Origin of the sequence: Ruegeria marisflavi, from assembly GCF_025673445.1 — a bacterium.
Taxonomy (GTDB): Bacteria; Pseudomonadota; Alphaproteobacteria; order Rhodobacterales; family Rhodobacteraceae; genus Ruegeria_B; species Ruegeria_B marisflavi.
On record NZ_JAOVQN010000019.1, the window covers coordinates 54,644 to 105,266 of the forward strand.

51 protein-coding genes and 1 tRNA gene are annotated in these 50,623 nt (G+C 62.5%); 25 read left to right on the top strand and 27 right to left on the bottom strand.

The annotated features are described in order from the left end of the window. Positions 1-57: 57 nt before the first annotated feature. On the bottom strand, positions 58-840 hold the full coding sequence (locus OEZ49_RS17245; RefSeq protein ID WP_263389477.1) for a hypothetical protein: 783 nt from the start codon (positions 838-840) through the stop codon (positions 58-60). Between the two features lie 194 nt (positions 841-1,034). Here OEZ49_RS17245 and OEZ49_RS17250 point away from each other — a divergent pair, with 194 nt between their 5' ends. The 4 genes from OEZ49_RS17250 to OEZ49_RS17265 all read left to right on the top strand — a co-directional run bounded on the left by OEZ49_RS17250 (position 1,035) and on the right by OEZ49_RS17265 (position 5,757). Beyond that, positions 1,035-1,481: a c-type cytochrome gene (locus tag OEZ49_RS17250; RefSeq protein WP_263389478.1), complete on the top strand. Its 447-nt coding sequence runs from the start codon at positions 1,035-1,037 to the stop codon at positions 1,479-1,481. 45 nt (positions 1,482-1,526) lie between these two features. Then, a complete protein-coding gene (locus tag OEZ49_RS17255; RefSeq protein WP_263389479.1) occupies positions 1,527-3,134 on the top strand; it encodes a peptide chain release factor 3 in 1,608 nt (535 codons plus the stop codon). Positions 3,135-3,186: 52 nt separating this feature from the next. Continuing rightward, positions 3,187-4,122, top strand: a complete 936-nt coding sequence (locus OEZ49_RS17260; protein WP_263389480.1) for a glycosyltransferase family 2 protein — start codon at positions 3,187-3,189, stop codon at positions 4,120-4,122. 192 nt (positions 4,123-4,314) lie between these two features. Then, complete coding sequence (locus tag OEZ49_RS17265) at positions 4,315-5,757, top strand: DEAD/DEAH box helicase (protein ID WP_263389481.1); 1,443 nt, start codon at positions 4,315-4,317, stop codon at positions 5,755-5,757. A gap of 228 nt (positions 5,758-5,985) precedes the next feature. On the opposite strand, the gene OEZ49_RS17270 is transcribed toward OEZ49_RS17265, so the two are convergent. The 3 genes from OEZ49_RS17270 to OEZ49_RS17280 are packed head-to-tail and all read right to left on the bottom strand — an operon-like array spanning position 5,986 to position 8,007. Next, on the bottom strand, positions 5,986-6,888 hold the full coding sequence (locus OEZ49_RS17270) for an EamA/RhaT family transporter (RefSeq protein WP_263389482.1): 903 nt from the start codon (positions 6,886-6,888) through the stop codon (positions 5,986-5,988). A 20-nt stretch (positions 6,889-6,908) separates the two neighbouring features. After that, entirely contained in the window at positions 6,909-7,811 is a 903-nt protein-coding gene (locus OEZ49_RS17275; protein WP_263389483.1) for a fatty acid desaturase, read from the bottom strand. Beyond that, the gene (locus OEZ49_RS17280; RefSeq protein WP_164128365.1) at positions 7,804-8,007 is read right to left on the bottom strand and encodes a DUF2061 domain-containing protein; all 204 of its coding nucleotides are present in this window, start codon (positions 8,005-8,007) and stop codon (positions 7,804-7,806) included. The genes OEZ49_RS17275 and OEZ49_RS17280 overlap by 8 nt, the downstream gene beginning before the upstream one ends. 106 nt (positions 8,008-8,113) lie before the next feature. On the opposite strand from OEZ49_RS17280, the gene OEZ49_RS17285 reads away from it, so the two are divergent. From OEZ49_RS17285 to OEZ49_RS17295, 3 genes are all read left to right on the top strand, one after another. Further along, positions 8,114-8,977, top strand: a complete 864-nt coding sequence (locus tag OEZ49_RS17285; protein ID WP_263389484.1) for a helix-turn-helix domain-containing protein — start codon at positions 8,114-8,116, stop codon at positions 8,975-8,977. A 97-nt stretch (positions 8,978-9,074) separates the two neighbouring features. Beyond that, complete coding sequence (locus OEZ49_RS17290) at positions 9,075-9,257, top strand: hypothetical protein (RefSeq protein ID WP_263389485.1); 183 nt, start codon at positions 9,075-9,077, stop codon at positions 9,255-9,257. A gap of 107 nt (positions 9,258-9,364) precedes the next feature. Then, the gene (locus OEZ49_RS17295) at positions 9,365-9,898 is read left to right on the top strand and encodes a hemerythrin domain-containing protein (RefSeq protein ID WP_263389486.1); all 534 of its coding nucleotides are present in this window, start codon (positions 9,365-9,367) and stop codon (positions 9,896-9,898) included. A gap of 269 nt (positions 9,899-10,167) precedes the next feature. On the opposite strand, the gene OEZ49_RS17300 is transcribed toward OEZ49_RS17295, so the two are convergent. From OEZ49_RS17300 to OEZ49_RS17320, 5 genes are all read right to left on the bottom strand, one after another. Continuing rightward, positions 10,168-10,479, bottom strand: a complete 312-nt coding sequence (locus OEZ49_RS17300; protein WP_263389487.1) for a hypothetical protein — start codon at positions 10,477-10,479, stop codon at positions 10,168-10,170. Positions 10,480-10,594: 115 nt separating this feature from the next. Beyond that, positions 10,595-11,356, bottom strand: coding sequence for an SDR family oxidoreductase (locus OEZ49_RS17305; RefSeq protein WP_263389488.1), 762 nt, complete (start codon positions 11,354-11,356; stop codon positions 10,595-10,597). Continuing rightward, a complete protein-coding gene (locus OEZ49_RS17310) occupies positions 11,353-12,816 on the bottom strand; it encodes a carnitine 3-dehydrogenase (protein ID WP_263389489.1) in 1,464 nt (487 codons plus the stop codon). Before OEZ49_RS17310 ends, OEZ49_RS17305 begins: the two co-directional genes overlap by 4 nt. A gap of 34 nt (positions 12,817-12,850) precedes the next feature. Then, positions 12,851-13,396: a lipocalin family protein gene (locus OEZ49_RS17315; protein WP_164128371.1), complete on the bottom strand. Its 546-nt coding sequence runs from the start codon at positions 13,394-13,396 to the stop codon at positions 12,851-12,853. Beyond that, complete coding sequence (locus OEZ49_RS17320) at positions 13,393-14,310, bottom strand: BKACE family enzyme (RefSeq protein ID WP_263389490.1); 918 nt, start codon at positions 14,308-14,310, stop codon at positions 13,393-13,395. Before OEZ49_RS17320 ends, OEZ49_RS17315 begins: the two co-directional genes overlap by 4 nt. 133 nt (positions 14,311-14,443) lie before the next feature. Here OEZ49_RS17320 and OEZ49_RS17325 point away from each other — a divergent pair, with 133 nt between their 5' ends. After that, a complete protein-coding gene (locus OEZ49_RS17325; protein WP_164128373.1) occupies positions 14,444-15,430 on the top strand; it encodes a GlxA family transcriptional regulator in 987 nt (328 codons plus the stop codon). A gap of 121 nt (positions 15,431-15,551) precedes the next feature. Here the strand turns inward: OEZ49_RS17325 and OEZ49_RS17330 are convergent, their stop codons facing one another. Next, positions 15,552-15,971, bottom strand: coding sequence for an Hsp20/alpha crystallin family protein (locus OEZ49_RS17330; protein ID WP_263389491.1), 420 nt, complete (start codon positions 15,969-15,971; stop codon positions 15,552-15,554). Between the two features lie 140 nt (positions 15,972-16,111). On the opposite strand from OEZ49_RS17330, the gene OEZ49_RS17335 reads away from it, so the two are divergent. From OEZ49_RS17335 to OEZ49_RS17375, 9 genes are all read left to right on the top strand, one after another. Beyond that, positions 16,112-16,780 carry a nitroreductase gene (locus OEZ49_RS17335; RefSeq protein ID WP_263389492.1) on the top strand — a complete coding sequence of 223 codons (669 nt, stop codon included), beginning with the start codon at positions 16,112-16,114 and terminating at the stop codon, positions 16,778-16,780. Next, positions 16,768-17,682 carry a carbohydrate kinase family protein gene (locus OEZ49_RS17340; protein ID WP_263389493.1) on the top strand — a complete coding sequence of 305 codons (915 nt, stop codon included), beginning with the start codon at positions 16,768-16,770 and terminating at the stop codon, positions 17,680-17,682. Before OEZ49_RS17335 ends, OEZ49_RS17340 begins: the two co-directional genes overlap by 13 nt. Continuing rightward, entirely contained in the window at positions 17,670-18,107 is a 438-nt protein-coding gene (gene dtd / locus OEZ49_RS17345; protein WP_263389494.1) for a D-aminoacyl-tRNA deacylase, read from the top strand. Before OEZ49_RS17340 ends, dtd begins: the two co-directional genes overlap by 13 nt. Next, complete coding sequence (locus OEZ49_RS17350) at positions 18,107-19,210, top strand: DUF4147 domain-containing protein (RefSeq protein ID WP_263389495.1); 1,104 nt, start codon at positions 18,107-18,109, stop codon at positions 19,208-19,210. The genes dtd and OEZ49_RS17350 overlap by 1 nt, the downstream gene beginning before the upstream one ends. Positions 19,211-19,261: 51 nt before the next feature. Beyond that, a complete protein-coding gene (locus tag OEZ49_RS17355) occupies positions 19,262-21,256 on the top strand; it encodes a CocE/NonD family hydrolase (protein WP_263389496.1) in 1,995 nt (664 codons plus the stop codon). A 122-nt stretch (positions 21,257-21,378) separates the two neighbouring features. Further along, positions 21,379-22,962, top strand: coding sequence for an ABC transporter substrate-binding protein (locus OEZ49_RS17360; RefSeq protein ID WP_263389497.1), 1,584 nt, complete (start codon positions 21,379-21,381; stop codon positions 22,960-22,962). Positions 22,963-22,977: 15 nt separating this feature from the next. Next, on the top strand, positions 22,978-23,934 hold the full coding sequence (locus OEZ49_RS17365) for an ABC transporter permease (protein WP_263389498.1): 957 nt from the start codon (positions 22,978-22,980) through the stop codon (positions 23,932-23,934). Next, positions 23,931-24,746: an ABC transporter permease gene (locus OEZ49_RS17370; RefSeq protein WP_164128393.1), complete on the top strand. Its 816-nt coding sequence runs from the start codon at positions 23,931-23,933 to the stop codon at positions 24,744-24,746. Before OEZ49_RS17365 ends, OEZ49_RS17370 begins: the two co-directional genes overlap by 4 nt. Then, positions 24,743-26,380: an ABC transporter ATP-binding protein gene (locus OEZ49_RS17375; RefSeq protein ID WP_263389499.1), complete on the top strand. Its 1,638-nt coding sequence runs from the start codon at positions 24,743-24,745 to the stop codon at positions 26,378-26,380. The genes OEZ49_RS17370 and OEZ49_RS17375 overlap by 4 nt, the downstream gene beginning before the upstream one ends. Before the next feature lie 68 nt (positions 26,381-26,448). Here the strand turns inward: OEZ49_RS17375 and OEZ49_RS17380 are convergent, their stop codons facing one another. Beyond that, complete coding sequence (locus OEZ49_RS17380) at positions 26,449-26,676, bottom strand: tautomerase family protein (protein WP_164128395.1); 228 nt, start codon at positions 26,674-26,676, stop codon at positions 26,449-26,451. 161 nt (positions 26,677-26,837) lie between these two features. Between OEZ49_RS17380 and OEZ49_RS17385 the strand changes: the two genes are divergently transcribed. After that, the gene (locus tag OEZ49_RS17385) at positions 26,838-27,524 is read left to right on the top strand and encodes a winged helix-turn-helix transcriptional regulator (RefSeq protein WP_263389500.1); all 687 of its coding nucleotides are present in this window, start codon (positions 26,838-26,840) and stop codon (positions 27,522-27,524) included. An 8-nt stretch (positions 27,525-27,532) separates the two neighbouring features. Here OEZ49_RS17385 and OEZ49_RS17390 read toward each other — a convergent pair whose 3' ends face one another. Next, positions 27,533-28,378, bottom strand: coding sequence for a hypothetical protein (locus OEZ49_RS17390; RefSeq protein ID WP_263389501.1), 846 nt, complete (start codon positions 28,376-28,378; stop codon positions 27,533-27,535). A gap of 373 nt (positions 28,379-28,751) precedes the next feature. Here OEZ49_RS17390 and OEZ49_RS17395 point away from each other — a divergent pair, with 373 nt between their 5' ends. Then, complete coding sequence (locus tag OEZ49_RS17395) at positions 28,752-29,588, top strand: alkaline phosphatase family protein (RefSeq protein ID WP_263389502.1); 837 nt, start codon at positions 28,752-28,754, stop codon at positions 29,586-29,588. Between the two features lie 72 nt (positions 29,589-29,660). Here the strand turns inward: OEZ49_RS17395 and OEZ49_RS17400 are convergent, their stop codons facing one another. From OEZ49_RS17400 to OEZ49_RS17420, 5 genes are all read right to left on the bottom strand, one after another. Next, entirely contained in the window at positions 29,661-30,044 is a 384-nt protein-coding gene (locus OEZ49_RS17400; protein WP_263389503.1) for a RidA family protein, read from the bottom strand. 146 nt (positions 30,045-30,190) lie between these two features. Then, positions 30,191-31,114, bottom strand: coding sequence for an alpha/beta hydrolase (locus tag OEZ49_RS17405; RefSeq protein WP_263389521.1), 924 nt, complete (start codon positions 31,112-31,114; stop codon positions 30,191-30,193). 11 nt (positions 31,115-31,125) lie between these two features. Next, positions 31,126-33,015 carry an acyl-CoA synthetase gene (locus tag OEZ49_RS17410; RefSeq protein WP_263389504.1) on the bottom strand — a complete coding sequence of 630 codons (1,890 nt, stop codon included), beginning with the start codon at positions 33,013-33,015 and terminating at the stop codon, positions 31,126-31,128. A 160-nt stretch (positions 33,016-33,175) separates the two neighbouring features. Further along, positions 33,176-34,975, bottom strand: coding sequence for an ABC transporter transmembrane domain-containing protein (locus OEZ49_RS17415; RefSeq protein WP_263389505.1), 1,800 nt, complete (start codon positions 34,973-34,975; stop codon positions 33,176-33,178). A gap of 536 nt (positions 34,976-35,511) precedes the next feature. Further along, positions 35,512-35,585 (bottom strand) — tRNA-Gly (locus tag OEZ49_RS17420). A gap of 84 nt (positions 35,586-35,669) precedes the next feature. On the opposite strand from OEZ49_RS17420, the gene OEZ49_RS17425 reads away from it, so the two are divergent. Further along, entirely contained in the window at positions 35,670-36,635 is a 966-nt protein-coding gene (locus tag OEZ49_RS17425; RefSeq protein WP_317853185.1) for a DUF1194 domain-containing protein, read from the top strand. 109 nt (positions 36,636-36,744) lie between these two features. Next, the gene (locus OEZ49_RS17430; RefSeq protein WP_263389506.1) at positions 36,745-37,440 is read left to right on the top strand and encodes an SDR family NAD(P)-dependent oxidoreductase; all 696 of its coding nucleotides are present in this window, start codon (positions 36,745-36,747) and stop codon (positions 37,438-37,440) included. A gap of 348 nt (positions 37,441-37,788) precedes the next feature. On the opposite strand, the gene OEZ49_RS17435 is transcribed toward OEZ49_RS17430, so the two are convergent. The 10 genes from OEZ49_RS17435 to OEZ49_RS17480 all read right to left on the bottom strand — a co-directional run bounded on the left by OEZ49_RS17435 (position 37,789) and on the right by OEZ49_RS17480 (position 46,980). Then, positions 37,789-38,931 (bottom strand): BamA/TamA family outer membrane protein, encoded by a 1,143-nt coding sequence (locus OEZ49_RS17435; protein ID WP_263389507.1) that lies wholly within the window; start codon positions 38,929-38,931, stop codon positions 37,789-37,791. Positions 38,932-39,459: 528 nt separating this feature from the next. Next, positions 39,460-40,395, bottom strand: a complete 936-nt coding sequence (locus tag OEZ49_RS17440; RefSeq protein ID WP_263389508.1) for a metallophosphoesterase family protein — start codon at positions 40,393-40,395, stop codon at positions 39,460-39,462. Position 40,396: 1 nt separating this feature from the next. Continuing rightward, a complete protein-coding gene (locus tag OEZ49_RS17445) occupies positions 40,397-41,797 on the bottom strand; it encodes a hypothetical protein (protein WP_263389509.1) in 1,401 nt (466 codons plus the stop codon). 38 nt (positions 41,798-41,835) lie between these two features. Continuing rightward, positions 41,836-42,489, bottom strand: coding sequence for a hypothetical protein (locus tag OEZ49_RS17450; protein WP_263389510.1), 654 nt, complete (start codon positions 42,487-42,489; stop codon positions 41,836-41,838). A gap of 70 nt (positions 42,490-42,559) precedes the next feature. Then, a complete protein-coding gene (locus OEZ49_RS17455; RefSeq protein WP_317853186.1) occupies positions 42,560-43,441 on the bottom strand; it encodes an SdiA-regulated domain-containing protein in 882 nt (293 codons plus the stop codon). Positions 43,442-43,455: 14 nt separating this feature from the next. Continuing rightward, positions 43,456-44,241: a hypothetical protein gene (locus tag OEZ49_RS17460; protein WP_263389512.1), complete on the bottom strand. Its 786-nt coding sequence runs from the start codon at positions 44,239-44,241 to the stop codon at positions 43,456-43,458. 373 nt (positions 44,242-44,614) lie between these two features. After that, a complete protein-coding gene (locus OEZ49_RS17465; RefSeq protein WP_263389513.1) occupies positions 44,615-44,923 on the bottom strand; it encodes a hypothetical protein in 309 nt (102 codons plus the stop codon). 16 nt (positions 44,924-44,939) lie between these two features. Then, on the bottom strand, positions 44,940-45,194 hold the full coding sequence (locus OEZ49_RS17470; RefSeq protein ID WP_263389514.1) for a hypothetical protein: 255 nt from the start codon (positions 45,192-45,194) through the stop codon (positions 44,940-44,942). A gap of 79 nt (positions 45,195-45,273) precedes the next feature. Further along, a complete protein-coding gene (locus OEZ49_RS17475; RefSeq protein ID WP_263389515.1) occupies positions 45,274-45,813 on the bottom strand; it encodes a hypothetical protein in 540 nt (179 codons plus the stop codon). Positions 45,814-45,996: 183 nt separating this feature from the next. Beyond that, the gene (locus tag OEZ49_RS17480; RefSeq protein WP_263389516.1) at positions 45,997-46,980 is read right to left on the bottom strand and encodes an AraC family transcriptional regulator; all 984 of its coding nucleotides are present in this window, start codon (positions 46,978-46,980) and stop codon (positions 45,997-45,999) included. 375 nt (positions 46,981-47,355) lie between these two features. Here OEZ49_RS17480 and OEZ49_RS17485 point away from each other — a divergent pair, with 375 nt between their 5' ends. The 4 genes from OEZ49_RS17485 to OEZ49_RS17500 all read left to right on the top strand — a co-directional run. Next, positions 47,356-48,324, top strand: a complete 969-nt coding sequence (locus OEZ49_RS17485; RefSeq protein ID WP_263389517.1) for an SH3 domain-containing protein — start codon at positions 47,356-47,358, stop codon at positions 48,322-48,324. Positions 48,325-48,410: 86 nt separating this feature from the next. Beyond that, complete coding sequence (locus OEZ49_RS17490) at positions 48,411-49,046, top strand: hypothetical protein (RefSeq protein ID WP_263389518.1); 636 nt, start codon at positions 48,411-48,413, stop codon at positions 49,044-49,046. A 53-nt stretch (positions 49,047-49,099) separates the two neighbouring features. Next, positions 49,100-49,444, top strand: a complete 345-nt coding sequence (locus tag OEZ49_RS17495) for a hypothetical protein (protein WP_263389519.1) — start codon at positions 49,100-49,102, stop codon at positions 49,442-49,444. A gap of 407 nt (positions 49,445-49,851) precedes the next feature. After that, a partial coding sequence (locus OEZ49_RS17500; RefSeq protein WP_263389520.1) for an invasin domain 3-containing protein occupies positions 49,852-50,623 on the top strand: 772 nt, incomplete at its 3' end.

Here is a 50,623-nt window from a genome sequence, read left to right on the forward strand (position 1 = left end):
CCCAAAACCTGAGCGCCTCAGGGTTTGAGCTGGATGCTCCAAGCCGGTGGCAGTGGCTCAGTTGCACTGCTCGTAGGTGTAGTCGCCGAATTCCAGCCAGTTGCGGCCGTTCTGCTCGAACACCAGGAATTCGGAACGATCCTCGCCCAGGAGCGCGACGACAAAGCCAGCCGGGGGCTGAGCGTTGCCGAAATAGCTGTAGGCGGTCATCGCGCGCAGGGTATCGCCGTTGACGGTGACGATCGCGTCCCACTGGCCATCGGGTTGCGACAGCAGCCCGTATTCGATGACCCGCTGGACCGCGCCGCCACCGCAATAGACCACGCCTTCGGGTGCCTCGGGCGTGCTGGCGGCGGCGCTCTGCGCAGAGCCGCCGCAGCTGGCGCGCAGCGACTTGACCGCACGCCCCGAGCCCTTGAGATCGAAGATGCCATAGGTCACGTCCTGGTCGATCATCGACATGTTCAGCGCGGCGTTCTGTGCGATCTGGTCGAGGATGAAGTTGTAATCGGACATGTCGTTCAGGCGGATCTCGACTGGGTAATTGTCCACCATCTCGATCATCGCATTGGCGTCGCCCAGTTGGAACGCCGCCGCCTCGGTCTGGCCGTCGGACATGAACCGCAGCGACAGGCCGCGTTTGGACAGGATGTCCTGGCTGTCCTCGTAACCGGCAGGCGCAAAGCGGATACGGTCGCATTGCAGTTCCAGCGTGGCATTGTTGGTCTGGATAAAGGCGTTCGGAACCGGTCCGGAACTGAAGGACCACTCGGCCGAGGCCGGAGCGGCATTGAACAGGGCCGCAGAGCCGAGGGCGGCCAGAACAAGCAGATGGCGCATGTGTTTTCTCCCGGTTGACGATTCCGATGGTAGGACAGCGCGCGGCATCGGACAGCCTGCCCTTTCGTATAGCGCCCCGTTCAGATTTTCGTGCCAATCGTTCGGTTCAACCGTGCAATGTAGCGCCAAAGGTTGAGAAACCGGCACCCGGGCACTAGGTTTCCGCTGGTCGACAGGTTGGCAGAGGAGATGAGATGCGCCCGATTTTCGTGACAGCGATCACCGCGACCCTACTGGCCGCAGGCGCCGCGCTGGCCCATAGCGGCGTGAGCAACCCGGCGGTCAAGGCGCGGATGCACGCGATGATGCAGATCGCGGACAGTACCAAGATCCTGGGCGCCATGGCAAAGGGCGAGGCCGCTTTCGATGCCGACGAGGCCCGGGCCGCCGCCGCCGCCATTGCCGCCCATGCAGCCAGCGTGCCGACCCTGTTCATGGCCGAAGAGCACGACCCGAAATCCGAGGCATTGCCGGTGATCTGGCAGGAGTTCGATACCTTCGGTCAGAAGTCCGAGGCGTTGACGCTGGCCGCCGCCGAGGCGGCCGCGTCGATCGAGACCGAGGCCGATCTGAAACCGGCCCTGGCCCGGATCGGCGGCACCTGCAAATCCTGTCATCAGGATTTCCGCAAACCGCAGTAAACGCGCATTCTTGCAAGGGCGGCGCAACCTGATATACGCGCCTGCATGTTGGATATCGCCGTAAACCGCCCCGCATTGCCGCCCGAGATCGCGCGGCGCCGCACCTTTGCCATCATCTCGCATCCCGATGCGGGAAAGACCACGCTGACCGAAAAGTTCCTGCTGTTCGGCGGCGCGATCCAGATGGCCGGACAGGTGCGCGCCAAGGGCGAGGCGCGGCGCACACGGTCGGACTTCATGCAGATGGAAAAGGATCGGGGCATCTCGGTCTCGGCCTCGGCAATGTCGTTCGATTACAAGAAGTTCCGGTTTAATCTTGTCGATACGCCCGGCCACTCGGACTTCTCCGAGGACACCTATCGCACCCTGACGGCTGTTGATGCGGCGGTGATGGTGATCGACGGCGCCAAGGGCGTTGAAAGCCAGACGCAGAAACTGTTCGAGGTCTGCCGGTTGCGCGACCTGCCGATCCTGACCTTCTGCAACAAGATGGACCGCGAGAGCCGCGACACGTTCGAGATCATCGACGAGATCCAGGAGATGCTGGCCATCGACGTGACACCCGCCAGCTGGCCCATCGGCCAGGGCCGCGATTTCATCGGCTGTTACGATATCCTGCGCGACCGGCTGGAGCTGATGGACCGCGCCGACCGCAACAAGGTCGCCGAAAGCATTGAAATCAATGGGCTTGACGACCCCAAGCTGGCCCAGCACGTGCCCGCGCATCTGCTGGAACAGTTGCACGAGGAGCTGGAGATGGCGCGCGCGCTGCTGCCCAAGCTCGACCCGCAAGCGGTGCTCGAAGGGCATATGACGCCGATCTGGTTCGGCTCGGCCATCAACTCCTTCGGGGTCAAGGAACTGATGGAGGGGATCGGGAAATACGGCCCCGAGCCGCAGGTGCAAAGCGCGGAACCCAGGCAGATTTCCCCTGACGAAACAAAAGTTTCCGGCTTTGTCTTCAAGGTTCAGGCGAACATGGACCCCAAGCATCGCGACCGGGTGGCCTTTGTCCGGCTGGCCTCGGGCCATTTCCAGCGCGGCATGAAGCTGACCCATGTGCGGTCGAAGAAACCGATGGCGATCTCGAGCCCGGTGCTGTTCCTTGCCTCGGACCGGGAACTGGCCGAAGAGGCCTGGGCCGGGGACATTATCGGCATCCCGAACCACGGCCAGTTACGGATCGGCGACACGCTGACCGAGGGCGAGGCGCTGCGGGTGACCGGTATCCCCTCTTTCGCGCCGGAACTGTTGCAGGGCGTGCGCGCGGGCGATCCGATGAAGGCCAAGCACCTGGAAAAGGCGCTGATGCAGTTTGCCGAGGAAGGCGCCGCCAAGGTGTTCAAGCCGATGATCGGCTCGGGCTTTATCGTCGGTGTCGTGGGCGCACTGCAATTCGAGGTGCTGGCCAGCCGGATCGAGCTGGAATACGGGCTGCCGGTGCGGTTCGACGGCTCGCAATTCACCTCGGCCCGCTGGGTGTCGGGCGACAAGGTGGCGATGGACAAGTTCGTCAACGCCAACAAGCAGCATATCGCCCATGACCATGACGGCGACGTTGTCTATCTGACGCGGCTGCAATGGGACATCGACCGGGTGATCCGCGATTACCCCGAACTGAAGCTGACCGCGACCAAAGAGATGATGACCTGAGCCGCGCCCCGCCCTAGGCTGTGCGCACAGGCAATGGGCAAGGAAATCGGGCATGGGCGACAAGGGCGTGACTTGGGGCGTTGTGGCGACCGTCAAGGCGCCCGAGCGCGATATCCTACGGTTTGCCGCCTGGCATCTGGAACTGGGCGCACACCGGCTGTTTCTCTATCTCGACGACCCGGATCCGGCCGTGTTCGCCCGGCTCAAGGCGCATCCGCGCCTCCGGGTATGGGCCTGCGACGAGGCCTATTGGACGCGCCGCAAGCTGGCCCGCCCGGCCAAGCACCAGGCGCGCCAGACGATGAACGCGCGCCACGCCTATAACCGCGCCGATGTGGACTGGCTGGCGCATGTGGACGTGGACGAGTTCATCTGGCCGGAAACGCCGCTGGCCGGGATACTGGGCGGGTTCGGGCCGCAGGTTCTGTGCGCCCGGATGCGCCCGATCGAGGCGCTGGCCGGTGACCCTGCGCTGTACAAGGCGTTCATCCCCGGTGGGCCTGAGCGGGATGAAACGGTACGGCGGCTCTATCCGACCTATGGCGCCTTTGTCAAAGGCGGGTTCATGAGCCATGTCGCGGGCAAGGTGATCGCGCGCACCGGGCTGGAAAAGGTCGATTTTCGCATCCACAACATCTTTCGCAACAAGGAGATGAACCCCGGGCAGGTGGAGCTGGACACTGTCGATCTGTGCCACCGGCACGGTGCCGACTGGGATCACTGGATCGCGGCCTATCGCTATCGTATCGCCAAAGGGTCGTACCGGCCCGAACTGGCCCCCAATGTCCCGCGCGAGGTGGGCGGGCTGAGCATGCATGAGCTGCTGAGCACCATCGAGGAGGAAAGCGGCGAGGCCGGGCTGCGCGCCTTTTTCGAAGAGATGAACGCGGTGTCGCCCGAGGCGCGCGCGCGGCTGGAGGCGGCGGGGATGCTGAAACGGCGCGCGCTGGACCTGGACGCGGCGATGCAGAAACAGTTTCCCGATTGAACGCTCACTGTTGCCCGTTTCGCAACAGTGAGTGTAAATCTCGGTGCTGCACCTGCAACATTTGACGCTGGCCGGGGATTTTGCTATGCCCCGACCAGCCGTAGCGCGCCCTGACAGGCGCAGCGCCCATGATGGGCCCGGCAGTACGACTGACGCGCGGGCCCGGTGAGTGTCCGCATATATCGGACACACATGACAAAATTCTCTGAACTGAACCTGAATCCCAAGGTCCTCAAGGCCGTCGAAGAAGCCGGTTACGAAACCCCCACCCCGATTCAGGCAGGCGCGATTCCTCCCGCTCTGGAAGGGCGCGATGTACTGGGCATCGCCCAGACCGGCACCGGCAAGACCGCCAGCTTTACCCTGCCGATGATCACGCTCTTGGCCCGTGGCCGCGCCCGGGCGCGGATGCCGCGCAGCCTGGTGCTGTGCCCGACGCGGGAACTGGCCGCTCAGGTGGCCGAGAACTTCGACACCTATACCAAACACCTGAAACTGACCAAGGCGCTGCTCATTGGCGGGGTCAGCTTCAAGGAGCAGGACGCGCTGATCGACCGGGGCGTCGACGTTCTGATCGCCACGCCGGGCCGGTTGCTCGACCATTTCGAGCGCGGCAAGCTCTTGTTGACCGGCGTGCAGATCATGGTGGTGGACGAGGCCGACCGGATGCTCGACATGGGGTTCATTCCCGATATCGAGCGCATCTTCAGCCTGACCCCCTTTACCCGCCAGACGCTGTTCTTCTCGGCCACCATGGCGCCCGAGATCGAGCGGATCACCAATACCTTCCTCAGCGCGCCCGCGCGGATCGAGGTGGCCCGCCAGGCCACCGCCTCGGAGACCATCGAACAGGGTGTGGTGCTGTTCAAGGGCTCGCGCCGCGACCGCGAGGCCAGCGAGAAACGCGCCGTTTTGCGGGCGCTGATCGACGCCGAAGGCGAGAAATGCACCAATGCGATCATCTTCTGCAACCGCAAGACGGATGTGGATATCGTCGCGAAATCGTTGCAGAAATACGGCTATGACGCGGCGCCGATCCATGGCGATCTGGACCAGAGCCAGCGCACCCGCACGCTGGACGGCTTCCGCGAAGGCAAACTGCGCCTGCTGGTGGCCTCGGACGTGGCGGCGCGCGGGCTGGATGTGCCCTCGGTCAGCCATGTGTTCAACTTCGACGTGCCCGGTCACCCCGAGGATTACGTGCACCGGATCGGCCGCACCGGCCGCGCGGGCCGCGATGGCAAGGCGATCACGCTCTGCATCCCGCGCGATGAAAAGGCGCTTGATGCGGTCGAAAAGCTGATCCAGAAAGCCATCCCGCGGCTGGAAAATCCGGTCAATCTCGAAGAGCTGCCCGAGCCGAAACCACGGCGCGAGGAGCGCAAGAGCAAGTCGGACAAGCCGCGCCGCGAGACCGAGAAGCGGGCCAACAAGGCCCCGTGCGAGGACCAGCACGAGGCCCGTCCCGAGGAGACCCGGAGCGAACCACGCCAGGACAAGCGCGAGCGCACACCCCGGGCCGACGACAAGCGCGGCCGCGATCGGTCCGAGGATCGTGGTGCAAAGGTGGTCGGCATGGGCGACCACCTGCCCAGCTTCATTGCGCTCAGCTTCGAGGAACGCCGGGCGGGCTGAGCGGGCGCAAGGGGGCTCTGCCCCCGTCCTGCGGACTCCCCCGGAGTATTTTTGGGCGAAATGAAGGGGCTGGAACAGGCCAGGCTTCTTTCTGGTCAGGAAATACTCCGGAGCGCGAGGCAGCGCCTCGCAACAACCCGCCGCGCGGCACGCGCGGCCCGGCCCAACGCCGGACGGGGCGCTCGCAAGAGCGCACCAGGCCAGGGGCGGGAGCGCCCCGCGCTCGGGTCAGATCGCCAGTACCAGCGCCAGGATCGAAAGGCCCAGGAGCCCGATGCCCGCGATCTCGCGCCCGGTTATCAATTCACGGAAAAACAGGGTCGAGGCCATCAGGCTGAAGATCAGCTCCACCTGCCCCAGCGCCTTGACATAGGCTGCGTTCTGAAGCGTGAAGGCCAGGAACCAGCAGAACGATCCGCCAAGGCTGGTCAGCCCGACAAAGGCACCTGTGTTCCGCGTGGCCCAGACCGCGGCCAGCTGCGCCCGGTCGCGCCACCAGAGCCAGAGCGCCATCGACACCAGCTGGAACGACACCACGGCGGCCAGCGTCACCAGTGCCCGGAACCAGGGCGTGAGATCGCCCAGTTCCAGCGAAGCCGCCCGGTAGCTGACCGCCGAAAAGGCAAACAGCACGCCTGAGCCCAGCCCCAGTTGCGAGGCGCGGTTGGTCAGGTGGCGCCACCAGGCGCCAGATCCTCCGGGTGTTTTCGACAAGAGCAGCACCGCCGCCAACCCCAGCAGGATCGCGCCCAGCGCGCCGATGGACACGCCTTCGCCCAGAATGACAAAGCCGACGATCGCGGTCTGGATCACCTCGGTCTTCTTGAAGGTGATGCCGACGGCAAAGTTGCGCTGTTTGAACAGCGCCACCACGCAGATGGTGGCAAGGATCTGGGCGGTGCCGCCGATGGCGACAAACAACCAGAACCGGGGGCCAAGCGCGGGCAGGTCATAGCCGCCGGCGGTGGTGGCGATCAAGAGCCCCGCCAGTGCCAGCGGCGCTGAATAGAGGAAGCGGGCAAAGGTGGCGCCCGAGGCCGACAGTTTCACCGTCGCCAGCGATTTTTGCAGCATGAACCGCACGGTCTGAAACAGCGCGGCGGCGAGGGTGACGGGGATCCAGAGGCTCATGCGCCTCTTGTGGCCTCAAATCAGGGCTTTGGCCAGAGCGGATGCGGCACCGGATCCTTGGCACGCCAGAAATAGCGGCGGAACACCTCGGCATAAGAGGCGTAGCTGTAGCCCTCGTTGCAGTTGAGATACCGCTCCTTGCCCGCCCGGTAGAGCGCGGGCAGCGCGTACCATGGCGCGCCTGGGTTCATGTGATGGACCACGTGGAAGTTGTTGTTAAGAAACAGGAACGCCAACAGCCCCCGATCCTCGATCACCACGGTGCGCGCGCGCGATTTCTCATGCGCGCGATGTTCCAGAAAGGTGCGGATCTTGAGCAGGCCCAGACCGAAATAGGCCGAGAGCGCAAAGGCCCAGATGGGCATGGGCGACAGCGACACCACCCACAACACCACGGCCATGCCCGGCAGGTGCAGCGCCCAGGCGAGCAGGATCGCGCGGTCGCCGCGCAACGCCCCGCGCGCCTCGTCACGCAGGAAACAGGCGGTTCCGATCAGCGGACCCAGCACCATGCGCCCCGCCAGCGTGTTGTTGAGCGCATAGAGGCGCTGCTGCCAGCCCGGCAGGCGGCCCCAGATGGCGGGGTCGAGATAGTTGCTCTCGGGGTCGTCATAGGGGTCGGTCAGGTTCGCGTCTTGGTGATGGGCCAGATGCAGGTCGCGGAACCGATTGTAGGGGATGCAGAGCGTCAGCGGCAGCGCCATCAGTGCCTCGTTCAGCCAGCGATAGCGGAACGGGTGGCCATGCAGCGCCTCATGCGTCAGCGAGGAATGCAGCGCCGCAACCAGCCCCATCGCCGCAATGGCGAGCCAGAGCGACAGCCCGGCCAGCCCGAAGATCACCAGCAGCCAGGCCGCATAGCAGGCGAGGATCAGCGCGAAAGTGCCCCATTCGGCGCGCTCGGGCAGGCGCGGCTCAGACATGGCGGCCCCAGCGGATGCCGGCCCAGACACGTTCGTAGACCAGATAGAGGGTAAAACCCAGCGCCGTGTTCACCAGCGCCAGCGTGCCGCCAATGGCGGCGGATCCTGTCGCTGCAAGGCCCACCAGGGTCATCGTGACCAGGCCCAAGAGGTTCCAGATCAACGCCTTCAGGACCGATCTTCGCCGCGTTTCCATTCCGTCTCCTGCTTGTAACTTTCACAAAACTGTTACTGCCTTGTGTGAGGTGCGGGAATTCGGAATATGATTAACAAAATTCAGCAGATGTGATATTAATCACCACATGTGGGAAAAGATGGACAAGCGTGACCGGGCCGCCCAGTTCCGGATTCGGCTCGGGCGGGCAATGGAGCAGCGCCAGACCAGCCAGAGCGCGCTGGCACGGCAGGTGGGGGTGGATCGCTCGACGATCTCTCAATTGCTGACCGGAGATGGCGCGCGCCTGCCCAATGCGCATGTGGTGGGGGCCTGCGCCTCGGCGCTGGGAGTGTCGGCGGACTGGCTCCTGAGCCTGTCGGACCGGCCCGAAAGTGCCGCCGAACTGCTGGCCAGTTCGCTGACCATGGCCGAGGCGCCCCGCGCGCTGGTGGACGAACGGATCTATGAATGGCACCGAGAGGCGGCGGGGTACAAGATCCGCTATGTGCCCGCCGCCCTGCCCGACATGATGAAGACGCGCGCCTTTCTGGAATGGGAATACGCGCCGCATCTGGGGCGGACGGCGGACCAGGCGATCGGCGCGTCCGAGGACAGGCTGGCCTGGATGCGCAGCGCCCAGTCGGATTACGAGATTGCCATGCCCCTGTTCGAGTTGCACAGTTTTGCCCATGCCACCGGGTATTACCACGGGCTGCCGCTGGATCTGCGGCTGGAGCAGATCGACCGGTTCCTGGCGCTGAGCGAGCAGCTCTACCCGCGCCTGCGCATCTATCTCTACGATGCCAAGCGGCTATATTCTGCGCCGATGACGATCTTTGGCCCGCTGCTCTGCGCCTTTTATGCGGGCAGCCATTACATGGCGTTCCGTGACAAGGACCGGATCGAGGTGTTCACCCGCCATTTCGACACGCTGGTACGCGAGGCGGACCTGACCGCGCGGGACCTGCCCAAGCATCTGCGACAGCTCAGGGCGGCGATTGCCCGCTGAGTTTGGCGCGCGGGATGCGCGCGGCGCGGTTCTCTGCTATGATGGGACACCTGACACCAGACAGGACCAACCGGACCCAAAGAACGGAGGAGACCCTATGGACGCAATCAGGAGCGCTGAATATGCCCGCGCGCTTTATGCAGCACATGGCGACCGGGCCGAGGCAGAAGCGGCCCAGAAGGAACAGCATTGCAAGGCGATTGGGAATATCGACGAGGCCGAGAGTTGGCAGGCGGTACGCCGCGCCATCCGACAGATGCGCGGCGCGAACCAGAGCTGAGGCAGGAGGTTTTTCTGCGCAATATGGCTGCCGGGTGCCTGTCACGCGGCAAGTGATGCTGTATATCGTCCGGAATGGATGATTTGCATTTCGATAGCAGGGCCGGATTGCCCGAAGCGTTGCGGGTGCTGCTTGCCGCGCATCCGCGCGAGAGCTGGCAGGCCGATCCCAATTTTCACGGGCTGGTCAGTTTCTGGCTGGAGCGTCACATGATGTTCCGTCAGATCATTGCGCATATGCAGGCCGAGACCCGGGCATTCCTGGGTGCCGAGCGGGACCCGGCGCCGTTCGCGCAGGGCATCGCGCGCTATGGCGGCATGTTCGTGAACCAGTTGCACGGGCATCACCAGATCGAGGACCAGCACTATTTTCCGCTGCTCAGGACCAAGGACAGCCGTATCGAGGCGGGGTTCGACCTGTTGGATGCGGACCACCATGCGCTGGACGGCCTGCTGAACCGGTTCGTGGAGCAGGCAAATGCGGCGATCCAGGGAGCCAATGGCCCTCAGGCGCGCAGCAGCGCCGGGGCGCTACTGGCGGGACTGGGCGATCTGGAGCGGATGATCGGCCGACATCTGGAGGATGAAGAGGACCTGATCGTGCCGATCATCCTGAAGCACGGCGTCGATGGACTGGGGTAACCGCGGCGCTTAGCTTGGGTTGTATCGTTTGACCATCGAAAGCGGCGGCGCCCCATATCCAGTGGGCGATCTCAGAACGGTCATCCGTGCGCGGGCTCTACGCCCCACATGCCGGTCCAAACTGAGACCGATGCGGCGCCAAAATGACCACATGCAAAGCTATTCGGCAGATACGCACATCAACCAGCGCCGAGGCTTCTAGCCGCTAGTCACCAGCCCCGACGCCTACGAGCCCTGAGACTGCGCGAAGACCGCGAAGCGACGCCGAGTCAGGGTCCGCTAGGACCGCTGGGACCACTGCCGGAGAGACCCAGACCATCCATCGTGGCAGAGAGATCACCACGTGAAACCGCATTGGCCAAACCGGATCGCGGCTCGTCAGAACTGGTCGGACCATTGCCGTCACCGCTCGGATCCGAGGCGTGTGCGCCTTGATCGAAACCACCGGTGACCGCTTCGCTTGTCACGGCGCCCCAGCTTCCGGCGTCACGCTGTCCCGGGGCTTCCTTGCCGCTCCCCGCAACGGCTGCACTGGCAATGATCAGGCTTCCCCCCGCAAACAGACAAATCAGGCTTCTCATAACGCGTCCTCCAACAGCCATATTCGAAAAACTCACATGCATTATACTACAAAAATGGAGAATTTTCCACTTCGGCTGGATGCTTCGCGATTTCCGAAAAGATTGAAGACAGTTTTCACACCTTGGGATCAGGGTTCACCGTATGGCCATCGACCGCGATCACCTGTCCCGACACCAGCCGCGCCGCGTCGGACCCCAGAAACACCGCCATATTGGCGATATCCGACGCCTCGACAAACCGGCCCATCGAGGTGCCCGAGGCATAGCCGGCATAGACCTGGTCACGGGTCATCCCCTTTGCGGCCGCTTCGCGCGCCAGCACGCCCTCCATCCGCGGGCCTTCGACCGCGCCGGGGCAGATCACGTTGCAGCGGATCCCGTGCGGTCCCAGTTCCATCGCCAATGTCTTGGCAAGACCGATCACCCCCCATTTCGCCGCCGCATAGGGCGCGCGGTGCGGGTAGCCGTACTGCCCGGCGGTGGAGGAAGTGATCACGATACTGCCCGCGCCCTGCCGTTTCAGCATCGGGGCCGCGTATTTGGCACACAGAAACGCGCCGTCGAGATTGACGGCGATACAGGCGCGCCAGCCGTCGAGCGGCATATCCTCGACCAGCGCGGTCGGCCCGGCGATGCCCGCATTGGAACAGAGCGTATCAAGCCCGCCCCAGTCGGCCTCGATTTCGGCAAAGAGCGCCGCAACCGACGCCTCATCCGCCACATCGACAACACTCTGCCGCCAGTGGTCGGGACAGGCGGCAAGCGCCGCCTTGTCCACATCCGCCACCCAGATCCGCGCCCCCGCCGCCTCGAAGGCCTCGGCCATGGCGCGACCGATGCCCGAGGCGCCCGCGGTGATCAGGACACGCGCACTCATGCCGGTTTCCGGATCGCGCTGCCCGCGCCCTCGGGGTAGGACAGGCCTGCCTGCGCCGCTGCGATGCGGGCCATGGCGGCCTCGATTTCGGGCGAGGGCGCACAGGGTTTGCGGGTTTCCAGGCTCACATGCAACAGGAAGCTTTCGCCGGTGGCGAGCAGCGTGTCGCCTTCGTACATGCGGTGGAAGAGATGCAGCTTCTTGCCCTGCCCCAGCAGCATCTGGGTTTCGACCCGGATCCGCGCCCCCGCGTGGGTCTCGTCCAGATGGCGGATATGGGTCTCGGCGGTGAAATAGCTGCCACCGCTGGCGATGTAGTCGGCATCGCAGCCGATGATCTCCATGAACCGGTCGGTGGAATTGGCAAACGCCTCCAGATATTTCGACTCGGTCATGTGGCCGTTGTAATCCGTCCAGTCGAGCGGCACCGCGCGCGACAAGGTCAGGATCGGCTGGGTCAGATCGGCAGTCTCCAGATCGGGCAGCGCCTTGGGCTTCAGCGCCGCGTCATGCTTGTTCAGCACCGCGCCCGCACCCCAGTTCTGCGCCTTGAGCGCCCGCATCATGCCGACAAGGTTGTTGTCGCGGATGCGTTCCAGCTCGCGGATCGTATGGTGCCCCGATTGCGCATCCGACTGGCCCGCGATCAGGTCGACCAGTTCGTCAGTGAATTCGGGCACATCCATCAGCTTGGTCCAGGGCCAGCTGAGGCAGGGGCCGAACTGCGCCATGAAATGCTTCATGCCCGCTTCGCCGCCCGCCACGCGGTAGGTTTCGAACAGGCCCATCTGCGCCCAACGGATACCAAAGCCCATGCGGATCGCCTCGTCGATCTCTTCAGTGGTGGCGATGCCGTCCTTGACCAGCCACAGCGCCTCGCGCCAGACGGCCTCCAGAAAGCGGTCGGCGATATGGGCGTCGATCTCCTTGCGCACATGCAGCGGGAACTGCCCCAGTCCTCGCATGATCTCCTTGGCGCGTTCGATCATCTCGGGGCTGTTTTCCGGCGTTGTCACCAGTTCGATCAGCGGCAGCAGGTAGACCGGGTTGAACGGGTGCGTCACCACGATCTGACCGGGGCGCAGCGCGCCCTCCTGCAATTCGCTAGGCTTGAAGCCAGAGGTCGAGGAGCCAAGGATCGCCTGCGGATCGCAGGTCTCCTGGATCGAGCGATAGACCTTGAGTTTCAGGTCCAGACGTTCGGGCACACTTTCCTGGATCCAGGCGACTCCGTTGACCGCCTCACCAAGATCGGTGTGAAAGCTGAGCTTGCCTTCGGGCGGCAGCGGCACGTCGCTGAGGCCAGGCAGCGAGCGGCGGGCATTGGCCAGCACCTCGCCGATCTTGCGTTCGGCCTCGGGGTCGGGGTCGAACACCCGAACATCCCAGCCGTTGAGCAGAAAGCGCGCGGCCCAGCCGCCGCCGATCACGCCACCACCGATGATTGCAGCCGTTGTCATGACGGCCTCTCCTTCTTTGTCCATATTCCGTGTTTCAACGCGGATCTTGTGCCACGTCGATCAGTTTGCTCGTGTCATAGCCATTGGCGGTCAGTGCCGCCTCGGCCCGGGCGCGTATGTCGGCGCCGATCCGGGGTTCGCGCGCCAGGATCCAGCCGGTCTTGCCGCGCGGGGTGCCGATGGCGGCGACGGTGTAGCCCTCGTCGATATAGAGAACCCAATAGTCGCCGCGCGCAAAGGGCAGCCAAGGCACAAAGGTGACAGACAGCTTGCCCGGCCCCTCGACCCGCGCCACACCTTCGGCCGTGGTCACCGGCCCGTCGAGCGCGCCCTTGCGGCAGGTGTTGGTCACACTCACCTGCCCGTCGTCGCGCAGGGCATAATCGGCGGTGACGCCGACGCAGCCCTCTTCGAACCGGTTCGGAAAGCGCGCGATCTCGTACCAGCGGCCCAGATAGCGGTCGATGTCCAGCGCCGGCACCGCGCCGATCGCGACCGAGCGGTCGCGATAGGTCTCGGCCCCTGCCACTGACGCGGCAAGGGCGAGGCCCGCAGCAAGCGCCGCCGCGAGCCGGTTCACTTCGCCACCGGTGCGCGTTTCACCAGGCCCAGCTTTTCGCGCACTTCCTGCGGGCCGATCACCCGCGCGCCCATGTTCGACACGATGCCTGCGGCCCGTTCGACCAGTTGCCAGTTCTCGGCCAGCACGCCCTTGTCGAGCCAGAGATTATCCTCGAGCCCGACGCGCACATTACCCCCCGCCAGCACCGACGCGGCGGCATAGGCCATCTGGTTACGGCCCAGCGCAAAGGCCGAGAAGGTCCAGTCGTCGGGCACATTGTTGACCATCGCCATGAAGGTATTGAGGTCATCAGGCGCGCCCCACGGCACGCCCATGCAGAGCTGGACCAGCGCCGGACCCTCGAGCACGCCATCCTTGACCAGTTGCTTGGCGTACCACAGGTGGCCGGAGTCGAACGCCTCGATCTCGGGTTTCACCCCCAGTTCGGTCATCATCCGGCCCATGGCGGTCAGCATGCCGGGCGTGTTGGTCATCACGTAATCGGCCTCGGCAAAGTTCATGGTGCCGCAGTCGAGCGTGCAGATCTCGGGCAGGCATTCGGCCACATGCGCCACCCGCTCGGTGGCGCCGACCATATCGGTGCCCTTTTCACGCAGCGGCAGCGGGTTCTCGACATCGCCGAATATCATGTCGCCGCCCATGCCGGCGGTCAGGTTCAGAACCACGTCGACCTCGGCGTCGCGGATGCGGTCCGTCACTTCGCGATAGAGGTCCAACCGGCGCGACGGCGCGCCGGTCTCAGGGTCGCGCACGTGGCAATGCACCACTGCGGCCCCCGCCTTGGCCGCCGCGATGGCGCTGTCGGCGATCTGTTTGGGCGAGCGCGGCACATGCGGGCTGCGATCCTGGGTGCCGCCCGAACCGGTGACGGCGCAGGTGATGAAGACCTCGCGGTTCATTTCCAGAGGCATGTCGGTTTTCCCTTGTTTTTACCGGCTTCTCCCCCGGGTTGTCCCCAGATTTGTCCCCGGATTCCGATTTGCGTTGTGTTCGACTCTGGCGCAGCCTTGCGGCGACCACTTGCCAGAATGCGAATCGAACTTGATGAAATCCGCAAAAAACATTCTCCAGCCGGAACACCGCGCGCTGAAATGCGCGCTTCTGGTGCTGGACGATTGCAACACGCTCAGCTTTGCCGCCGCGGTTGACCCGATGCGCGCCGCCAACCGGCTGGCCGACCGGCACGCGTTCGACTGGGACTATGTCACCGCCACCGACGCGCCCGCGCGGTTGACCTGCGGGCTGATGGTGCCGGGCCTGCCGCTGGCGCGGCTCGAAACCTGCGACCTCCTGATCGTCGTGGCGGGCTTCCAGCTGGCGCGCCACGCCACGCCCAGCCTGCTGGCCGGGCTGCGCCGGATCGCGGCGGGCGGCGCCACGCTGGCCGGGATCGACGGGGGCCCGTGGCTCTTGGCCGAAGCCGGTCTGCTCGACGGTCACGCCGCCACCACCCATTGGGAGGATCTGGACAATTTCGCCAGCCGCTTCCCTGCCATAGACGTGCGCAGCGACCGCTTTGCCATTTCAGGCAACCGGCTGACCTCGGGCGGGGCGATGCCCGCAATCGAGATGATGCTGCATATCATCGCCGCCCGCCATGGCGCGGGCTTTGCCGCGCGGGTGGCGGGGCTTTTCCTCTACGAAGGCGCGCCAGAGCCTGGCAAGCCGCAGCGCCGCACCGGCGCGCCGCACCGCCACAACAAGCTGACCGCGCGGGCCAACGCGCTGATGGAGGCGGCGCTGGACGAGCCGCTGCCGCTGGCCGAAATCGCCGAGACGCTGGGTACCAGCCCGCGCACCCTGCAACAGCAGTTCCGCTTGCGCCTGGGCACCACGCCGCAGGACCATTACCTGCAACTGCGCCTGGCCGAGGCGCGGCGCCTGGTCACCGACACCGACATGCCGCTGATGGAGGTGGCGCAGGCCACCGGCTTTACCTCGCAATCGAGCTTTGCCCGCGCCTTTCGCACCCAGCACGGCCAATCCGCCCGCGACCTGCGACAGGCCCGCACCCAGCCCGCCACGCCCTGATCTTCATTTCGCCGCAAATACTCCGGGGGAGTCGCGCGGCACGCGCGGCGGGGGCAGAGCCCCCCACAACGAAGAATAACCGCCCCGGCCCGCTCTCTCCCTCGGGCCGGGGCGCATGGCGTCAGCCGCGCGAGACCTTGATCTTCTGCGCCGCGGCCGGGGCCTCCTGGACCCGTTTTGGCACGCGGACGTGCAGCACGCCATCCTTCATCCTGGCTTCCGCCTTGGCGCCTTCGGCATCCTCGGGCAGGCGGAACGAGCGGCGGAACGCGCCATACTGGCGCTCGGAAAAATACCAGGTGTCACCCTTCTTCTCTTCATGGGTCTTCTTCTCGCCCCTTATGGTGACGACGCCATTCTCGACGGTCAGTTCGATGTCATTTTCCGAGACGCCGGGCAGTTCCATCGAGATGTCATAGGCCGCGTCATTGCCTGAGGCTTCGGTCGCAGGGCTCAGCCAATCGGCCAGTTTTGCACCAAAGGTACGAAACGGGTCATAGAGCGATGGCCAGAGGCCAGCGTGATCGGATTTTTCAACCATGGTCGGTCCTCCTTTTTCCGTTTGGTCCGAGTCTTGCACGGCGCGCGCCCGCGCGCCTTGATCCGGCGCAAATTCGCAGCGCGATCTTGCGCCTTTGCCGCCCTGCCGCCATGGTGCGCGGCAACAAGGAGAAAGACGTGATGACCCTGAGCGACCTCGACGATCTGCTGGCCGCCCGCCATTCCTGCCGGGCGTTCCGCGCCGACCCGGTGCCGCGCGCCGATATCGAGCGGATCGTGTCCACCGCGCGGCGGGTGCCGAGCTGGTGCAACGCGCAGCCCTGGCAGCTTGTGATCACCAGCGGCGCCGAGACCGACGCGTTCCGGGCTGCCCTGATGGAGGAAGTGCAGCGCGGCACAGCAAAGCCCGACCTTGCCTTTCCCTCCGGCTATTCCGGTGTCTACCAGGATCGCCGCCGCACCTGCGGTTGGGCCTTGTACGAAGCGGTTGGCGTGGAAAAGGGCGACCGCGCCGGCTCGGCGGCGCAGATGATGAAGAATTTCTCGCTGTTCGACGCCCCCCATTGCGCCATCGTTTCCAGCCCGGCCGAGCTGGGCGGTTATGGCGCGATGGATTGCGGCGGTTTTGTCACCGCCTTCACGCTCGCGGCACAGGCGCTGGGGGTGGCGACCATCCCGCAGGCGGCGGTCGCCTCTTATGCACCGTTCCTGCACCGCTATTTCGGGATTGGCGAGGACCGGCTGATCCTCTGCGCCATCTCGTTTGGCTATTCCGACACCGGGCATCCGGCGAACGCGTTCCGGACGGAACGTGCCCCCTTGGCCGAGTTCGTCGAATGGCGGGGCTGAGGCGCCCCGCGGTCCTGTGCTGTGGCGAGGCGGTGGCCGATCTTGTCCCCGCCACGCTGGCGGACGGCAGCGCGGGGTTTCGTCCCGTCGCGGGCGGGGCTGCCGTCAATACCGCGATCACGCTTGCCCGGCTGGGTGTTCCAGCCGGCTTTGTCGGCGGGCTGTCGGACGACCCGATGGGCCGGATGCTGCGCGAGCAGATGGAGGCAGCGGGCGTAAACCTGGCCCTGGCGCAGCGGCGGGCAGAGCCCGCGACACTGGCCCTCGCCCACTCTTTGCCGGATGGCACCCGGTTCGACCTCTATGACCAAGGCAGCGCAGGGCGCGTCTTTGACGATGCGCCGGAGGTGCCTGAGACGGCACGCGCGCTGGTTTTTGGTGGTATCAGCCTGATCCACGATCCGGCCGCAACCACGTTCGAGGCGCTGGCGGCGCAGGCAACAGACCGATTGATCTGGCTCGACCTCAACATCCGGCCCGGGCTTGTCACCGACGCGGTCTCCTATCGCGCCCGGCTGAGCCGGTTGATGGCGCGGGCCGATGTCGTCAAACTGTCGGACGAGGACCTTGCCTGGTGGGGAGAAGTGCCGGACGTACGCCCCGATCAGTTGCGGATCCTGAGCCATGGCGCGCGCGGGGCCACCGCGCGTCTGGGCGGAACGGAAATCACCCTGCCCGCCCCCAGTGTCGTGGTTGCCGATACGGTCGGCGCGGGCGATGTACTGAACGCGGGCTGTCTGGCCTGGCTCTGGCAGTCGGACCTGCTGGAGACCCCGCTGAGCCTGGACCGGTCCGATCTCGAAGCGATGCTGACCCATGGCATCCGCGCCGCCGCGCTAAGCGTGACACGCCCCGGCGCGGCCGCCCCAACCCGGGAGGAACTGCTGACATGCGTGCCCTGATCCAACGAGTGGCCCATGCCTCGGTCACGGTCGAGGGGGAGAGAATCGGCCAGACCGGGCTGGGTCTTTTGATCCTGATCTGCGCGATGGCAGGCGACGGCGAGGCGCAGGCGGACCTGCTGGCCGCCAAGATCGCGCGCCTGCGCATCTTCAAGGATGAGGCGGGCAAGATGAACCGCTCGGTTCTGGATATCGGCGGCGGGGCGCTGGTGGTGAGCCAGTTCACCCTGGCCGCCGACACCTCGCGCGGGAACCGTCCGGGGTTCTCGTCCGCCGCGCCCCCTGCCGAGGGCGAGCGACTTTATGAATACTTCGCCGCGCAGCTTGCCGCGCAGGGCGTGCCGGTGGAAACCGGGCGGTTTGGCGCCGACATGAAGGTCGAGCTGCTCAACGACGGACCCGTTACCATATGGATGGAAGCATGATGACCGAAGAGGATATGGCGCGCGCGATCTGGCAGGCCGGGGTGAACGCGGTCGGGGGCTATGCCGCGACCGCCGCCGCGCTGGAGGGCATGCCGCGCCCGGATCGCATACTGGCCGTGGGCAAGGCGGCGGCGAGCATGGCACGGGCCGCGCTCGACCACTTCGGGCCGGTGCCCTGTCTGGTGGTGACGAAGGACGGCCATGGCGCCGACCTGCCGGGGACGGCCCAGTTGATAGAGGCATCGCATCCGGTGCCGGATACGCGCAGCCTGGCCGGTGGCCGGGCGCTGCGGCAGGCGGTCGAGGCGATGGATGCGGGCAGTCACTTGTTGCTGCTGGTGTCGGGCGGGGCCTCGTCACTGGCCGAGGATCTGGTGGAAGGCAAGACGCTGGACGATCTGGCGGCGCTGAACCGGGCGATGCTGGCCGAGGGGCTGGATATCACCGCGATGAACACGCGGCGGCGGCAAATATCGCGGATCAAGGGCGGCGGCTTGCTGGCCGCGTTCAAGGGCGCCCGGGCGGATGTGCTGGCGATTTCCGATGTGCCGGGCGACGATCTGATGGTGATCGGCTCGGGGATCGGGGCGCGGCCTGCCAACCCGGCCTTTCGGGGCGCGGCAAAGATCATCGCGTCGAACGCTATTGCAAGGGCAGCGGCGGCGGCCAAGGCGCGTGAGCTGGGTCTGGCGGTGCAGGGTCAGGAAGAGGCGCTGCACGACGATCTCTTCGTTTTAGCGGGCCAGATTGGTCCCCGCCTCTGCGCCCTGCCCGCCGGTGTGCTGGTGCTGGGCGGCGAGCCCACCGTGGTGCTGCCGCCCGATCCGGGCCGAGGCGGCCGCAACCAGGGGCTGGCGCTGGCGCTGGCGCGCGGGATCGCCGGGCAGGAAAACCTGTGTGTTGTTGTCGGTGGCACCGACGGCACCGACGGCCCGACCGAGGCTGCGGGCGGCATTGTCACCGGACAGACCTGGGGTCCGGGCGCGGCCGAGGCGCTGGCCGCCGCCGACAGCGGCAGTTGGCTGGAGCAGCATGGCGCCTTGCTGACAACCGGTCCCACCGGCACCAATGTGATGGACCTGCTGGTCGCAGTTCGCGCCTGAACCGTCGCATTCCTGCTCAGATTCCCGCGAACGCTCTGAAAGAGTTCGGCCATGACCACGACCAATGCCCTGCGCGAGATCGAAGAACTGGCCGACATGGGCATCACCCTGTCGGATGGCACACGGCTGTCGGCCCGGGTCTGGCGCCCGGCTGACAGCGGCACCGACCCGGTGCCCGCGATCCTGGAATACCTGCCTTATCGCAAGCGCGACGGCACCTGTGCCCGCGATGCGTTGACCCATCCCTGGATGGCCAAGCGCGGCTATGCCTGCATCCGCGTCGATATCCGCGGCAATGGCGACAGCCAGGGGGTGATGGAAGACGAGTACACCCAGCAGGAGCTCGACGACGCGGTCGAGGTGATCCACTGGCTGGCGGAGCAGCCCTGGTGCAGCGGTACGGTCGGCATGATGGGGATCAGCTGGGGCGGGTTCAACTCGCTCCAGGTCGCGGCGATGCAGCCCGACCCGCTGAAGGCGATCATCACGCTCTGCTCGACCGTGGACCGTTATGCCGAGGATATCCATTTCAAGGGCGGATGCCTGTTGAACGAGAACCTGGGCTGGGGCGCCACCATGTGGTGTTTCTCATCCCGCGCGCCCGACCCGGCGCTGGTGGGCGAGGCCTGGCGCGAGATGTGGCTGGAGCGGCTGCGGGCGCAACCCTTCCTGCCCGAGATCTGGTTGCAGCATCAGACGCGCGACGCCTATTGGCAGCATGGCTCGATCTGCGAGGATTTCAGCTCGATCAAGACGCCGACGCTGGCGATCAGCGGCTGGGGTGACAGTTACATGAACACGGTGCCGCAACTGGTCGACAACCTGGACACCGTGGTCAAGGGGATCAACGGGCCGTGGATCCACAAATACCCGCATTTCGCCATCCCCGGCCCCCGCATCGGGTTCCTGCAAGAGGCGCTGCGCTGGTGGGACCGCTGGCTGAAGGGCATAGAGAACGGCGTCGAGGATGAGCCCGATTACCGCGCCTATGTGATGGACGGGATCGCGCCCGAGACCAAGAGCCTCTACCGCCCCGGGCGATGGATCGCGGAGCAAACCGGCTCCACCCGCCACCTGCCGGTGGAGACGCTGCATCTGACCGACACCGGGCTGGGTCCCAAAGGATCGCTGACCGCCCAGGTCAGAACCCCGCTGCACGCGGGCATGGATTGCGGCGAATACGGGTCGTTCTTTGCCGGCCCGGAACTGCCCGGCGACCAGCGGCTGGACGATGCGCTGTCGGTGACCTTCGACAGCGCCCCCCTGCCCCAGCGGATGGATATCGTCGGCGCCCCACGTATCCGGCTGCGGCTGAGTTCCGACAAGCCGCAGGCGCAGATTGCGGTGCGGCTGAACCATGTGCTACCCGACGGCACCTCGGCCCGGATTACATATGGCGTCCTGAACCTGACTCATCGCGACAGCCATGCGGCACCGCAGGCGCTGGAGCCGGGGCGTATTTATGACATCGCCTTTGACCTCGACCATATCGGGTATCGCGTGCACGCCGGGCACCGGCTCAGAGTGGCGGTGTCGTCCTCCTACTGGCCGATGATCTGGCCCTCGCCCGAACGGACCTGCCTGACACTGCACGAGGCCGCCATCGACCTGCCACAGCGTCCGGCGGGCGAGGCCGACGAATGGGTGTTCCCACCCGAGGACGCGGACCCGCCCTGGGACACCCGCACCCTGCGAGAAGCATCGAACATCCGCCGCACCGAAATCGACAAGGCCAGCGGTGAAGTCCGCCTGATCATCGTCGATGACAGCGGTCTGGTGGAGGACACGAGCCATGGCGCCGTTTCGGGCACCATCGCGCGAGAAACCTGGGTGATTCACCCCGATGACCCGCTCTCGGCCCGCGGCATCTGTCACTGGACCAGTGAAACGGGACGCGGCGACCTCAGGCTGAGAACGGAAACGACCTGCGAAATGTGGTCGGATGCGGAGTATTTCCACCTCAAATCGGGCATTTCCGTATTCGAAAACGACACGCTATTGTATCAAAACGACAAGGTTTCACGAATCAGGCGCGACATGGCCTGAGGGACGAGGGAATGGCGAGAGGACATTCACGCTTGCCCAGTCCGACGAAATACGCAAACGTTGATTCACCAGTCAACAAAAACGGCGCGCAAAGCGCCCAACCACTCAACCGGGAGACTTCGATGAAGGAACAACTAGATTTCATGGCCGGCCGCGTGACCGCAGGCCAGATGACCCGCCGCGAATTCATGGGCAAGGCCGCCGCATTGGGCGTGTCGGCCGCCGTGGCCAGCTCGATCTTTGCACAGGCGGCACGGGCCTCGGAACCCAAGCGCGGCGGCGTGGTCAAGCTTGGCTCGGTCGGCGGTGAATCGACCAACTCGCTCGATCCGGCAACCTATGCCAGCCAGGTCCCCTATCACAACGGCAACCAGTTCGGCGACACGCTGGTGCAGGTGGCCGCCGACGGTACGATCGAGAACCGCCTGGCCGAAAGCGTCGAGGCCAGCGCCGACGCCAAGACCTGGACCTTCAAGATCCGCCAGGGCGTCGAATTCCACAACGGCAAGACGATGACCGCCGAGGACGTACTGAAGACGATGCAGCGCCATTCGAATGAGGATTCGAAGTCCGGTGCCCTTGGCATCATGAAGGGCATCGAATCGATGAAGGTCGACGGCGACTACTTCCACGTTACCCTGGGCGACGCCAACGCCGACCTTCCCTATCTGATGGCCGACTATCACCTGATCATCCAGCCCGATGGCGGTATGGACGATCCGGGCGCGGGCATCGGCACCGGCCCCTACAAGATGGACGTGAACGAGCCGGGCGTGCGCCATGTCTATTCGAAATTTGCCAACTACTGGGCAGATGACGCCTATTTCGACGGTGTCGAGATCCTTGTCATCAACGATGCCACCGCACGGACCGCAGCACTTCAGTCGGGCCAGGTACACATCATCAACCGCGTCGAGCCCAAGGTCGCGGGCCTCTTGAGCCGCGCACCGAACCTGACCGTGCATTCGACCCCGGGCCGCGGCCACTATGTGTTCATCATGCATGTGGACAAGGCGCCGTTCGACAACAAGGATCTGCGCCTGGCGCTGAAATACGCCATCAACCGCGAAGAGATGGTTGAAAAGATCCTGCGCGGCTATGGCTCGGTAGGCAACGACATGCCGATCAACGCGGCCTATCCGTTGTTCGACAGCGCGATCCCGCAGCGCGAGTTCGACCTGGCGAAAGCGGCCGAGCACTACAAGGCATCCGGTCACGACGGCTCGCCCATCGAACTCCGTGTGTCGGATGTGGCCTTCCCCGGCGCCGTCGACGCCGCCGCGCTGTTCCAGCAGACCGCGTCCGCCGCTGGCATCCCGCTGGAGATCAAGCGCGAGCCCGGCGATGGCTACTGGTCCGAGGTCTGGAACGTGCAGCCCTTCTGCGCCTCGTACTGGGGCGGGCGTCCGGTGCAGGACCAGATGTATTCGACCGCGTACCTGTCCACGGCAGACTGGAACGACACCAAGTTCAAGAACGCCGATTTCGATGCGATGCTACTGCAGGCCCGCGCCGAACTGGATCCGGCCAAGCGCAAGGAAATCTACTCGAAGATGGGTATGATGCTGCGCGATGAGGGCGGCCTGATCTGTCCGATGTTCAACGACTTCGTGGACGCGACCAGCAACACGTTGGCCGGCTGGGAAACTGACCCCAACGGCGAGCTGATGAGCGGTCAGGTTACCCGCAAAATGTGGTTCGCCTGATCCGGGTCCGGCAGCATGCACCCGATCGTGAAACTTGTGTCCCAGCGCCTTGCGCTGGGACTCATGCTCCTCTTTGGCGCTTCGGCCCTGATTTTCGGCCTGACCGAAGCCCTTCCCGGAGACGCCGCGCAAGCCGTCCTGGGTCAATCCGCAACCCCCGAGTCCCTGGCGAACCTTCGCGAGGAAATGGGCCTCGACCGTCCTGCGCTGACGCGCTATTTCGAATGGCTGGGCGGCATTCTGCAAGGCGATCTGGGCAAATCGCTGACCAACAAGCTCGACATAGCTGAATCGGTCGGCGGCCGTCTGGGCAACACGCTATTCCTCGCCTTCTGGGCCGCAATCGTGTCGGTGCCGCTGGCGATTTTCCTGGGTCTGCTCGCTGTGCGCTATCGCAACCGCTGGCCCGACAAGGTGATCTCGGCGGTGACGCTGACCACCATTTCCATCCCCGAATTCCTGATCGGCTACGTTCTGGTCTATTTCGTCGCGGTGAAGCTGGGCATGTTCTCGCCGCTGGCGATGATCAATGACAGCATGAGCCTGGGGCAGAAGCTGAACTCCATCGCCCTGCCGGTGATCGTGCTGACCATGGTGGTGCTGGCGCATATGATGCGGATGACCCGCGCCGCGATCCTGAACGTGATGCAATCGGCCTACATCGAAACTGCCGAGTTGAAGGGGCTGACCAACTTCAAGATCATCTATCGCCACGCCTTTCCCAACGCGATCGCGCCGATCGTCAACGTGGTGATGCTGAACCTCGCCTATCTGGTGGTGGGCGTCGTGGTGGTCGAGGTGGTGTTCGTCTATCCCGGCATGGGGCAGTATCTGGTCGATCACGTGACCAAGCGTGACGTGCCGGTTGTGCTGGCCTGCGGGGTCATCTTTGCCGCGATCTATATCGGCCTGAACATGGTCGCCGATATCGTTGCCATTCTGGCCAATCCCAGACTGAGGCATCCGAAATGAAGAACATTCCAATTTCTGCCGCCATCGGTCTTTTCCTGACGGCGATGTATTTCATCGGGGCGATCTTTGCCCCGCTTCTGGCTCCCTATGGCATGGCCGAGGTGGTGGGCGATGTGTGGGAGCCGTCGAGCAGCGAGTATCTGTTGGGCACCGACAATATCGGCCGCGACCTGCTGAGCCGGATGATCTATGGCGGGCGCACCACCATCTTTGTCGCCACCATGGCCACCATCCTCAGCTTTACCACCGGGTCGATCCTGGGCTTTCTGGCCGCCGTGCTGGGCGGCTGGGCCGATCAGTTTATGTCGCGCACGGTCGATCTGATCATGTCGATCCCCTCGCTGATCACCGCCCTGGTGGTGCTGGCCATGGTACCGGTGACCATTCCCGTGCTGATCTTGGTGATGGGCTTTCTCGACGCCACACGCGTCTATCGCCTGGCCCGCGCCGTGGCGGTCGACATCAACGTGATGGATTATGTCGAGGCCGCCAAGCTGCGCGGCGAAGGCCGTGTCTGGGTGATCTTTCGCGAGATCCTGCCCAACGCCCTGTCACCGCTGGTGGCCGAGCTGGGCCTGCGCTTCATCTTCATGGTGCTGTTCATCTCGACCCTGTCGTTCCTGGGCCTGGGCGTGCAACCGCCGCTGGCCGACTGGGGCGGCATCGTGAAAGAGAACAAGGACGGCATCGTCTATGGCATCGGCGCGGCGCTTTATCCCGCCGTGGCCATCGCCACCCTGGCCATCTCGGTCAACCTGGTGGCCGACTGGGTGCTGAACCGCACCACATCGCTGAAAGGAGGCCGGGGATGAGCGAACCGCTTCTCAAGGTCCGTGGCCTCAAGATCGGCGCCACCGTCTATCCGCCGGGCGAAAAGCCCCATGATATCGAAATCGTGCACGGGGTCGATTTCGACCTCGAGCGCGGCAAGGTGCTGGGGCTGATCGGCGAATCCGGGGCCGGCAAATCGACCATCGGGCTGGCCTCGATGGCCTATGGCCGCGGCGGTGTGAAAATCACCGGCGGCGAGGTCTGGGTCAACGGGCGCGACATCCTCAAGACCTCGCTCAAGGATATCCGCGGCTTGCGCGGCGGCGAGGTCACCTATGTCAGCCAGTCGGCGGCAGCCTCGTTCAACCCTGCCCGCAAGATCATGGAACAGGTGATCGAGGCGGCAGTGGAACAGAAGAAGTTCACCAAGAAAGAGGCCGAGGCACGGGCACGCGCCCTGTTTGCCAAGCTGGGCCTGCCCGATCCGGACAATATCGGCGAGCGCTATCCCCACCAGGTCTCGGGCGGGCAGTTGCAGCGGTGCATGACGGCGCTGGCGCTGTGCCCCGAGCCCGATCTGGTGGTGTTCGACGAACCCACCACGGCGCTGGACGTCACCACCCAGATCGACGTGCTGATGGCGATCAAGGACGCGATCCGGGACACCGGCGTTGGCGCGCTCTACATCACCCACGACCTGGCGGTGGTGGCGCAGGTGAGCGACGACATCATGGTGCTGCGGATGGGCGACATGGTCGAATATGGTGAGACCGACCAGATCATCAACCGCCCGCAGGAAGAGTACACACAGGCGCTGGTCTCGGTCCGCTCGATCAACCATGAGGAAAAGCAACCGACCCCCGAGCCGGTGCTGTCGGTGACTGGTATCTCGGCCCGGTACAAGGGGCTGGCCTTTGACGTGCTGCACAACGTGACCGTCGACCTGCACCCCGGCCAGACGCTGGCGGTGGTGGGTGAAAGCGGCTCGGGCAAGTCGACGCTGGCGCGCGTGATCACCGGCCTGTTGCCGCCGCGCGAGGGCGAGATCACCTTTGCCGGGCGGACACTCAGCCGCGATCTGGCCGGGCGTTCGCGCGAGGATCTGCGCGAATTGCAGATGATCTACCAGATGGCGGATGTGGCGATGAACCCGCGCCAGACCGTGGGCACCATCATCGGGCGGCCGCTGGAGTTCTATTTCGGCATGCGTGGCGCGGAAAAACGCAAGCGCATCATCGAATTGCTCGACGAGATCGAGATGGGCGAGAAGTTCATCGACCGTTATCCGGCGGAACTGTCGGGCGGCCAGAAACAGCGAGTGTGCATCGCAAGGTCGCTGGCGGCCAAGCCAAGGATGATCATCTGCGACGAGGTCACCAGCGCGCTGGATCCCCTTGTGGCGGACGGCATCCTGAAACTGCTGCTGGACCTGCAAAAGATCGAGAACGTGGCTTACCTGTTCATCACCCATGATCTGGCGACGGTCAAGGCGATCAGCGACTCGATCGCGGTGATGTATCAGGGCCGGGTGGTGCGCTATGGCTCGAAAAGCCAGGTGCTGAGCCCGCCGTTCGACGACTATACCGACCTTTTGCTCAGCTCGGTTCCCGAGATGCGGCTGGGTTGGCTGGAAGAGGTGGTGGCCCATCGCAAGATGGAAAGCGCCGGCAACTGATCGCGCTGGAAAACGCAAAAAGGCCAGGAACCTTGGCGGGTCCCGGCCTTTTTCGTGTCGCGGCCCGCCTAGGCCGCCGTCTGTCCCTGTGCGATGGCCTGAACGGCGGCGGCGGTCAGCGGCTGGCCACCGATGGCCCAATCGCCCTCTTCCACCTCGACAACCCGGACCCATGTGTAGGGGCGCATGTTCTCGCCTTCGACGGCGATCATCGCCTCGGTCACGCGGCGCACCATGTCCGCCTTCTGTTCGGGGGTGAACACGTTCTTGATCACGTCAACGGTTACGAGCGGCATCTGGTTTTCCTCCTCTGTGCCTGACCGGTTCGCCCGGTCGATATGAGGACGTTACGAAAGATGCATTCCGCGCTATAGTTCAGGACCTGTAGCAAAGCACTACAGATTCAGAAGAAACGCACTACAGAAACTGCACTGAACAAGAAACCGGGGTTACCGTCATGCAATACGGCCAGTTCTGTCCCATCGCCAAGGCAACCGAAATTCTCGGCGAGCGCTGGACCATCCTGATCATCCGCGAATTGCTGATGGGCGCGCGCCGGTTCAACGAGTTGCAGCGGGGATTGGGCGATATCTCGCCCTCGCTGCTGACGGCACGGCTGAAGTCGCTGGAAGAGCAGGCCATGATCACACGTCGCCGTATTCCGGGGCAGAAGGGGTACGAGTACCATCCGACCCCGGCTTGCGAAGCACTGATGCCGGTCCTGTTCAACTTGGGCGAATGGGGCATCTGCTGGGCCAAGCACACGATCCTGGACCAGGATTTCGATGCCGAGTTCCTGCTGTTCTACCTGGAGCGCAGCATCGATACGTCCAAGCTGCCGGGTCAGGTGGCGGTGCTGAAATTCCGGTTTGCCGATCTGGTGGAACAGCAGGATTGGTGGCTGGTGGTGCGCGGTGACCGGACCGAGGTCTGCCTCAAGGATCCAGGCATGGATGTCGATGTGTTCTTCAACTGCACCGTGCGCACAATGGCGGATGTCTGGATGGGTGACCGCACCTATCGCGAGGCCATGCGCGCGGGCGACATGGATATGCAGGGCGACCCGGCGCTGACCCGCAATGTCACGCAGTGGCTGCGCCCCAGCATCTTTGCCGAGAGCCCGCGCGAGGCGCAGACCGCCTGACCGCCGGGTCAGAAATCCAGCTTGGCGCCCACGATCAACGTGTGCGAGCGCACCCCGTCATCGGCCACGACCGTGGGCATGATGAGCGGCACGAACCCGTCGTTGAACATGTACTCGGCCCCCAGTCGGAAATGCGGGTTCATCTGCATCTCGACCCCCAGAATGACCTGGTCCATCTTCTCCCAGCGGGTGCCGTCGGCCCCCTGCACGCCGCGGCCGGCGCTGAGCGAATAGGTGGTCGGCTTGCCCAGCAGCATGGAGCGGTAGCGCCCCTGCAACGTCATCGCACGTACCGAATGGCCGGTTGCGGGCCAGGTGTTGGTCGTCTCGGTGAATTCAGCCACCACGTCGAAGTTTTGCCCGCTCAGCGTGGCATTCAGGTCATAGGCGCTGTTCCAGACCCGGTTGATCGCGGCAGTCGGCGGATGGTGCGCGATGGTGCTGTCATAGATCGTGCCACGCAGGAACCCGCCACCCAGGGTCAGATCCAGGTCATTGCCGATATCCAGCCGGTGCGACACGTTTATCGCGTAGTTTTCGTAGTCGCCGTCATTGTCCGGGGTGTTGACCACCCGAAGCCCCTGGTGGCCGGGGATCAGGCCGAACCTGGCCAGGGTGCGGTCACTGAAATAGACCAGTTCAATCAGAGGATCCTTTGTCTGAGCCCAGAAATCGTGGTTCGAGTGACTATGAGTGAACGGCGCATAGGTCGCGAGATTGCCGAAGTTCGCCGTCTCGCGCCCGAAGGCCAGGTAACAGGGAGAGACGTTCAGGTCTCCGATGGCAATCCAGTACATGCGCAGCTGGATGTCGTCCTGACCGGGATATTCGACCACGGTATATTTACCCTGCACAAACGCGGTCACCATCGGCAGGATGAGCGTTGCGTTAGCGTGATCTCGTTGACCACGCCTTAGGTGTCGGATGTGCCGGGCTTGTGGGTGAGCGGCAGCCGGGACTGGATCGGGTACTTGCCCGCGGCATTGGTGTTCTCATGTCGCGCGATGCCCCACGCACGCCCCCAAGGGTCGGCAATCACAAAAAAAATGTGAGATCATCTATCGAAAACAACTTATTGAACTTGAGCGGTTTTGCGAATGCCCGCTGGAAGAATGACTGAACGTTTCTGACGTTCCGGGTTTCCTTTCCGGCGCAAACGGGCATGACTTTCCGGGCAGAGCCGGTCAGGCTCGAATCGACCGCAGATGACCAACGCAGGACCCCAGTATGAACCGCAAGCTTCTCCTCATCATTCTCGACGGTGTCCCCTATCGGAACTTTCGCCGGTTGTTCGGCAATCTCGAGGGTTGGGTGGATAGAGGCGAGGCGCGGGTTTGGAAACACCGCGCGGTGCTGCCCTCGACCTCAGCCAGCTGCTATGCCTCGATCCACACCGGCGTCAGCCCGCAAGAGCATGGCTGCACCGGCAACGGCAACGTGTTCCGCCTGTCGCACAAGGACGTCTTCAGCCAGGTGCGCGCAGGCGGCGGCGTGACCGGAGCGGTCACGCACAGTTTCTGGTCGCAGTTCTTTAACCGCCACCCGTTCGATTACGTCCGCGACATCGAGTATGACGAACCCGAAAGCCAGACCATCAACCATGGCCGGTTCCACACCATGACCGGATACGGGCATGACAATCAGATGACGCCCTCGGACGTGGACCTGTTCGCGACGCTGACCAACCTCTGCCTGCGGTTCGGGCTCAACTATGGTATCCTGCACACCTGCACGCTGGACAGCATGGGGCACCGGTTTTACCACGAATGCGACGAAATGGACCACGCCTGTTTCGTGATGGACGAGATGCTGGCACCCTTCATTCCGCGCTGGCGGCAGCTGGGCTATGAGGTGATCGTCACTGCCGATCACGGCCAGGACGAGCGCGGCCATCACGGCGGGCGCGGCCCCTTGCAGCAGGAAACCGCGCTTTACTACTTTGGCGATGCCGAGGGGCCCGACGCTGAGACCGTGATCGACCAGTTGCAACTGGCGCCCACTATCCTCGGCCGTTTGGGCGCGCCTATTGCAGAAACGATGAAAGCCGCAAGCTTTTTGAAATGATCCGCTGCCTGTGGCCGGGCACAGAACCCGGTCACCCGCGCCGACAAACAGGCGGTCTGGCCCCCTGTCGCTCTATTCCCTCGCCGCGATGGCCTGCACCTTGACCTTGCCGCCAAAGGGCAGACGGGCCGCCTGGTAGACTGTCCGCGCTGGCCGATGGCCAGGGGCAAACAGCGTCGCGAAAAGGGCGTTCACCTGCGGAAGATCATCAAGATCGGCAAACGCCAGATCGACATACACGATGTCCGATGGGGAAAACCCTGCGGCTTCTGCGATCCGGAAGACGTGACCAAATGCGATCTCTGCTTCCTCACGCGCGGTTCCGGGAATGTAACCCCCGGGGCCAACCGAAAGCTGACCGCTGATCCAGCACGTGTTTCCGACGACAACTGCATTGCTGATCGGCGAGGGAGATTCAGGTACCCCGGCGACATCGACAATGTATTCACGAGTCATTTGATCCTCCTTGTGTGGATAGTCCTACGGTATCGGTTCGCAGTCCAAGGGCTGGCAAGACGGGCCAAGCGCCCAGGGCACGTATGCGGCAGTGATGGCAAAAAGCGTAGTGTCTTCGGGAAACAGCCGGGGCTGTCCTGTCCGTCCTAGTCGTAGGGCCAGAGCCCCTGCCCCAGCGCCTCGATGGCGACGGTGATCCGTTCGAAACTGTCCTGCGCGCGCGTGACCGAGCCGCGGGCACGCAGGTAACCGTGGATCAGCCCTTCTTCGTTGATCCAGGCGGCGCGGCCACCGGCGGATGTGATCGCCTCGCAATACATCCGCCCGTCATCGCGCAGCGGATCGCAATCGGCGGTGATGACCACGGTGGGCGGCAGGTTCGCAAAATCGTTGTCGGACAGGGGCGCCCAGGTCGGATCGCCCGCCGGACGGGGACCATCGAAGCGGATGCCCTGATAGAATTCCACATCCGCGGCGGTCAGCATCGGCGCCTCGGCGTGTTCAGCGTAAGACGGCGCCTCGCCACTGGCGGCCAGGACCGGATAGATCAGTACCTGCCCCAGGATGGATTTCGACCGGCCGCGCACCGCATGCGCGACCGCCGCCATCAGATTGCCGCCAGCACTGTCCCCGGCCAGCACGATGGGGTCGCGAAACTCGGCCTCGGCCCATTCCACCGCTGTCCGGCAATCGTTGAACTGGACCGGGTGGCAATGCTCGGGGCAAAGCCGGTAATCGACAGCAACCACGCGATATCCTGTCTGGGCGCAGATCTCGGCGCAGACATCGTCATGACTGTCGAGACCGCCCAGGATGAACCCGCCGCCATGGGCATAGACAACGGTGCGCGTGGGATGCCCCGCCCAATAGACGCGGACCGGCACGCCGTTTGCGTCCCGGTCCTCGGTTTCGACCCGATCCGGCCGCCCCCGGTAAAAGGCGCGGCACATGCTGTCATAGACCCGCCTCTGCCCTTCGATGTCCAGCGTGACGGCATCGTCGGGATAGCTCTCGGCGGTTTGCCGGATGAACGCCCAGGTTTCCGCGTCGATCAGCCGGCTGTAATCCATATGTTCCCCGTTCAGGCTGCCCATTCCCAGGGTCGCGTATAGGCGCCCAGGACCTTTGCCACATCCTGTTCCGAGCTTCCCTTGGCGTCAAGCTGCGCAACAAGGCCGCGCTTCTTGTCGTCGATGACAGACACCACGCGGGCCGCGACCCCTGCGTCGGCCAGAGCACCGTTATAGACCCGGGTGATGGCATTCTTGCGCAGGTCGGGCTTGAACACCTTGCCCACCGCCGTCTTGGGCAGTTCCGGCAGGATGGTCATGTGCTTGGGATGCGCGGCGCGCTCGTGGACATGCACCTTGCAGTATTCCAGCAACTCGGCCTCGGTCGCGGTGGCACCGCCCACCAGCTCGACAAAGGCGCAGGGCACCTCGCCCGCATGGGCATCGGGCTGGCCGATGGCTCCGGCAAAGGCCACCGCCGGATGACCCAAGAGCGCCTCTTCGATCTCGGCAGGGTCGATATTGTGGCCGCCACGAATGATCAGGTCCTTGGCCCGGCCGGTGATCCAGAGATAGCCGTCCGCATCGAACCTGCCCAGATCGCCGGTGCGCAGATGGGTGCCGTAGTAGAAGAGGTCCTTGTTCTTGTCCTCTTCGGTATAGGTATGACCGGCATAGACGCCGGGGTTCGAAATGCAGATCTCGCCGATCTCATCCACCGCGCATTCCGCCGGGCCGTCGGGCGTGCCCTTGATGATCTTGACGTCGGTATAGGGGAACGGGATGCCGATCGAGCCGATCTTCTTTTCACCGTCGACCGGGTTGCAGGACACCAGACAGGTCGCCTCGGTCAAGCCGTAACCTTCGACGATGGTGACGCCGGTCGCTTCCTCGAACCGGCGGAACAGTTCCACCGGCAAGGGGGCCGAGCCCGAAAACGCGGTCTTGACCGACGAGATATCGGCATCGACCGGGCGCTGCATCTTGGCCGAGATAGCGGTCGGCACGGTGATGATAAAGGTCACCTTCCAGCGCTCGATCAGTTTCCAGAAATTGTCGAACACCCCGTCGCCGCGATAGCCAGCAGGCGTCGGGAACACCACATGCGCGCCCGACGAGATCGCCGCCATCATGATGACGTGGCAGGCGAACACATGGAACAGCGGCAGCGGACACATGATGGTGTCCTGTTCGGTAAAGAGCAGCGTGTGCCCCAGCCAGCCATTGTAGATCAGGCCAGAATACTTGTGCTGGGCAACCTTGGGCATGCCGGTGGTGCCGCCGGTATGGAAATAGCAGGCCACACGGTCATGGGTCGCGTCCGCAAACTGCAACTCGGTCGGCTGCTTCTTCAACTCCCTGTTGAAGTTCAGATAATCGGCATGGGCCAGGTGCTCCTTGTCCGCCATCTTGGGGCGTACCAGCGGCACGATCCAGGATTTCGGCGGCGTCAGGTAGCGGTTCAGATCGACCTCGAGTACTGTGGTCACATGCGGCGCGTGGCGCACCGCCTCGGCCACTTTTTGCGCGATATCAGTCTTGGGGAAGGGTCTGAGCGTGACCACCACCTTGGCATTGGTCTCGCGCAGAATCGCGGCGATCTGCTCGGGCTCCAAGAGCGGGTTGATCGGGTTCGCGATGCCAGCGATCGCGCCACCCAGCAGGGTGATCAGCGTCTCGTTGGTGTTGGGCAGCACATAGGCCACGACATCCTTTTCCCCGACGCCCAACTTGCGGAACAGGTTGGCCGCCTGGTTTGTCTTGGCCAGAAGTTCTGACCAGGACAAAGATTCCGCCTTGTCGGTCGGGCCGGACAAAAGCTGGTAGCTTATCGCGCTCCGGTTCGGGAATTTTCCGGCTGTCCGCGACAGAAGCTGGTGCAGTGTCACCGGGACATCCCGGTCCTCCCACGGCATTTCGTTTTCAAGACGCGCGCGATCTTCGAGCCCGGCAAACGGCATTTGCGTTCCTCCCCTGCGCCCGTTGTCCGGGCCATTCCATCCTTAATCCCAAGATGCTTAGAAACGCCTCTCGGTGCAAGGAGGCGCATAGAGGTAACACAGATGTAAAACCCGCGTGACGTCGCGATAAAAGGTCAAGTGACGCTGCGGCGCGACAGGGTTACTCAGCGGCAAGCCCATCAGTGAACTGGAGCCGCGCCAGCCGGGCATATAGCCCGCCGCCCGCGACCAGTTCGTCATGGGTGCCCTGGGCGACGATGCGACCCACCTCGAGAACCACAATACGGTCGGCCTTTTTCACCGTCGCAAGGCGATGCGCCACGATCAGCGTGGTACGGTCGGCGCTCAGCCGTTCCACCGCCTGCTGTACCGCGCGCTCGCTTTCGGCATCCAGCGCCGAGGTCGCCTCGTCCAGGAGCAGCACCGGCGCGTCTCGCAGGATGGCGCGGGCGATGGCGATGCGCTGTTTCTGACCGCCCGACAGCATCACGCCGCGTTCACCCACGAAACTGTCATAGCCTTCGGGCAGCGCCGCGATGAAGTCATGCGCGGCGGCGGCGCGGGCGGCGTCTTCGACCTCGGCATCGCTGGCCGAGGGGCGGCCAAAGCGGATGTTCTCGCGCGCCGAGGCGGCGAAGATCACCGGATCCTGCGGCACCAGCGCGATATGGCGCCGGAAATCGGCGCGTGACAGCGCGGTCAGGTCCTGCCCATCCAGCAGCACCCGGCCCGATTGCGGGTCATAGAACCGCTGGATCAGCTGGATCACCGTGGTCTTGCCTGCGCCCGAGGGGCCGACAAAGGCCACCGTCTCGCCCGGCTGAACGGTCAGGCTCATGCCGTCAAGCGCCACCTGATCGGGCCGCGCCGGATAGCGGAAGCTCACATTTTCAAAGGTGATTTCGCCCCGCACCGGCAGTGCCAGCGTCGTCGGGGCCGCGGGATCATTCACCGTATCGTCGGTATTAAGCAGTTCCACCAACCGCTCGGTCGCGCCTGCGGCGCGTTGCAGTTCACTCCAGATCTCGGACAGCGCCGCCACCGCGCCCGCCATGATCACCGAATAGATCACGAACTGGATCAGAGTGCCCTCGGTCATGAGGCCCGCACGCACGTCGTTGGCCCCCATCCACAATACGCCCACAATGCCCGAGAACACGAGGAAGATGACGATCACCGTCAGAACCGCCCGCGTGGTGATGCGGCGGCGCGAGACGTCATAAGCGGTTTCGGTCACCTGCGCAAAGGCCGCGCGACTGGCGGTTTCGTTGGTATAGGATTGCACGGTCTGTACCGCGCCCAGCGCCTCGCCCGCGTTGCCCGAACTGGCGGCGATCCAGTCCTGGTTCTCGCGGCTGATGGAGCGCAGGCGGCGGCCTAGCACCAGGATCGGGACCAACACCAGTGGTATTATCAAAAGGACCATCGCCGTCAGCTTGGCCGAGGTCAGCAACATGAGGACAAGGCCACCGACGAACATCAGCAGGTTGCGCAACGCTATCGATGCGGACGAACCAAGAACCGACTGGATCAGAGTGGTATCGGTGGTGATCCGGCTCAGCACCTCGCCGATCATGATGCGCTCGAAGAACTCGGGGCTCATGCCGATGACGCGGTCAAACACCGCCTTGCGGATATCGGCGACCACGCGTTCGCCTAGCCGGGTGACAAGCGTGTAGCGCAGCCCGGTGCCCAGCGCCAGCACAGCAGCGATACCAAGCGCGGCCATGAAGTAGACATCCAGCATATCACCGTTTTCAATACGGAAATTGTCCACCACCCGACGCACCGCCAAAGGCAGGACCAGCGATGTCGTGGCGGTCAGGACAAGCGCCGCCAACGCGCCGAACATCAGCGCCTTGTAGGGCGCGATGAACGGCCAGAGCGAGGCCAGCACCCCCACTTTGCGCGAGGTTGCGCGCTGTTCGGTCGCGCCGGGAGCCGGATTTGATCGTGCCATTCGGTGTGCCGTCCTGCCTGTGCGTCTGTCTTCCCGCATCGGCGGGTCTAGGCTCAGCTTCTTGGCCTCGTCCAAGCCCGGGGTCAAGCAATCAACGCGCGAAAGGCGGAATTGACGCAAGTTTCCCAGCCTCATCAGGGATCAAACCGCAACCGGCGAATTGACCGTTTTGTACCCGCAGCGGACCTTCGTTTGACCGTTTTGTACAGTGAAATACGTGGTTCCTTTGATACCGACGAGCGGGCCCGACCGGACCAGACCCACCGTTCCTCCGCCCAGATTTCCATGGTTTGACTTACGCCAGTCGCGGCGATGCCCACACGGAATGTTTCGCCCGCTTGGTGTACTCGGAAAGGTGCACCGGACGAGTTTAGCGGCAAAATGGCGGAAAGGGTTCTCTGGAGCGGGCGACGGGAATCGAACCCGTATCTCTTGCTTGGAAGACTACAGTTTAAATCCAGAAAAAAGTCTATTTATCAATAATATAGAAGATAAAGGTTGGACAAATTGTAGGTAATGTGTCGGAAAAGAATTTTTGGAGCGGGCGACGGGAATCGAACCCGTATCTCTTGCTTGGAAGGCAAGGGTCTTACCATTACACAACGCCCGCTCGACGCTCACCGGTACTATTCCATTGAATTTCGGGCGTCAAGTTAGGAACGACAAACTCCCTGAAGGCTTCGAAAAGACTTGTATGTCCTTGACCGAAAAGCGCCAGAGTCAAACGGGCATCCAACGAAGCTTCGAGCCCCCTGCCCCGCTCCGGGGTACCAAGCCGACACCTACCTTAAATCTCATTTCTCTTTGTGCTGTCATTCGCACCGTTTGGAGACTGGACAGAGTCACTCGTCTCTGGCGCAATGGCGGCATGCGTCACCTGTTTGCACTCTGTTTTGCCCTCTGCGCCTTGCCTTTGGCGGCACAGCAGATGGTCGAAGTCGATGTCGAGCTGGTCCTCGCTGTAGACGTTTCCCGTTCCATGACACCCGACGAGCTGGACATTCAGCGCCGTGGCTACGCGGCCGCCCTCTCCAGCGATGTGGTCTACGGGGCAATTCGTGGCGGCATGATTGGCAATATTGCGGTTACATACGTGGAATGGGCCGGAGAAAGTTCTCAAACCGTGGTTGTGCCCTGGACCCTGATCGACAGTCGCGAAGCCGTCGAAGAGTTCGCACGCCGTCTGACGGCCTGGAGCAGCCCGGGGATGCGCCGCACCTCGATATCCGGCGCACTGCTGTACAGCGCGGATATGTTCGAAGCCAATCGCTTCACCGGCCTGCGCCGGGTGATCGACATCAGCGGCGACGGTCCCAACAACCAAGGTCCACCCGTTACTCAAGCGCGCGATCGGGTCCTTTCGAAGGGCATCACCATCAATGGCTTGCCCCTGATGACACAGGACGAAATGTCCTCGACCTGGGGCATTCCCGACCTTGATGTCTATTACACCAACTGCGTTGTGGGCGGTCCGGGCGCGTTCGTCGTTCCCGTATTCAGCTGGGATCAATTCGCTGCGGCCGTGCGCCGCAAACTGGTTCTCGAAATTGCCGGGCAAGCCCAGCGCCCCGAAGCGACGATCCGAAAGGCGCAGGCCTATGATTGCCTCATCGGAGAGAAGGTGTGGCAGCGCAACCGCAGATACTTTGACCTGCCCTAGATTAGGCACCCGGGGTCTGTCCATTACACACCGCCGGGTCAGCGTGTTACCGCAATGATATCAATTTTGTGCGCCCAAGCGCGCGTCTTTCAGGTAGAGGAGATTTTCAATGACAAAGCCGCAAGCCGTGATCATTGGCGTGGGCGATGGCCTGTCCGCAGCTTTGGTGCGCAATCTCACAGCTGACTATGCGCTGACACTGGCTGCCAGAAGCTCCACCAAGATGGCCGTTCTCGCGAGGGAACTGGATGCCCGCATTGTGACGCTGGATGCCACTGATGAAGCCGCTGTGGCCTCCCTCTTCGACAGTCTTCCGACCCCGCCACGGGTCGTGATCTACAATCCTTCGGCGCGCGTTCGGGGACCGATTTCGGAATTGTCGGCTGACGATGTGCGCAAGGCGATCGAGGTCACGGCAATCGGCGCGTTCCTTGCTGGCAAACATGCCGCGCGCCACATGCTGGAAGCGCCCCCTGTCGACGGGGTACGCGGGACGATCCTGTTCACAGGCGCATCTGCCGGCGTCAAGGGCTTCCCTCAATCGGCCCCTTTCGCGATGGGCAAGTTCGCCCAACGGGGGCTGGCCGAGAGCATGGCGCGCGAGCTGCATCCGCAAGGCATCCATGTGGCCTGGGTGAATATCGACGGAGCGATCCTGAACCCCGGGAGAACGGAACCGTTCGACAAGCCCGGCTCGATGCTGCGGCCCGAAGGCATTGCCCGCACCTATCGACATCTTATCGATCAGGACCGGAGCGCCTGGACCAATGAAGTCGCGGTGCGACCTTGGGTGGAGACCTTCTAGAGAGCCGTTGACACCGCATCCTAGTTCGGTCGACTACCGATGAACTAAGCAAAATCGGTGATCTGTGCTTCTGCGCAACAATTTGGGAGACGACATTCTTTGCGATGCAAATGCACGGTCACGGATTTCAGCGAGGCACTCTCTAAATCCCCACGAATGGATGGGCCGCGACGATCACGATTGGGAATGGCGACAAGCTACGAAATCGAACTACTCGTCAAAATTGGAATTCCTTCTGACATCGCCTTGGGCGGTCTTCAAATAGCGAAGCGGGGATCTTTTGGGCGATGCCGAAAGGCTACGAAACCGCCCTGCCCACCTCAGGCTGGTTTACTTTGCCAGCGCCGGTCAGAACCGCTGTCCCAGAGAGATATAGAGATAATCTTCGCCCTCATCGTTCACGGCAAAATCGAGCGCGTAGTCCAGACCGAACTTCTTGGATAACCTGAACCGCAGGCCGGCTCCAATGGCGGCACCGCCGGCGGCGTCTGACATTTTACCCAGATCGTCCCCGCCAATCCCGTAGCCGGCGAAGAGAACATAGCCAAACCGGCTCTGGCCAAATCGGTCGCGGTACTCGGCTTGGATCGAAGCGGAGTAGTCACGGATGTTGTCGGTGGCGGGAAAGCCGCGCATGGCGTCGACCATGCCGACACCGCAGGCATCGAAGAACGGTGCCGACGCGGAGGCGCCGCAGACCACGCCGCGTGCAGCTATGACAGCGTCATTTTTCAAAGACCAGTATTGCGCCGCGGAGAGGATCGCTTTTGAATACAGCCGATTTGGTGTCGTGACATTTCCGTCAAACAGCGTTCCCCTGTCACGGGCGTGGAAGAGCGACAGTTTGGTAAGATCACCGGTGGTGGGATAGAACGTATCGTCGCGCGTGTCCCATTGGAACTTAAGACCGAGAATGCCAACTTCGACACCGAGATCCGGCAGCAGGTTAGGCGGAATAGTTGTCGAGTTAATTGCGATCGTCGAGTCGAGATAACTCAGTGATCCGGTAACAGAGAATGCAGGCGAAAAATTGTAGCCCAGTTCCAGGTTCGCGACTGTTGCCAACTGGTCGAGTGGCAGGCGGGATGTGCCCGTTGGCAACGTAACCGGAAGATCGTAATTGAGGCGCGCGTCCCCGTAGACGAGGCCGAGCGTCCAGCGGCCATCGGCAAAATTCACAACGCCTCCGAACCCGTATCCTTCGCTGCCATTCGAGGATTTCATTTTCGCGGCACCAAAACCGGAGGGCCGCGAGCCTGGAATAGTGAAGAGATAGCCCGCGCCAAGTGTCAGGCCACTTTCCAGAACCGGGTTGGAGAATGGGATGGGCGCTACGATGAAAGATCCTGCCTTTACTCCGGATTCAGTGCTGACGGCTGCAGAGATATCTTTGCCTTCGACCCCGGCGACGGAACTGACCTGGGCGATGGCAGTGGTTGTCGCGACTGCAATCCACAGCACAATAAGAGCTAGTTTAGGAAAGATGCTCATGCCTGTCTCATGTTCGAAATCCCTGTCCTTGCGCGGCGGCATTTCAGCTGATTTGTATTCAGCATAGCAGATGAGTTATGGTCTCGAAGCCTTGGAATGGTGCAGCTGGTAGTATCTTACAGCCCGGTTGGAAGCTATTGCTGATCCGGGCTGTATCATCGTCAACAAGGCGGTGGCGGACCACGTCAAAGGAAAAACCGAACTCTACTTTCACCCGTTAGGCTCCAAGCGTCTGAAAATATAGACCGATCTGCGGCGCGCGCGCAGAGCTCCGAGCCCAGCCACGGTGCCGAACAACATCAGGCCCGTCGCCGGCAGCGGAACAACAGCAGGGGTGCGCCTTGCAATCAGAACCCGGCCAACACCGTCGCTCGAATAGATCCCATCGTACTCTATGGGCGAACTCACGGTCGAGGAAAAGTACAGCCACGGGAGGGCTGGCCTTGCCTCACTCAAACCCAATGTCTTGACACTACCGCCCGGATGGTAGGTCGACCGCTTCCGAAATGTGCGCTCCGCCATGTCGTGTCACTTGCCGACTAGGTCCCTACGGACAAGTCGTCCGATTGAGCGCGGAAGGTCGTCAAGGTTGACCGGCTTCAGGAAATCGGGGGACTGGTAGGCGATTTCCTCGATGGTGCCATCCGCTGCGATCTCGACCAAGGAAAACGCTTTGGGTGAAGGTCGGGAAGCACCCAGCAGCACACGCGGGCCCGAGCCCAAGCAGGATTGCGAGACCATCAGGATGCCGTCGGCGACACCGGGATAATAGGCATGGTGATGTCCGCTCAGATAGAGGTCTACACCGTGCCGCACCAGAAGGTCGTGCAATTTTGGATCCCCGATCACGTCATCACTCCGCTTCTCGGCAAACGGCCAGAGCGGCAGATGGCTGAACAGGACAACAGCCTTGTGCCGGCTGGCCTGGCGTTCCAGCAGATCGTCGAGCCAGTCGAACTGGTTGTCCGACAGGGCTCCGGTGGTGGTCACGTCCAGGGAAACCAGCAGCACGCCCCGCACCGACAGGGCGTATCGAAAGGGAAAGTCGGCCCTGTCCACAAATGTCAGGTCAGGCTCCCTGTCGCCCCAGACCTTAGCAAAAATCGCCCGTTCGTCTTCGAACCCGCGATAGGCAGAGGCGTCGTGGTTTCCGGGCGTGACGACAATGGGAATGCCGGCCCTGGCCAAGGGCTTTGTCACCGCGTCATCGAACGCCGACCACATGGCCGCAACCTGGTCGGCCGAAAGATGCGGATTGACCTGTTGGCCCGCGACCATATCGCCAGTGCTGATGACCAAATCGGGTTCAAGCGCGACGATCCTAGCGATCCCGTCGTGAACCGACTTGCCATAGCTGGTTGATCCGTAGCTGCCGTTCAGGTCCGAAATCACCGCGATCTTGAATGGCTCTGCCCGGACAGCACCAGCAACGAGGCAGAGCACAAGCGCCGCAATCCGCAGCATGTCAGCCTCCAGTGCAGTCCAACTGAACTCCGGCCACCTTACCTTTGACAAAAAATGTCTCCGGGTCCAGATCGAACAGCATCTCTCCGCGGCGGCAGGTTTCGGAGAGAATACCAAAGGCAAGAGCAGCGTTCTTCACGATCTGGGCGACTTGCCGGTCATCCAGCCCGAAGCTGTCGCGCACATAGGTCAGAAGCGGCCCTTGTGCGCTGAAATCCGCATCCAGCCTGGCCAGCTTGGCATAGGTCGTCGAAGGGAAATGGCGCAGTTTTTCCAGCATCTGGGTCGACTTGGTGAAATTGGCGTATTCCACCCGCCCGCCCGCATCGTTGTCGTTGAGGTGGGTTCGCTTCACCCGGATTGCCTGTTCCGGCGCCGTACCGCGATCTTTGCCATGATTGTCTGCCTTGTGACTGCGGACTTCGCCATTCTCGACCCACATCCAGCGCACCTTGTAGTCGATATTTCCGATCCGGTCCTGCTGGCTGAAGATGAAGTCGAGCAGAACGATATTGGCGATATCCGTCATCCAGTACGCAACTTGCCGCGGATCCACATCGGCCCCCATGTCGCGGCGGATCTGCTTGGTCTTGATCGCTTCGGCAATGCCCTCGGCAATGGCCTCGTCGATGGGACGGCTTGACCGCAGCGCGAGGAACGGGGCGGTTTCCTGAAAATCGAGGTTCTGCCCCTTGCCCCAGCCCGAGGCCCGAGTCCCGTTGACCTCGGTGCCATAGCGGGATCCGGGGCTGTCCAGCAAAGCGCCATAAAGGGCCTTGCGGTCCGACGTGAAAAGCTCGTCCACCGGTTTGTAGACCGAGGGGTTCTGATCTGCATCGACAAGCATGCGCCAGCCGGCATGGTTCATTCCCGACGAATGAGAGTTGCCAGACAACGCCAGCCCCCGCGTGGCCACCTCCTCCAGATGCATGGTGCGGTCCATACTGCGCCAGACAGCAGGAGGAACACCGATATCGGCCTCGAAATAGCGCGAGAAGTGGTAGTAGAGCAGCGGTGAGGTCGAGAAGGTGCCACTGGTGCCCTTGGCGTTCATGGTCGGTTTGAACTTGGCCAGGTCTTTATGGGCCAACTGGGACGCGGACTTGCCTTCGGCACAGGCGTGACGTTCAAAGCCCTGCCGGTCACCGGCATAGGGGCCCTTGGAGATGTCGTAGATCTTCATGCCAGGGCTCGTGCTCCAGGTTTTGGGACAGAGCGCGACGGTCGCGGCATAGAAGTCGAGGGCGCAATAAGCCTCCTCGGCCAGCAGGTCGTGTTTTGAATAGACCGCGCCGGGCATCGGCGTGATTCGGACGCAGCGTTCGGTAACGTCGTTCGGACTGGTGAACAGCGTCTCATGGCCCTTGACCGCATCCGAGGCCAGTGCAGCGCTCGCAAACATCCCTGCGCAAACCAGCAGGGCGGGAAACAGGGCGCCACTCATTTCGGGCAGATCGCTGCTTGTTCCGCAGCCGAGATCGTCAGCGCGGAGTTGACCTTGAAATGTTCGAAGTGATGATCAATCCAGGCATCGCACCCATCCGAGCAATCGGCGCCGTTGCGGGCCTCGTTCCAGTATTGCTTGGCGCGGTCCTCGCTCCAGCCGCAGAATTGCACCAGCGCCATTGCCGAGACCGCGCCGGAAGAATGGACACCCCACATGCAGTGGACATACATCGGCCCCGTTCCGGGGTTCTTGATGATATCATGGAGTTCTTTCATCACGTCGTCGGGCCTGGTCGATTTGCCTGCGGCATAGGTCAACTGGCCGCTGCTGCAGGAGGTTTTGCCGTACTCTGTATGTTTGCCGAAGTCGATGTAGCGGGCCGCGGAAAATCCGGCCTCGCACAACTGTTTGCGCTGCGACCCGGACAAACCGGTCCGTGCCTTGTCACCCCCCTTGAAGCCGCCCCTGTAGAGCACGCCAGACAGCACCGGGCGTACGAAGGCAAGCCCGTCGGCAGGCGTGGGGTTGGACCGGGCGATCATCTGATCATGTCCCGGCGCGCCGGAACGTGCTGTAAAGTCGGCAGCCATTGCGGGCACTGTCATTAAGGCCAGTGCAATTCCTGCACAGCGGATCATTGAAAACATCTGGTAATCCTTCACTAGATTTCCCTCCTCGTTCGATCCTGACCCTTTCAGGACAGTTCGTCTGTTGGATTTAGTCAATCCTGTATGTCAGCAGCCGTGATTTCTTGCCGTCGTCGGTGATGACATGAAGGAAGTCGCCGTCCAAAGAGAGCGCCACTCCCTCGGCATTGCTCACCGGATGCAGTTTCTTCTTGCCGGCGTCCATCAGCGCCCATCCCCTTGCGGTCATACTGGAAAGGTCGAGGAAGAACACCGCCTGTCCGGTGTCGCTGGTGATCCAGACGCCCTTTCGCCACGCGTCCCATGCCAGGCCGGACAGGTCGAGCTTGTCGTCTTGCGCCGCCGCAGAAACGAAGCCCATTGCCGCCGACAATTCCTGTATCCGGACAACCCGCGACAAGTCGGGGGCCAACTCAATCAGCAACCGTGGCCAGCGTTCCTTGATAATCAATACGGCGCCGGTTTCGGGGTCAACCGTGATCCCTTCCAATCCGTTGTTTTCATCTGCCTGGAAATGGGCAACCAGTCCCTCTGCACCTGGCAAGGTCAGCAATCGAAACCGGGTGAGGGTCCCGTCTGGGGCAAGTGACAGGATCTCGGTCGTGTCCTCGCGCACCATCAGCAGACGTTGCCGAGGCAGATCCTCTGCGATGCCTTCCAGTTGGGGTTCTCCGGACAGGTCGTCGCGTTTTCCCGGCTTGCCCTTGTGATCCAGGCGGAACAGACGGGTGACGTTGTCACTCACCGACCAGAACCCACCCTCGTCTGCGGCGCTGAGGCCAGACGGTTCGGTAAACCCGATGGACGGTTCGGCAATCTCGCGCGAATTGACCAGCGACAGGGACATTTCCGCTTCGACAGGTCCCACAAGGAGAAGGTGAACCGCCGAGGCGACCAACATTACCCAGGCGCCAAGCCATTTCCGCGGAGGAGACTTAGTCGGAAGCGGCATTGCTTCGTCGCGGATCAGTCGATATGCCAATCGGAAATTCCGCTTGCCTTGCCTTCGGACAAGCGCGCCATTTCCCTCTCCAGTGCGGAACGGCGCGCTCCGTTCACACCGGTGACCACGTAGTGGACCGTCGACTTGAACTTGGTTCGGCTTATGGAAATCGTGCGAAAGCCGGCTTTCTGCAATTCGTCGCGCACCACTTGCATCGACTCCAGCACCGGCCGCTTCTTGTCCGAAAACTGGATATCCACGCCAAAATTGGCAGGCCCACCCAGGACGTAGAGAATGGCAAACGCGCTGGCCGTGGTGATCAGGGCGATCACCGGTAGGTCGAGCCCGACACACAGGCCGATCAGGGTAACGAGGATCAGGCGCATCGTGTCGCCGGCACTGTCGTCCGTCTTGAACCGCAAGAGACCCCCAAGACCGAACAGCACAAAACCGATCAGGTACCCGTGATGCATGATGAGGAAGCCGACGACCATGCCGATCAGCGCATAGACGAACAAGGCGCGCGGTGTTTCGAAATCGCTTCTGGTCTTCCGGTTTGCGCTCAGCACGGGGTGATAGGCGATGACCGCAGTCATCACCGAGGTCTCGATCAGCGCCAGTCCGAATTCGAGCAACTCGCGTGGCTGTAGCAACTGCCCCCAACCACGGCCGCGCACCGTTATTTCCGGCAGGCTCGCCTCAAGACCAGTTGCGACCTGCGCCAGGGCCGGCGACGCGGCAAAGACGGTCAGGACAAGTAAACATAACATTCGCACGCCGAGGATGACGGTACCGGTTTTCCGCTTCATGTGCATCAGTGCGCCTCACTTTGTCCCTGGCGAATGAAGGTAGCGTCGGAATTGGTGTAAGGCCAGATTTTTGAACGCTGAGACCCGTTTCCGAGTTGGTCTAAGATCAAGTGGGATGGATGGAGCAATTTTTTATGTTCTCGATTTCTGATGGAGGAGTCCGATCACCAAGCTAGACCATGAGAATGGCAGAGAGCCGGTGGCGCGATAGCAAAGATCAGAGACGGGGAGCGGCGCGTCGGGGCAATTCGAGACCGAACGAAATCTGTCCTGCAACGCACTCTTACTATCTCCTCCTATATCGCATCCCAGCCAAACCTCGGATCACGTTTCCATTTTGCTCAGCGGACCATCGAATCCGCATTATGATGCATTAACCCTGGCTGGGCCGAAGCTTTGCCAAGGCCTCCTCGCAGCCTTTCAGAGCGCCCGTTGATTGAATACCTTCGGGAAGCTCTCCACCAGACGCATTCTGCGCAGCACGTTTCATAACCTCGTCGATTTGCGCCTCGTCCAGCAAACCGGTCTGGTTGACGGCCTCCACGACCATGCAGATCCCAGTCGCCAGCCCGACCCCGGCACCGGCGCCCATCATTGCACCGCCTGCCGTCCGCATGGCGCCATAGCTACCGATCGCCAGGCCGATGACAAAGGCCAGAACGCCAATGAACACTTTCGACACCTGTCTTTCTCCTCTTCTAGCTACGCGCGGCGAACCCGCAGATCATTCTGAGAAGCATCAGGTTCAAGAGAGGCGACAGAGCCGCCAGCCAAGGCCGAAATGCCTCGCCGAACAGGTCCAGAAACTGGTTCCACGGCAGCCCGAGCGGAAGCAGGAACACTGCCGCTAAAGGGTCGCGCTCCTGTCCGAACCAACCAAACGTCCCGACAAGCAGCAGAAACAGCGCGGCCAGGTAAGCCAGTGCAAAGATCAAAGTAACCGTTTTACACATGGCTTGAGCCTCTGGCCGCGGTTCTTGGCGTCATGCCATTGGACTGGCGCGGAATGGTGGCGACTGACGGACCCGATGCTCACATCCGCCCATTGCGAAGATTGAACACCTGACCTTGCGAATTGGTGCCGCAGATCACGTGCTTGTGGCCCGATGCAAGCTCGATGTAGAAGTTGTCGGCCCCTTCCTGTCCGGCGTTGACAATATGTACGTCGTGACGGCCCACGCCCCAGCTGGACGAGGCCTCGTTCACGCAGGATTGCGCCGCAGCCGAGGGAACCTTCACGCCGGCGATATCGCGCTGCTTGTGAGCCAGACGGTTGCTCCGTTCCTTGTGGCCCGCATCGAACCCCTGGCCATAGGCGGTGCTGCTGTGGCGCGAGTCATAGGGTTCGTTGTGCAGCCCGTCGCGATAGCCCCGTTCGAAGGCTGCCGTTTCATTTTCGCCATTCGGCTTGTAACCTTCCTGATAGTGGTTCTTGTTATGGGCCAGCGCGGCCAATCCGATAATTGCGATGGCGCCTGCAATCGCTGCCGCCTCGTCATCGGCCCGGGCCGGTGCAACTGACACGGTCAAGGCAACAGACATGGCCGAAACGCCAAGTAGTAAACTTCTCATCTCTCAATCCTTTCAGACAACCGGGATGGATCCCCGAACGACACCCAGACATTCAAGTTGTTTCATCGTGATCCTCTGCCGGCTATCCGATGTGCGCAGCAAATATCCATTTCTCGCAACACGGTGCTGTAAGGTGTTGTCTGTGAAAGATTCAGTTTCGCGCAACCGCAACCGCGCCGGTTGTCAGACCTTGCGCCACACGCCCAAGGTCTGCGAAGGTAATTCGTGAAACTTCTCGCGATAAGCTGCAGAAAATCTGCTCAAATGATTGAAACCGCAATCAAGGGCGACTTCGGTTACCGAGGCCTCGTCGTTCGGGTCGCACAGTCGTTTTCTGGCTGCTTCCAGGCGAATTACGAGCAAGGCCTTTGACGGAGTTGTTTCGAGGACATTCTTGAACGCCAACTCCAAGCTTCGCGTGCTCACCCCGCAAACCTTTGCCACCGAGGGGATATCCTTTATTTCTCCGTGGGATACCCTCATGTATTCCAGCGCCATCCGCACCGAGCGATAGCTGGACGAGTCGCTATGGTAGACCGGGGCATGCAGAACGCCGGTCTCCTGAAGCGCATCCACGATCTTGTCCGCGATGAATTCGACCCAGACCGCGCGGCTGGCTGGATTTCCAATCCGTACCGATCCGCGGTCGATTTCCGCGTGCAGTGTCCGGACAGTCTGAATCAATTCGGCGGTAGCAGCAGACCGACTTCCGTTCATCCGAAGCGACAGTGAGTCGAATTCGATTGCAGAAGGCAGGCTCAGTCCAAGCCGGTCGAAGGCTGCGCGCATCAGGTCGGTCGAGATGATCAGCGGGATGCCCTTGAAAGTCGCGGCTTTGCCCGCACTGACCCTAGTATGACGGCGATTGGGAGAGAAGAAGAGCGCTTCGCCCGTGGTGGCCTTGTTAAGGCCGGCCTTGCTTTCGCACTCGATCACACCGCTGAGCGGAACAATAAGGCTGTTGGACATGTACTCGCTGACGTCGACGTTGTGGCCGGACGAAATCACCTCGCCCACGGTCAAGCCGCCCAGGTCAAACCGCGACACGCGCGCATAAACCTCGGGACGATGGGCCATGACCATCTTGTTCGGATTGGAAAACAGGCGGGATTCCACCACCCGCGTTTCGGCTCCGCGAAAAGATACTTCCGTCCTGAAAAAACTCATCCAACTCTCCCCTAGATCGCACATAGTGCGAACTCGTACGGAACATACCTCTCAAGGTAATTTGCAAAACTAGGACCGATCAAGCACGGTCATGTTTTTGCGAGGACTTATCGCCTCTTGCGCAGTGAACTTGCCGGGTGTTTGCGCAACTGCCTCGGGCAGGCCCTAGCCTTCGGGGATGGCTCGATAACAGCGGGAGCGGCCGAACCCAACCCAGCACCCCAGACTCCGTGAAGAATTTTCAGCCACCTGCGCGAAACGGATATTCCTTTCGCAAAAGGGATCGCGCCGGGAGAGGTACGGTCTAGTGTTGCAGAAGCCCTTCCGATAACCCTCTCCGATCCGGAGACGATTAAAAGTCTGGAGCCTGCACCCATGTTGCACCGCAGATATCTATGCTGGACCATATTCGGAGCCTGCGCGCTGGCATCGGCTGCCTCAGGCCAGTCCGCGGATTTCATGCGAAACGAGTGTTCCAGTGCGGGCCAGACCTATTTCCGCGATTTCACCGCGGCCACCGAGATGCAGTACAACGGCCGTCGCGTGGATGGGACGCACGCGATCAACGGGCGGATATTCCTGGAAACCCGGTTCGAGGACTTCGCCTGTTCCTACGATCCGTTCGAGCGGCGCATGGTTGAGTTCTTTGCCGAAGGCCGGACTCAGGCCAGCCCCCTGCCCGGTGGGGGCGGCTCCTCCGATCCGGCCGGTTCCCGCATTGTCACGGTGTGGGGCATAGCGGCAAATGATGTTCTCAACGTCCGCAGCGGCCCCAGGACGAACTACCGGATCATAGGCGCACTGAGGAATGGCGACAGGGTCCGGCAGTTGCGCTGTCAGACACCGGGCCGCACGACCTGGTGCGAGATCGAGATGCTGACCGACATGCGTGAACGCGGCTGGGTCAGCGCGCGTTATCTCACGGGCGGCGGATCGCAGGGTGGCACGGCGACGCAACTGCCCAGTCCCCCGTCGACGCATGGCGGGACAGCGACGCAGCTCCCAAGTCCGCCTTCGGTGACCGGCGCCGGCCAGACGACAACCGTGACCGTCCGCTTCCCGCCCGGAGCCAATGGAACCGAATTGAGGGAGCAACTCGCGCCCGGAGCCACCCGCCGCTACATCCTCAATGCGCGGGCCCTGCAATTCCTCTATTTCCGGCTCGCCTCGACCGATCCGGGCATGACCTGGCGCATCCAGAACCCCGACAGCACGCTGCTCGACCGGGCAACGGCCGCCCGCGAATATCGCGGCCAGTTTTGGCAGTCGGGAAACCATGTCATCGAGGTCATCAACGGCAGTAACCGGTCTCGATCCTATACCGTGATCTTTGGCATCAACTAAGACCATCTGAAAGGAACAACCACATGATCCAGACGCTCTCCAAGTAAGCTGCCAATGGGAATGCTGCGGGCCTTGCGATGGCCGCAATGTTCGTACTGACACTCGCTTACCCTGCTGTCGCGCAAAGCAAGGCCGAGCTCGCGCAGGCCTGCGGCGACGCGGCAAGGCAGTATTTCGAGAATTTCAACGCGCCCACGGACATGCGCGCCCATGAACCACGCGTGGATGGTTCCCTAACCTCGGGCGGTTCCATCGACCTTGGCAACTACGTTGCCCAGGTTTGCTGTGGCTTTCCCGCCAAGGAGCTTCGGCTGACCGAGTTCTATGTGGACGGCGCCGACGTTCTTGCCGACTTGCAGGCCGGGCGAACGGTCTCGGGGGGCGGCATGCCCAATTACGACCGTCCGGTCGGCGGTGTCTTTCCCGCCGGGTCAAGCTTCACGGCGTCTTCGATCATCTACTGCGAACGTCCGGGCACGGAACCGCGCGAATGCGATACCGGCGTCGTTCGCGAGGGCAATGGAAACGGGTTTGCAATGGTCTTCTGGCCGGACGCGGGCAACCGTGTCCTCTATTTCGAGAATGGCGAAGTCATCCGTTATGACCAGTCGGAAGCCGATGGGGGCGCGGAACTGCGTGTCACCCGGGACGGTGACATGCAGATCGTGACCGTGGGCGATGCTCGTTTCGAACTGATCGATGCCCTTCTGGTCGGAGGCTGACCCCTATCGCCCGGCAAACTTGCAAAGGTTCACCTGAGAGGAAAGAAAGACAAATGAAACCCACTATTAAGATATTCGCAGGATTGATGGCTTTGGCGTCCTTGGCCGGATGCCTGGAAACCGAAGGGACTGCGTCCCAGATGCCCACGGCACCGGACTCGCCGCCATTCATTGCCAGTATGGCACCGGATGTGACCCAGGCGGCAATCAATTCCTGCCGCTCTGCGCTTATCGCGCAAACGGACGGAAGCGTGATCGTCGTTGGCGGCGAAACATCCGAGGCCGCGACCGCCATCTACATGTGTGTCGGCGAAAACGGAGCCCCTTGGCGCTGCCTAGTGTCCCGCGATGGAAGCAATCCTTCACTCATGTTCTTGGGCAGCGAAGGCAACGCCTGATCCCATCCGCTACGGATAGGCAGCTTCAAAGGCTCGTCATGGCTTTTCCTCGTAGCCCTGGCGCGGCTCCTGACCGGTGCTCCGGGCATTTCAGGTCAGGAGCAAACCTTCCTTTACAGGGCGTCGTCTCATACATCCGGTTAACATGGATTAGAGACATGCACATCAGTTGGATACCCGTCACAGAGGCCGTGGGGTAAGTCTGTCTGGGGAAAGGAAAACATCGATCGTCAGCCGATTTGCGCAACAGATTCAACATTAACCCTCGATTTCTAGGATTTAGTTAAATTTTGACACAATTCAGCCAATTTCTTTTATTTAGTTTAACCGAAGGGCACCTCCGGTGTTGGCGATCAAAATCGGAACTACAGCGCAAAATTTGAAAACGAGCCTAACGGAACTTGCGGATGTTTAGAACTGTTTTGCGTTCCAAGCTGCAATCTTTGTTTGTGGCATTTTTGATCGTGTTAAACTTTCTATGGGTTGACCAAGTTGTTGCCGCAAACCTTTCAGTAAGTGGAGCACACAGCGTCATTTCAGCAAGTCCCACAAGTATTCCGGCAGATGGCGCGTCAACCTCAAGTATTACTGTTCAAATTCGTTTGACAAACCCGGGAGGCAATCAGGTTCAAAACAAAACAACCGGCGGTGACTTGGTCATACTGCACACAACAGCAGGAACTCTTTCCGCCGTAACTGACAATGGAAATGGAACCTATTCCGCAATTTTAACTTCAAGCAACACAGTAGAAATTGCCTCAATTACAGGGACTGTTAATGGACAATTTATTGGGACTTCTAGCAGCGTAAGCTTCACGCTTTCACAAGTGGCCCTGACCCTCTCGCTCTCCGCCAGCGACCTGACGCTGACCCGTGGCGTCGCAATGGCCGATGTGACGGCCACGCCGGCCGGGGGCAGCGGAAGCTATACCAGTTTCACTGTCAGCCCCGCCCTCCCCGCAGGCCTGAGCCTGAACAGCGGCAATGGAACAATCTCCGGATCCCCCACGGCGGCGGTTGCGGATGCCACCTACACGGTCGAAGTCACCGACAGCAATGGCGCCAAGGCACAGGCAACAATCTCGATCGAGGTCCTGGACCCGGCCCTGACCCTCTCGCTCTCCGCCAGCGACCTGACGCTGACCCGTGGCGTCGCAATGGCCGATGTGACGGCCACGC

What these genes read in the sequence shown, in the direction of transcription:
- OEZ49_RS17245 (WP_263389477.1), bottom strand. Translation starts at nt 840, where the DNA reads ATGCGCCATCTGCTTGTTCTGGCCGCCCTCGGCTCTGCGGCCCTGTTC.
- OEZ49_RS17250 (WP_263389478.1), top strand. Translation starts at nt 1,035, where the DNA reads ATGCGCCCGATTTTCGTGACAGCGATCACCGCGACCCTACTGGCCGCA.
- OEZ49_RS17255 (WP_263389479.1), top strand. Translation starts at nt 1,527, where the DNA reads ATGTTGGATATCGCCGTAAACCGCCCCGCATTGCCGCCCGAGATCGCG.
- OEZ49_RS17260 (WP_263389480.1), top strand. Translation starts at nt 3,187, where the DNA reads ATGGGCGACAAGGGCGTGACTTGGGGCGTTGTGGCGACCGTCAAGGCG.
- OEZ49_RS17265 (WP_263389481.1), top strand. Translation starts at nt 4,315, where the DNA reads ATGACAAAATTCTCTGAACTGAACCTGAATCCCAAGGTCCTCAAGGCC.
- OEZ49_RS17270 (WP_263389482.1), bottom strand. Translation starts at nt 6,888, where the DNA reads ATGAGCCTCTGGATCCCCGTCACCCTCGCCGCCGCGCTGTTTCAGACC.
- OEZ49_RS17275 (WP_263389483.1), bottom strand. Translation starts at nt 7,811, where the DNA reads ATGTCTGAGCCGCGCCTGCCCGAGCGCGCCGAATGGGGCACTTTCGCG.
- OEZ49_RS17280 (WP_164128365.1), bottom strand. Translation starts at nt 8,007, where the DNA reads ATGGAAACGCGGCGAAGATCGGTCCTGAAGGCGTTGATCTGGAACCTC.
- OEZ49_RS17285 (WP_263389484.1), top strand. Translation starts at nt 8,114, where the DNA reads ATGTGGGAAAAGATGGACAAGCGTGACCGGGCCGCCCAGTTCCGGATT.
- OEZ49_RS17290 (WP_263389485.1), top strand. Translation starts at nt 9,075, where the DNA reads ATGGACGCAATCAGGAGCGCTGAATATGCCCGCGCGCTTTATGCAGCA.
- OEZ49_RS17300 (WP_263389487.1), bottom strand. Translation starts at nt 10,479, where the DNA reads ATGAGAAGCCTGATTTGTCTGTTTGCGGGGGGAAGCCTGATCATTGCC.
- OEZ49_RS17305 (WP_263389488.1), bottom strand. Translation starts at nt 11,356, where the DNA reads ATGAGTGCGCGTGTCCTGATCACCGCGGGCGCCTCGGGCATCGGTCGC.
- OEZ49_RS17310 (WP_263389489.1), bottom strand. Translation starts at nt 12,816, where the DNA reads ATGACAACGGCTGCAATCATCGGTGGTGGCGTGATCGGCGGCGGCTGG.
- OEZ49_RS17320 (WP_263389490.1), bottom strand. Translation starts at nt 14,310, where the DNA reads ATGCCTCTGGAAATGAACCGCGAGGTCTTCATCACCTGCGCCGTCACC.
- OEZ49_RS17325 (WP_164128373.1), top strand. Translation starts at nt 14,444, where the DNA reads ATGAAATCCGCAAAAAACATTCTCCAGCCGGAACACCGCGCGCTGAAA.
- OEZ49_RS17330 (WP_263389491.1), bottom strand. Translation starts at nt 15,971, where the DNA reads ATGGTTGAAAAATCCGATCACGCTGGCCTCTGGCCATCGCTCTATGAC.
- OEZ49_RS17335 (WP_263389492.1), top strand. Translation starts at nt 16,112, where the DNA reads ATGACCCTGAGCGACCTCGACGATCTGCTGGCCGCCCGCCATTCCTGC.
- OEZ49_RS17340 (WP_263389493.1), top strand. Translation starts at nt 16,768, where the DNA reads ATGGCGGGGCTGAGGCGCCCCGCGGTCCTGTGCTGTGGCGAGGCGGTG.
- dtd (WP_263389494.1), top strand. Translation starts at nt 17,670, where the DNA reads ATGCGTGCCCTGATCCAACGAGTGGCCCATGCCTCGGTCACGGTCGAG.
- OEZ49_RS17350 (WP_263389495.1), top strand. Translation starts at nt 18,107, where the DNA reads ATGACCGAAGAGGATATGGCGCGCGCGATCTGGCAGGCCGGGGTGAAC.
- OEZ49_RS17355 (WP_263389496.1), top strand. Translation starts at nt 19,262, where the DNA reads ATGACCACGACCAATGCCCTGCGCGAGATCGAAGAACTGGCCGACATG.
- OEZ49_RS17360 (WP_263389497.1), top strand. Translation starts at nt 21,379, where the DNA reads ATGAAGGAACAACTAGATTTCATGGCCGGCCGCGTGACCGCAGGCCAG.
- OEZ49_RS17365 (WP_263389498.1), top strand. Translation starts at nt 22,978, where the DNA reads ATGCACCCGATCGTGAAACTTGTGTCCCAGCGCCTTGCGCTGGGACTC.
- OEZ49_RS17370 (WP_164128393.1), top strand. Translation starts at nt 23,931, where the DNA reads ATGAAGAACATTCCAATTTCTGCCGCCATCGGTCTTTTCCTGACGGCG.
- OEZ49_RS17375 (WP_263389499.1), top strand. Translation starts at nt 24,743, where the DNA reads ATGAGCGAACCGCTTCTCAAGGTCCGTGGCCTCAAGATCGGCGCCACC.
- OEZ49_RS17380 (WP_164128395.1), bottom strand. Translation starts at nt 26,676, where the DNA reads ATGCCGCTCGTAACCGTTGACGTGATCAAGAACGTGTTCACCCCCGAA.
- OEZ49_RS17385 (WP_263389500.1), top strand. Translation starts at nt 26,838, where the DNA reads ATGCAATACGGCCAGTTCTGTCCCATCGCCAAGGCAACCGAAATTCTC.
- OEZ49_RS17395 (WP_263389502.1), top strand. Translation starts at nt 28,752, where the DNA reads ATGAACCGCAAGCTTCTCCTCATCATTCTCGACGGTGTCCCCTATCGG.
- OEZ49_RS17400 (WP_263389503.1), bottom strand. Translation starts at nt 30,044, where the DNA reads ATGACTCGTGAATACATTGTCGATGTCGCCGGGGTACCTGAATCTCCC.
- OEZ49_RS17405 (WP_263389521.1), bottom strand. Translation starts at nt 31,114, where the DNA reads ATGGATTACAGCCGGCTGATCGACGCGGAAACCTGGGCGTTCATCCGG.
- OEZ49_RS17410 (WP_263389504.1), bottom strand. Translation starts at nt 33,015, where the DNA reads ATGCCGTTTGCCGGGCTCGAAGATCGCGCGCGTCTTGAAAACGAAATG.
- OEZ49_RS17415 (WP_263389505.1), bottom strand. Translation starts at nt 34,975, where the DNA reads ATGGCACGATCAAATCCGGCTCCCGGCGCGACCGAACAGCGCGCAACC.
- OEZ49_RS17425 (WP_317853185.1), top strand. Translation starts at nt 35,670, where the DNA reads ATGTCCTTGACCGAAAAGCGCCAGAGTCAAACGGGCATCCAACGAAGC.
- OEZ49_RS17430 (WP_263389506.1), top strand. Translation starts at nt 36,745, where the DNA reads ATGACAAAGCCGCAAGCCGTGATCATTGGCGTGGGCGATGGCCTGTCC.
- OEZ49_RS17435 (WP_263389507.1), bottom strand. Translation starts at nt 38,931, where the DNA reads ATGAGCATCTTTCCTAAACTAGCTCTTATTGTGCTGTGGATTGCAGTC.
- OEZ49_RS17440 (WP_263389508.1), bottom strand. Translation starts at nt 40,395, where the DNA reads ATGCTGCGGATTGCGGCGCTTGTGCTCTGCCTCGTTGCTGGTGCTGTC.
- OEZ49_RS17445 (WP_263389509.1), bottom strand. Translation starts at nt 41,797, where the DNA reads ATGTTTGCGAGCGCTGCACTGGCCTCGGATGCGGTCAAGGGCCATGAG.
- OEZ49_RS17450 (WP_263389510.1), bottom strand. Translation starts at nt 42,489, where the DNA reads ATGTTTTCAATGATCCGCTGTGCAGGAATTGCACTGGCCTTAATGACA.
- OEZ49_RS17455 (WP_317853186.1), bottom strand. Translation starts at nt 43,441, where the DNA reads ATGCCGCTTCCGACTAAGTCTCCTCCGCGGAAATGGCTTGGCGCCTGG.
- OEZ49_RS17460 (WP_263389512.1), bottom strand. Translation starts at nt 44,241, where the DNA reads ATGAAGCGGAAAACCGGTACCGTCATCCTCGGCGTGCGAATGTTATGT.
- OEZ49_RS17470 (WP_263389514.1), bottom strand. Translation starts at nt 45,194, where the DNA reads ATGTGTAAAACGGTTACTTTGATCTTTGCACTGGCTTACCTGGCCGCG.
- OEZ49_RS17475 (WP_263389515.1), bottom strand. Translation starts at nt 45,813, where the DNA reads ATGAGAAGTTTACTACTTGGCGTTTCGGCCATGTCTGTTGCCTTGACC.
- OEZ49_RS17480 (WP_263389516.1), bottom strand. Translation starts at nt 46,980, where the DNA reads ATGAGTTTTTTCAGGACGGAAGTATCTTTTCGCGGAGCCGAAACGCGG.
- OEZ49_RS17485 (WP_263389517.1), top strand. Translation starts at nt 47,356, where the DNA reads ATGTTGCACCGCAGATATCTATGCTGGACCATATTCGGAGCCTGCGCG.
- OEZ49_RS17490 (WP_263389518.1), top strand. Translation starts at nt 48,411, where the DNA reads ATGTTCGTACTGACACTCGCTTACCCTGCTGTCGCGCAAAGCAAGGCC.
- OEZ49_RS17495 (WP_263389519.1), top strand. Translation starts at nt 49,100, where the DNA reads ATGAAACCCACTATTAAGATATTCGCAGGATTGATGGCTTTGGCGTCC.